Below are 55,320 nucleotides of genomic sequence, written 5' to 3'. Positions count from 1 at the left end.
GATGAGTGGGGAATGTCATAGTCGGCCGGCCTGGGCCAGCCGCGAGATCAGCAAGGGCAGGCCGATCCACAGCACTTGATCGTCGAACACCGGGGTGGTCTCACCCGCCTGGAAGGTGGGGACGTTAGGGCTGTGGGTGGCGTTGAGTCCGTCGGGCTGGCGGTTGGCGCCCATCGAGAACACCACCGCAGCAGCACGTGAAGCGCTGAGTGTGGTGATTGCGTTGCCGGCGTGGTCGCGGATCTGAATGTTGGATTGGGTGGCGGACGCAGCAGTGATCGTGCTGTCGCTCAGACCCGGATCCGGTCGGTAGCGCCAGTGCCCATCCCAGGAGTCGGATACGTTCGATCGAGGCTGTCCCCAGGCGTCTACCGCGGTGAGTCCCAGTGTGCGCCATGGGAGAAAGCCCGGTTGGGCGTGGTTGCAGGGTGGGGTCTGCTCGAGGCCGTAATGCGCGCTGGCCGGATCGGCTTCGGTGCTGGGGCAGGGTAGCCGGCCGTGCAGGATGGCAAAACCGATCAGTGCGTGCTCAATGTCCTGCAGCCGGGCCGCGGTGGTTTGACGGCCGCGCTCGTCCATCCGCGCGCTCAACGGAGGGAGCAGGCTGCTGGCGAGCAGGCCGAGAATGAGCAGGACGATGGCCATTTCGGCCAGCGTGAAACCCTGGTCGCGTTTTCCGCTGCAATACGGTGTGAGCGGTGCTAGGGTCATGGCAGGCAGCGGATCACGTCCGCAGTCGAGGGCTGCAGGGGGTCGGGTATGGAGAAGTGCCGGTAACCCGCAAATCCGCCGGTGGCTGACAGCAGGCTGTCCACATTGGGTGGCTCCAGGTACTGCATCGGGTCAGCACGCTCGGCTGCGGTTGTGCGCGACTGCTGCAGCGGCCCGGTACGGATGCGTTCTCCGCCGAACAGCAGCAGGGCGCGACACGTCGTCTGTACCGCTTGGGCCGGTGTTGCCGCGCTGTCTGCCAGGTCTGCTATCAAGCAGGTGCTGCCGTCCTTGCAGGCGACAAAACGGAACTGGTCGCGCCAGTTGTCATGCGGATCCGCATAAGGCGAAGGGATGCCGAGTGCGGCTGCATCGGGTAGCGGGCCACTGGCCCGGTTGCCCGCTTCAAGCGTGACATGAGCGTCGAGAAAGCCGACATTGTCCAGGCGCAGGGCCAGGGCTTGCGCGGCGCGGTCGATGACCGCGTCGATCTGTGTGGCAAAGTCGCTGCGCTTGCGCATCGCGGCGAAGATGTCGTCAATCGTGATCCAGGCGAGGACGTCGTTGTTGCCAGGGTGCGACGGCAGGCCCTGGATGAACACCGGTGCGCTGGTCAGGTGAGCAGCGTAGTTGCCGTCGAGGAAATGGGGCAGGTCGTTGCCGGCATCCGGGCTGCCCGGGCAGCGGCTGCCAGTGCCTGATGGGCGGCTCTGTCCATCGAGGGGCCGGCCTGGTGCGAACAGGATGGCGGCTGCAGCGTCTGCTCCGGCGAGCGTGTTGCCATGGATGTCGACCAGGGTGAATGGGTCCGGACTATCCCAGTTGAGCACCTGTGGCTTGGGGTTGTTCTTGACGCTACCGCCCACGGCATACCAAAGGCAGTCGCCCCAACCGTCGCGCAGGTCGGCCAGCCCCAGGGTGCGGTAGGGCAAACGCCCCAGGGCGCCGTCGTCGCGTGCGAAGCAGGCCCCAATGGTGGCGGAGCCCGTGTTCGCGCTGTCCGGGCAAGGCAGGTAGCCGCTGCCTTGCCCGGGGTGTGATTCTGCATAGCTGACCGCGTAGCCGATGAGTGCGCTACGTGCCTGGGCGAGGGCCTCGACACTACGGATCTGTGCACGGCTGACTGCGCGGATGCCAGGATCGTCGAGACCGAGCAATGCGGCCAGGCTGCCGATCAGCAGGAGCAAGGTCAGGGCGGCGAGCATGGCGCCGCCTTGCAGGTGCCGGACTTTCATCTTGCTTTGGCCGTGCTGCGCTCAAGCTGAAAGGCTGGGGAGGCCAGGGGCCAGTGCTCGCCCGCATGAAGTCGCGATGTCTGCCCGGCGGCGTCGATCAGTCGGATGTGACCGGGCGCGAGGTGGATCTGCCAGTCAGTGGGGAGCTTGACGGTCGCGCCGAGCGATGCCGCGCTGGAGAACGGCTGTCGATCTACCCATAGCATGACTGGACGCGAGTCTTTCCACAGCACGCCGTCAAGGCGGAATGGGGGGAGGTCGTGCGGGACGGGTGGCTCGGCGGGGGATTGCGCTTCGACCTTCAAGGCGCGGTGTGCAAGCGCCTCGCGCTCTGTCGCGGTGTGAAACAGGGTGCCCAGCCGGCGCTCTGTTGCGAAGGCCTGTGTGCCGGCGCACGATATGACGAGCGCAAGTAGCGTTGCGTGGGTAATGGGCTTCATGGTGTAGGCGTTGCGTTGAAGGTGACAGTGATCCAGCGAAACTGGCAGTGGGCTTGCACTGCTGCGTGGACAATGGTCGGGGGCTTTTCCACCTGGCAGCCGCGCGGAAGGAGGCGGGCGCCGGCAGGGACGGACAGGGATTCAGCGACAGCCAGTAGTCCGCCTTCATGTACAAGGTCCAGGTGCAGGGTGAGATCGCGCAACTGCAGCGTCATGCCGTCGTCGACGTGCTGTGTCCGGGGTGGACTGCTTTCGAGTTGGTGATGCAGGATCAGTGGCAGGTCGCGAAGGTGTCGGAAGGGCGTGCGCCAGTCGGTTTCCGTTGATCGAGGGGCGCCCGCCAGCAGGTCGGCCAGGTCTGCGCGGGCGGCCAATGCTTCTTGCTGGAGCCGACGCAGAGCGTCCAGTTGCCGTTGTGTTTCGAGCAGGCTGGCTTGTGCAGCACGCAGGCGTCGGGAGGATTGATCGAGGTACTGGTCGCTTGCGTACAGCAGGCACAATGCAAGCAGGCCAGTCATCAGACTGAGGCTGAAGCGTCGAAGCTGCCAGCCCGGCTTGCCTGGCAGGATCATGGCTGCACCTTGTCTGTGGGCTGAGTCAGCATGTCCCGTGCGATCGTGAGTTTGATGTCAAGCACGGGCATGTTCGTGGGCACGGTGAGCGCTTTTGCGCCGCTGGGCTGCCACTGCCAGTCGAGTTGGTGGCCTGATCGAGCCTGCCATCGGGCTATGGCCGCTTCGAGTGCCGAGGTTGCTGCTTCGGCCGTATCTTCCGCTCGGATGCTGGCGTAAACGGTGATGTCCGTCGGTAGCGGGGGGGGCGATGACCTTGTCGCGGTTTCTGTTGCGGTGGGGTGCCAGGCCAGGCGTTGCAGACGTAGCGAGGGGGCATCGGCGAGCAGCATGGACAGGTGATGCATGACCGATCCGGATGAGATCTCAAGCTGCTGGTGTTCGTGCAGTGCGCGTGCCAGTGCAATCGTCGCGTGTGAGGGAACGGTGTTGCGTTGTTCGGCTTCGGTCAGTGCAGCCACTTGACGATGCGTGTCGTCGATCCGTGTTTCCAGTTGGGCCGACTGGCTGGCCTGCAGGTTGGCGTCGGCCAGGCGTGCCGCGCTGAGACCGGTCGCCGCGATCAAGCTGATTGTTCCGGCGGCGATCGCGAGCCGTGCGCTGCGCCAGAGTGGGTAGCGGTGGCGGAGAGCGCCTGGCAGATAGCCGGTCTTGGAATGTTCGGCCAGCAATTGCACCATCAGTGCGCGTGTTTCGCTTTGGGCCGCGTCGGGAGCAAGCGCCGGGAGCGGGCGCATCAATGATCGAGGATTGACGAGCGTGATCTCGATGCCGGCATCGGCAAGGGCTGCCAGGGTCGTGTGATCCTTGGTTGCGGCAATTACCCTGGCCCGCGGGGCCTGCCGGGTGTCCAGCAAGCGCTGTCCGACCAGATAGGCGCAGGTCTGGGCCAGCGTCTGAACGTGGTCGGGAAGGCTGTCGGCCAGAAGGGTGGCACGTCCTCGGGATTGACGGGTGAAGCGCAGGGCGCCGTGGGAGGTCAGCACGATCTGCATCGCTGCACCATCGAAGCACAGCAACAACTCGTGCTGCTCCGGGTTGGCGGTGCGAAGTGACGGGGTCTGCAGCAACAGGGTTGGGGTGACGATGCGGGCGATGGGCAGGTTAAAGCGATCGATGATTGCGATCAGGGCGGCCAGCACATCAGTGGTGCCAAGGCCGGCGAGCAGGATGGTCTCGCGGTTCGTGGGGTCGTGGGGTGAAGGCTGGGGAAAGTGGGTGACGTAGGGGGTTGCCGGAAACTGTTGTGCGAGCCGGCGTGCTAGCAGGGTCAGACGGTCGTTGCGGCCACAACGTGGCAGGTGGTCGAGGACAAGGCGTTCATCGGCGTTTTCGATCAGGATTGCGCACGGGAGATGGGTGGCGTGCTGCTTGATCCAGCTTTCCAGTGCCTGTTGGGCAGGTTCGGCATGTCCGTCCGTCTGTAAGCGCAGGCAGATGTTGCGACGCTGGCGTTGCCAGACTTCGAAGCCGTTGTCGTCGACGATGATCAGGATGTGGGCAGTCATGGCTTGCCTACACCGGGAGTTGAGTCAGGATGTCGTAGATCGGGCCGAGCACGGCGAAGATGATCCATAGCATCACCAGCCCCAGTGCCAGGGTGAGTGCCGGTTCGGCGCTGGCCTGCAGGCGCTCGATCGATTCCCGGACATCGCGTTCATAGAAATAAACGACTTTGTCCAGCGCATCGTCGAGGGCGCCGGTCTGCTCGCCGACGCGCAGCATGCGGATGACCAGGCTGGGGAAGATGCCTGACTCATCGAAGGCTGCCGAGATGCTGCTGCCGGATCCAATGCGTACCGATGCCAACTTCAGACTGTTGCGGACAACGCGGTTGCGAGTCATGTGCTCGGTGTTGCGTAGCGCGTCGAGTACGGTGATGCCGGATCGGTAGAGCATTGAGAACAGCCGTGTAATGCGGGCGATTGCGATCTTGTGAGCGATCGGACCAATGATCGGCAACTGCAGGCGGATGTGGTCGATGCGCTGGGCAAAGGCATCAGACCGTTGCGTTGCCAGGGCGACGGCCGCACACAGTGCGGCGAGGACAGGCATGCTGAGCAAGCCGTATTCGCGCAGGCCATTGGAGGCGTCTATCAGTAGCTGGGTCTGCAGGGGCAGGGACTGGCCGGTACTGCGGAACAGCTGCGCCAACTCGGGAACAACGAAGGTCAGCGCGATGACGACGGCTGTCACCAGCACACTTAGTACGATGGCCGGGTAGATGGCAAGCTTGCGCGCATGTGCCGAGAGTTCGTCCTCGCGGATCAGAGTCTCGGCCAACTGGCGCAGCATGGGTGCGAGTTCGCCAGTCTGCTCGCCAGCATGCAGCAGGCTGCAGGCAATGGCGTCGAAGGCTTGCGGATGCGCTTCAGCGGCGACCGAGAGTGGCACACCGTTCTCGATGTCCTCCCGTAGCGTAGTGACGATCTCGCGCATGCGTGGATGGCGGGTGGCGTCGCGCAGATCCTGCAGGCCGTCGAGCATCGGGATGCCAGCATCGAGCAGTTGCTCCAGATGAAAGCAGAACTGAATCAGCTCACGTCGCGGTGGCGCGGTGTGGCTCAAGGCGAAGCGGGCGAACCACACTGGCTGGCTGTCGATCAACTCCAGCCCGCGTCGCGCAAGCCGGGCCTCCAGTTCGACAGGGCCAGCGGCGTCGATGTTGCCTCGTACCAGACGGCCCTGCTGGTCGATGGCGCGATAGCGGTGCAAAGTCATCGCGGCGCCGCCCCTGGTCGCGTGAGATCAACGACGCGCCCGACCTCATCGAGTGTGGTGACGCCCTCCATGACACGGCGCAGTCCGTCTTCCGCCAGGGTGATGAAGCCCTCGGTGCGGGCATGATGGTTCAGTTCGCCTGCGCTGGCACGTGTCGCGATCAGGGCTTCCAGCGTGTCGGAGAGCGTCAGGGTCTCGAGCAAGGCGAGGCGTCCGCGAAAGCCGGAGCCGCCACAGCGTGCGCAGCCCCTGGCCCGTGCCAGTACATGCTCGCTGGCGGCGATGCCAAACTGGGCGAAGAGGGCGCGTTCCTGATCGGTTGGTGGGCTCGAACTGCAGCAGTCGGGGCACAGTCGCCTGATCAGCCGCTGGCCGATCACGCCAGACAGGTTGCTGGCGAGGATGTCGGGATGAAGGCCAAGATCGAGCAGGCGGGCGATGGCGCCGATTGCCGACCGGGTGTGCAGTGTCGAGAACACCTGGTGACCGGTCATTGCTGCACGCAGTGCCATCTCGGCTGTTTCGCTGTCGCGGATTTCGCCGATCAGGATGATGTCCGGGTCCTGGCGCAACATCGCCCGCACCCCGCTGGCGAAATCGATGCGTGCAGTCTCGCCCATCGAGGTCTGCCTGACCCGTGGCATCGGGTACTCCACCGGATCCTCCAGTGTCATGATGTTGACATGCTCGTGGTCCAGTTGGCGGAGCAGCGCATAGAGCGTGGTGGTCTTTCCGCTGCCGGTCGGTCCGGTGATCAGGGTGAGCCCTTCCGGCCGTCGGGTCATGCGTCCGATGTGCGCGAGCTGGCTGGCAGTGAGGCCTAGTGTGTCGAGATCGACGATGCCCTTGTGCCGGTCGAGGATGCGCAGGACGATGTTCTCGCCATGCAGGGTGGGATGGACGGAGACGCGGAAGTCGATGGGGCGACCGGCAAGGTTCAACGCCATGCGGCCATCCTGGGGTGAGCGGTTTTCGGCAATGTTCAACCCTGCCAGGATCTTGATGCGGATCGCCATCGCGGGCCAGTAGCTGTGGTGCAGGACACGGATCTGGCGCAGCAGTCCGTCGATGCGATAACGGATGCGCAGGAAGCCGGCTTCGGGCTCGAAATGCAGGTCGGAGGCGCCCTGTTTGACCGCATCGGCCAGCAGCGCGTCGATCAGGCGCACGACCGGGTACTCCGGCTTGTCCATTGCACTGGCGGGGCTTCGGCTGTCGCTGCTGCCGGTTTCGATCTCATGCAGGATGTCGTCGATCTGCAGGGTGTGGCCATAGTGCTGATCGATGGCCTGCCGGATCTCCGGCTCTGACGCCAGCCGGATCTCGATGCGGTAATCCGCGCCCAACTGACGCTGAAGGGCGTCGATGGCGATGAGGTCGTGGGCTTCACCGCTGGCAATGACGGCTTGTTTGAGGGCCTGGTCGACGTGCAGGGGGATGATCGCGTGCGTGCGTGCCAGCGTCTCGGGTACGCTGGCCAGTGCGGCGGTGTCGATGACCGTACGTTGAAGGTCTATCGTGCGCTGTCCCAGCCGGGCCGAGAGGGTGTCGCGCAATGTTGCATCGGAGATGAAGCCCAGTTCGACCAGGATACGGCCCAGTGGTCGTGGGCGGAGCGTTTGCTCGAGCAGGGCTGTGCGTAGCTGATCGTCTCCGATCAGTCCGGTCTGCAGCAGGGTCTCGCCCAGCGGTCGGCGGTCGTGAGGCCTGCTGGTGGTGGCATTGATCGCGAGTGTGCTCATGGCGTTAACGTGCCTCGCGAATGATCAGTCGGCCGGGGAAGTTTCGCGTACCGGGTGCCGAGTCGAGATGGAACGTGTCGCCTGTGGGCAAGGCGTGCCGGTGCCGGGCGACCGGGTGGGGTGGCGCATCGCGGGCGACGATGCGGGGCCGCAGGAAGATCGCCAGTTCGGTCCGCCGGACGGAGTTGTCACGGCGGGTGAACAGTTCGCCGAGTACCGGAATGGCACCGAACAGCGGGATTCGGCCGGTGTCGTAGTCGATCTTGTCTTCCATCAGCCCACCGAGGATGGCGACTTCACCATCGGCGAGACGCAGCACCGATTCGATCTCGCGGGTACGGATCTGGGGGACCCGGTTGGGGATTGCACCCAGTGAAGGGTTGGGATCGTCTCGAAAGCCGGAGATTGATGAAATCGTGGGGCGTACGTTCAGGGTGATGTGACCGTCCGCGCCGATCTGGGGTGTCAGCGCCATCACCATGCCGACCGACACCGACTGTGGCGTTGTGGTGGCGGTGATCTTCTCGCGGCTGCTGTCGTCGTACGTGGTGGTTGATGCGTCGACGAGGAAGTAGACCACTTCTTCGACCACCTTGAGCATGGCGGTCTGGTTGTTCAGGACTGAAAGGCGGGGACTGGACAAGACCTTGACGGTGCCGAAGGACTCCAGCAGGTCGAGTTTGATGTCGAGCAGGCTTGACAGATAGGTAATGGTCGGCGACAGCGCACTGGCATCCGTGTCGGCGCCTCGCGGCCGGAGGCTGGCGTTGGGCGAGTTGAGGCGGTTCCAGTCTATGCCTTGCTTGTACCCGTCTGCCAGGGTGATTTCGACAATGGTGGCTTCAATCGTGACCTGACGGTGTGCGGCGGCCTGAACCAGGTCGAGAAACTCGGCGATGCGCGTGTGCTGGGCAGAAGTGGCGCGGATCATCAGCGTACCGGTTTCGCGGTTGCTGACGATGAAGTCGGCTTCGACGGCGTCCTCACACGAAGGCGTTGCCTGGGCGTCGGCGGACTCGGCGCTGCGGCGCATGTCATCGCAATGGCGACGCTGGATGAAGCGCTCATGTTCCTTCAACAGGGTGCGGATGTTGGTTTCAAGGGTTTCCCAGAAGCGGTTTGCGGACAGGGTTTCGATCTTGGTCAGCGATGCATTGCCGCCGTCGTTGTGGCGGGCATCGCCCAGCGCGCTCGAACTGGTGGAGATCTGGGTGCTTGTCGCAACTTCGCCCTTCATTGCGCGACTCAGGTTGACGTAGTCAATGCGGTAGCTGCGAAGCACCGGGGTGTCTGGCATGACCGCCAGTCGGTGGCCGTCGAGCTCGAAGCGGAGACCGGTCTGTCGCGCGATGCGGTCGAGCAGGCGTGGCAGCGGTTCGTCGATGGCGTTGAGCGTGACGACGCCGGTGACGCCAGGGTGTACGTCGAGGTCGAGGTCCGCGTCGCGAGCGATCGCAATCAACAACTGTTCGACGGAGATGCGGTTGACCGAGAGCGAGTATCCGGGGCTTGGGGGTGCGGGAGGCGGCTGCCCGGCGGTGCTTGGGGGCAAGGCTGCTGCTGGCGGATGCTCGCCGGAAGACTCCGGCGTGTCATGCGTGGCCTGATCGGGTGGCCCGGCTGGAGGCAGTTGCGCACACCCGGCGAGTGCCATCAGGAAGCAACAGGTAGCGACGGTACGTATATGCATTGTCTGATTGATGTTGAATGCATATTCATTTTACATTTTGTCTCGGTCGAGTCAATTCCTGGGTACGCTGCCCGGTAGTTGTCCCATGGCGTCGGCACTTGGGTCTTCCCGCTATTGTTTGCTTTCAAAACGTGGCCCTGATGGCGGGGGAAGTGAGCCTGACTCTGATAAACTCCCGGCCTTTGATCACGTGTCACCTGCCTGGACTGTTCTGCCGTGTCAGCCGAAGCCCTTCTTGTCCGTATGCGCGATGTCCGCTTTGCCTATGGCGAGCGGGAGGTGCTGCGTGGCATCGATCTGACCGTTCGTCGTGGGCAGGTGGTGGCCATCATGGGTGGCAGTGGTTGTGGCAAGACCACGCTGTTGCGCCTGATCGGAGGGCAGATCCGGGCTTCATCCGGCAGGGTGGAGGTCGACGGGCGGGACGTGGGAGAAATGGGGGCCGACGCCTTGTATGCGATGCGTCGCCGCATGGGCATGTTGTTCCAGTTCGGTGCCTTGTTTACCGACATGAGTGTGTTCGACAACGTGGCGTTTCCGTTGCGCGAGCACACCGATCTGCCTGCAAGTCTGGTGCGTGATCTGGTACTGATGAAGTTGCAGGCGGTCGGTCTGCGTGGTGCGGCCGCCTTGATGCCCGCCGAGCTGTCCGGTGGCATGGCCCGGCGAGTGGCGCTTGCCAGGGCAGTGGCGCTTGATCCGATGCTGGTGCTGTATGACGAGCCTTTCGCCGGGCTGGATCCGATCTCGCTCGGGATCATCGGACAGCTGATCCGCCGCCTGAATGATGCGTTGGGCGCCAGTACGATCATGGTCACCCATGATGTACATGAGTCACTCGAGATTGTTGATTACGTGTATTTCGTGTCCGAGGGCCGGATTGTTGCCCAGGGTACGCCGGATGAGATCCGGGCCTCTTCCGACCCCTTCGTTCATCAGTTTGTCCATGCCGAAGCGGACGGTCCGGTGCCGTTCCACTATCCGGCGGCACCGATGGCGTCCCTGCTCGAAGGTGGCGGCGCATGAATGGGGTGACGAGGGTACTGCGGCAACTGGGTGCAATGACCATCAACGGAGTCTGGCGGCTTGGTTTTGCCACTCGCTTCCTGCTGATGATCCTGTGGTATTCGGGGCAGTCGTTCCGGCGTCTGCACCTGACCATCCGGGAGATCTACTTCAGCGGGGTCTTGTCCTTGCTGATCATCCTGGTCTCAGGTCTTTTCGTCGGGCTCGTGCTGGGCCTGCAGGGTTATGAAACCTTGCAGCGCTATGGTTCCAGTGACGCGCTGGGCGTGTTGGTGGCGCTGTCGTTGGTGCGGGAGCTCGGGCCGGTGGTGGCGGGGTTGTTGTTTGCCAGCCGGGCTGGGTCGGCGGTCACTGCCGAGATCGGTCTGATGAAGACCACCGAGCAGCTCAAGGCGATGGACATGATGGCAGTCAATCCCATTGCGCGCGTGGTGGCGCCTCGATTCTGGGGGGGGGTGTTGTCAATGCCTTTGCTGGCGGCGATGTTCTCGGCCATGGGGGTGTTCGGTGGCTGGTTGATCGGTGTGGTGTTCATCGGCGTAGACGATGGTGCGTTCTGGTCGCAGATGCAGGCTGCGGTGGATTTTCGTAACGACGTGTTGAACGGTGTGATCAAGTCTGTGGTCTTCGGAGTGGCGGTGTCGCTGATCGCCGTGTTCGAGGGTTACGACTGCGTACCGACGGCCGAAGGTGTGTCGCGGGCAATCACCCGCACGGTCGTGAGTTCGGCGCTGGCCATCCTGGCGCTTGATTTTGTTCTGACTTCTTTCATGTTCCGGGGTCAATGATGAGCCGTACGACGCTCGACCTGTGGGTAGGTGTATTTGTGGCGCTGGGTTGCGCAGCGCTGATCTTTCTGGCCATGAAGGTCGGAAACTTCACGGGCCTCAATGGGGCGCAGCTCTATTCCGTCGAGGCGCCATTCGACAACATCGGCGGGCTCAAGGTGCGTGCACCGGTCAAGAGTGCCGGCGTGCTGGTGGGGCGTGTTGCGGATATCCGCTTCGATGCGGAAACCTATCGAGCCGTCGTCCGGCTCGATCTGGATACACGATATGCATTTCCGCGCGATACGATCGCGACCATCCTGACATCCGGTCTGCTGGGCGAGCAGTATGTCGGACTCGAGCCTGGGGCGGATGTGGATGAACTCAAGCAGGGTGACCGTATCCAGATTACCCAGTCGGCTGTGGTGCTGGAGAAGCTGATCGGTCAGTTCATGTTCAACAAGGCGGCTGAAACGCCGGTTCAGCAATGAGTGGGCACGAATCGCCAAAGGGGTTGATGTTGAATTCCAGATTTGATCGCCTGTGTTCGGGTGCTCGCAACTGGGTAGTTGCAGGCATGCTGGTGCTGGTCGCCGGCTGTGCGAGTACCGGAAATCCACAGGATCCGCTCGAGGGCTACAACCGGGCGATGTTCTCGTTCAACGAGGGCGTTGACAAGGCAGTGATCCGGCCGGCAGCACAGGCGTATGAAGCCGTGCTGCCTTCTCCGGTACGGACGGGCATCGGTAACGTTTTTGGCAATCTTGGCGATCCCTGGATTGCGATGAATAACCTGCTGCAGGGCAAGGTGGCCGACGCAATCAGTGACGTCATGCGCTTCCTGGTCAATACCACTTTGGGATTCGCTGGCATCCTCGATATTGCATCGGAGGCCGGTTTGCCCAAGCACGACGAAGATTTCGGCCAGACGCTGGGCGCCTGGGGGGTCGGTGAAGGGGCTTATGTGGTGCTGCCCTTCTTCGGTCCGCGTACGCTGCGCGATGCTGCCGCGTTGCCCTTTGACATGCTCGAGGACAATGTCTGGTCGATCCAGCATGTCCCGACCCGCAATACCTTGACGGCTGTCCGGCTGACGCATACCCGCTCGCGCTTGCTGGGACTCGACAAGACGCTGAACGAGGCGACTCTGGATAAATACCGTTACGTCCGTGATTTCTATCTCGAACAGCGACGTTACAAAGTTTTCGACGGTAATCCGCCGCGTGTATATGAAGATTTCAACGGTGACGAAGCGCATCGTATGCCGGTGGGTGAGTCGCTGGATGTCCTGGCACGTGTCGCTGTTGAAGAGCTGGAGTTGCTTGGAGTGGGTGAGCTGGTGATGTTGGGTCGCTCGCCCGATGGCATGAATTGATTTGGTGGTATGTGATATGCAACGAGTCCTGTCCTGTTTTTTTGCGCTGTTCCTGGGTCTGGTGCCGCTGGCGTCAGCTGATGTTGAGGTGAAGGCGCCTGATGTGCTGGTGCGCGATGTCACTAACGAAGTGCTGGAGATCGTGCGGAAGGATCGTGCGATTCAGGCGGGCGACACTCAGCGTGTGTTTGGCTTGGTGCAGGACAAGGTGCTGCCGCATTTCAACTTCCGGCGCATGACCATGCTGGCGGTTGGGCGTGACTGGCGCAATGCCACGCCTGAGCAGCAGGGGCGTCTGGTCGATGCGTTCCAGACCCTGCTGGTGCGCACGTATTCCAATGCCCTGACCCAGTATCGCGATCAGGTGATCGAGTTCCGGCCTGTCCGTCAGACGGCTGCTGATACGACGGTTCAGGTAAGGACCGAAGTACGCCAGTCCGGTGCCCAGCCCATCGGCATCGACTACACGCTGGAGAAGACCGAAAAGGGCTGGAAAGTGTTCGATGTGGTGGTCGCAGGGGTGAGCCTGGTCACCAATTATCGCGGTAGCTTTGGTGACGAGATTCGTGCAGGTGGCATCGATGGCCTGATTCGGTCCCTCGAGGAAAAGAACCGGTCGCTCGAGACCCCGCAGGGCGCCAAGTGACGACAACAGGTGCCGAGGTTGTGCGCCTGGAAGGGGCGCTGACCATGCGCAGTGTTGGGGCGTGGGTCAATCGACCCCTGCCGGCTGGCGATGTTGTCGTTGATTTTTCGGCAGTCGGCGAGGCGGACTCTGCTGCCTTGGCGTTGCTGCTTGAGTGGATGCGTCGCACCCGCGAGTCTGGTGGCGCGGTGACGGTGCGTGCCTTGCCGGCAGGGCTGCTCAGTCTTGCCGCCTTGTATGATCTGAGCGATCTGCTGTCGCTGTCCCGCTGAGTTTCCCGATGACCGTTCCCGCAATCCGGATCGCTTCCGTCACCAAGTCCTATGGTGCGCTGAAGGCGCTTGGTGGAGTCGACCTCGAAATTGGTCAAGGTGAGTTTTTTGGCCTGCTTGGCCCCAATGGTGCGGGCAAAACGACGCTGATCTCGGCGTTGGCCGGTCTGGTCCGGCCCGATGGCGGTGTCCTGGAGGTCATGGGGCACGATGTCGTGCGTGACTATCGCAATGCGCGGCGCAATCTGGGGGTGGTGCCACAGGAGCTGGTTTTTGATCCCTTCTTTACCGTGCGCGAGTTGCTCCGCATCCAGTCGGGTTATTTCGGCATTCGTGGTAATGATGACTGGATCGACGAGATTCTTGCCAGCCTTGATCTGACTGCGAAGGCTTCATCCAACATGCGCTCGCTGTCAGGCGGCATGAAGCGGCGGGTGCTGGTTGCGCAGGCGCTGGTGCACCGTCCGCCAGTCATTGTGCTCGACGAGCCGACGGCCGGTGTGGATGTCGAATTGCGTCAGGGACTGTGGCAGTTTGTGCGCAAGCTCAACCGTGACGGTCATACCATCGTTCTGACCACGCACTACCTTGAAGAGGCCGAGACCCTGTGTGGACGGATCGCAATGCTGAAGGCCGGCAAGGTGGTGGCGCTGGATACCACCGACAACCTGCTGCGGCGTTTCGCGACCCACAGCCTGAGGGTCAAGGTCGGCCAGCCGGCGGCCGCCCTGGCGTTGGGCGGCGTCGAGGTCGATGGCGGTTGGGTCGAGTTTGCCTTCGACAGTTTTGCCGAGGTCGAGCAAGTGCTTGCGCGCCTGCGTGAAGCGGGGGCTGGCGTCATGGAAATGCAGTTGGGTGAGCCGGATCTCGAGAGGGTGTTCATTGAGGTGATGCATCGTGTCTGAACGCGTGCCGCGGATCGAGGTGGGGGCCGAGGCGCCCTGGGTGGGCTTCCGTACGCTGCTGTACAAGGAAGTGCTGCGATTCTGGAAAGTGAGCTTTCAGACCGTGATGGCGCCGGTGCTCAATGCGGTGCTGTTCCTGCTGATCTTTTCGCACGTGCTCGATCGCCACGTGACGGTCTATGGCGACATCGCTTACACCACTTTCCTGGTGCCCGGATTGGTGATGATGTCGCTGTTGCAGAATGCGTTTGCCAACAGTTCGTCGTCGTTGATCCAGAGCAAGATCACCGGCAACATCATTTTCGTGCTGCTGCCGCCGCTGTCCTATCGTGAGTTCTATGCTGCGTATGTGATCGCCTCGGTGCTGCGCGGGTTGTTTGTGGGCCTGGGGGTGTTGCTGGTGTCCATCCCCTTTGTCGAACTGCAGCTGGCGTATCCGTTGTGGGTGTTGTCTTTTGCCGTGATGGGCGGTGCCATCCTGGGCTCGCTGGGCGTGATTGCGGGGATCTGGGCCGACAAGTTCGACCAGTTGGCCGCGTTCCAGAATTTCCTGATCATGCCGCTCACGATGTTGTCCGGCGTGTTCTATTCTATTCATGGCTTGCCGCAACTGTGGCAGGACGTGTCCCATGTCAATCCGTTCTTCTTCATGATCGACGGCTTCCGCTATGGTTTCTTCGGGCAATCCGATGTGTCGCCATGGTTGAGTCTCGGCGTGGTCGGCGGGTGTTTTGTCGTGCTCGCAGCAATCACCCTGGCCATGCTGGCCAAGGGCTACAAGCTGCGCGCCTGATAGGAGTTCAATCATGTTTCAGGCAAGTGAAATCAAGCGGCTGATCGAAACGGGGCTGCCCTGCGAGTTCGTCATGATCGAGGGTGATGACGGCGTTCATTTCAGCGGTATCGTCGTCAGTGCCGCGTTTGACGGCAAGCTCAAGGTGCGTCAGCACCAGGCTGTTTACGAAACCCTCGGCAAGCTGATGGGCAACGAGATCCATGCTTTGCAGTTGCAGACCTATACGCCCGCCAAATGGGCGGAGGCCCGCATCGAGCTTGGTCTCTGAGCGGAGTCATATGGACAAGCTTCTGATCGAAGGCGGTTGCCGGCTGAATGGTGAGGTTGCAATTTCCGGCGCCAAGAATGCCGCCTTGCCCATCCTGTGCGCAGCGCTGCTGAGTGCCGAGCCCGTCACCTTTACCAACGTTCCTCGGCTCAAGGACATCGGCACCCTGCTTGCCCTGCTGGGGCAGATGGGGGTCGGAATCGAGCGTGACGGCGATACCGTCGTGCTTGATGCGTCCGGGTTGAACAACCCGGTCGCACCTTATGAAATGGTCAAGACCATGCGTGCGTCCATCCTCGTGCTGGGCCCGCTGGTGGCACGTTGTGGCGAGGCGCGTGTCAGTCTGCCGGGGGGATGTGCGATCGGCGCCCGGCCGGTTGATCAGCACATCAAGGGGCTGCAGGCGATGGGGGCCGAGGTTGCGGTCGAGCATGGCTACGTCCACGCCAGGGTGCCACGTCTCAAGGGTGCCCGGTTGTTTACCGACATGGTGACCGTGACCGGTACCGAGAACCTCATGATGGCGGCCTGTCTGGCAGATGGCGAGACGGTCATCGAGAATGCTGCACGAGAACCGGAGATTGTCGACCTGGCGAACTGCCTGGTGGCGATGGGGGCGCGGATTTCCGGGGCGGGGACCGACGTGATCCGCATCCGTGGTGTCGAGCGTCTGCACGGGGCGACGCATCGCATCATGCCGGACCGGATCGAAACGGGCACTTATCTGTGTGCTGCTGCCGTGACAGGGGGCGAGGTGCGTCTGACCGGAACCTCTTCGGCCTATCTGGACGCGGTCGTCGACAAGTTGATGGATGCAGGCTGCGATATCGCGTCAGAGCGCGATTCGATCCGGATCAAGGCGCCGCAGCGACTGAATGCGGTCAGTTTGCGTACCGCGCCCTATCCCGCTTTCCCGACCGACATGCAGGCGCAATTCATGGCGCTCAATTGCGTGGCCAATGGCGTGGCGATGATCCGCGAAACGATCTTCGAGAATCGCTTCATGCATGCAGTGGAGTTGCAACGTCTTGGTGCCGACATCCGCATTGATGGCAATACCGCAGTGGTGCAGGGGGTGGCGCGGCTGCAGGGTGCGTCAGTGATGGCGACCGACCTGCGAGCTTCCGCCAGCTTGGTCATTGCCGGTCTGGTGGCTGAGGGTGAGACGGTCATCGAGCGCATTTACCACCTGGATCGCGGTTACGAGCGCCTTGAGGAAAAACTGGCAGCGCTTGGTGCTTCGGTTCGCAGGTTGATCTAGGCCTTCATCGGATTGCGGGCAGCACGAAAACCCGGGGGAGGCCTGTATGCCTCTCCGGGTCGTCTGATGCGATCCGATCCTGGTGAAGGTCTGCTTTAACCGGGTTGCCGCCCCCGGCTTGCGATGGCCGCTTGGGCGTGGCGGCTTCCAGATGGCGTGTGGTTGTGTACACGCCTTGCTGGAATCGCTTAATCGGCGGAGACGGCCGACGGTTGTTCGACCGCAAGGACCTTGAGCCGGATGGTACGGCCGTCGAGTGAAGTCCAGTCGATGCTCTGGCCGACCGAGAGGCCCAGTAATGCGCTGCCTGCGGGCGAAAATACCGATACCCGTCCGGCGTCGGCACTGGCGTCCCTGGGGAATGCGAGGGTGAGTTCGTATTCCTTGCCGGTTGTTTCTTCGAGGAAGCGTGCGCGACTGTTCATGGTGATGACGTCAGTCGGCATCTCCCCCGCTTCGCGTACGTCAGCCCTTTCGAGTTCGTGACGCAACTCGTTCAGATCACTGCGGCTGCGCGCCGCGGGTGCGGCGAGCAAGCCCTCCAGACTATCCATGTCTTGCGCCGAGACGATGATTTCCGGTTTCATGGTGGCCCCTCCTGGACATCCAAAAAGAAAAAGGCCGAGCCGCGAGGGCGGCTCAGCCGATTGCGCGCAGGCTAACAGAAGCTTCTGCGGGTTACAATACGTGCCCGATTCGTCAAGGTCAGATCCGTGTCCAGCATCACCCTTGCCCTGTCCAAGGGCCGCATCTTCGAAGAAACCCTGCCGCTGCTTGCGGCTGCCGGCATCGTGCCGACCGACAACCCCGAGACCTCGCGCAAACTCATCATTGGCACCAATCGTCCGGATGTGCGCCTGGTCATCGTGCGTGCGACCGACACGCCGACCTACGTCCAGTATGGCGCCGCCGATCTGGGTATTGCCGGCAAGGACGTCTTGATTGAGCATGGAGGGGCGGGGCTCTATCAGCCGCTCGATCTCAATATTGCCCGTTGCCGTTTGTGCGTGGCGGTGCAGAAGGGGTTCGACTATGCCGCAGCGATTCGCCCCGGTGGACGTATCCGCGTGGCCACCAAATACATCAATGCGGCCAAGGCGCATTTTGCCGGCAAGGGCATGCATGTCGATCTGATCAAATTGTATGGTTCGATGGAGCTGGCGCCGTTGGTGGGGCTGGCCGATGCCATCGTTGATCTGGTATCGACGGGCGGCACGCTGCGTGCAAACAATCTCGAGGAAGTCGAAGACATCATGCCGATCAGCTCGCGCCTGATCGTCAATCAGGCTTCCCTCAAGCTCAAGCGCGAGCTGATTCAGCCCCTGCTTGACGCCTTCTCCGGCGCGATCCAATCCTGAGTTGACTGCCATGAGCCAGACTGCCATCCGCCGCCTTGATGCGCGCGAGCCCGAATTTCTCAGCACCCTGGATGCCCTGCTGGCTTTCGAGTCGGCCGCTGACGAACGTATTGATGTTGCTGTCACTGAAATCCTGCGTGCCGTGCGTAACACGGGCGACGCTGCGGTGGTGGAGTACACCCGTCGATTCGACGGACTGGACGTCAGTTCGATGGCTGCGCTGGAGTTGCCGAAGGTGGAGTTGCACGCCGCGCTCGCCAGTCTTTCGTCCGAGCAGCGTGAGGCGCTGACCATCGCGGCTGATCGCGTGCGTATCTATCACGAGCGCCAGAAGGGCGAGTCGTGGACGTTTACCGAGGCCGATGGTACCCGGCTGGGGCAGAAGGTGACGCCGCTCGATCGTGTGGGTCTGTATGTGCCGGGTGGGCGTGCCTCCTATCCGAGTTCGGTGCTGATGAACGCCATTCCGGCCAAGGTGGCGGGTGTGGGTGAGCTGATCATGGTGGTGCCGACGCCACGGGGCGAGAAGAATCCCCTGGTGCTGGCGGCTGCAGCCATTACCGGTGTCGACCGGGTCTTCACCATTGGCGGTGCGCAGGCAGTGGCCGCGCTGGCTTATGGCACTCAGACCATCCCGCAAGTAGACAAGATCGTCGGTCCCGGCAATGCCTACGTTGCAGAAGCCAAGCGCCGAGTGTTTGGCACCGTTGGTATCGACATGGTGGCTGGGCCGTCCGAGGTGCTGATCATTTCCGACGGTAGTGGTCATGCGGACTGGGTGGCAATGGACATGTTCGCGCAGGCCGAACATGACGAGTTGGCGCAATCCATCCTTCTGTGTACCGACGCCGGCTTCATCGAGGCCGTGCACGAGGCGATCGACCGTCTGTTACCGACCATGCCGCGTCACGAGACCATCGCGAAGTCCTTGGTCAACCGGGGGGCCTTGATTCATGTCGACAGCCTGGACCAGGCCTGCGCAATTGCCAACCGCATCGCGCCGGAGCACCTTGAGCTGTCGCTGGAAAACGCCGAGGACTGGGTCGATCATATCCGCCACGCGGGTGCGATCTTTGTCGGGCACTGGGCGGTTGAGGCCTTGGGTGATTACTGCGCCGGTCCCAATCACGTGTTGCCGACAATGCGTTCTGCACGTTTCTCGTCGCCTTTGGGAACCTATGACTTCCAGAAACGGACCAGCATCGTGCATATCTCGGAGGCGGGAGCCCAGCATCTGGGTAAGGTGGCTTCCATTCTTGCGCACGGCGAGGGCTTGCAGGCGCACGCCCGTTCTGCGGAGATGCGGCTCAAGGTCTGAGCTGCAGTGACGTGATTGTTGCGAACGGGTCGAGCGCACCATCCGGCGCTCGACCCGAGGGCTTGAGAGCCTGACGCGCTTCAGGCGTGCAGAATCTTCCGCAGGGCTGTGACCAGCGCGGCGCATTGCTCGTCCGTGCCCACGGTGATGCGCAGGAACTGATCGATGCGCGCAGCCTTGAAGTGGCGCACGATGATCGCGCGTTGGCGCAGCGCCGCGGCGAGTTCTGCCCCGTCGCGTGACGGATGGCGGGCGAAGATGAAGTTTGCCGCGGATGGCAGGACGTCGAAGCCCAGTTCCGTCATCTGCGTGCTCAGCGCTTCCCTGCTCGCAATAACCTTGCGGCAACTCTGCTGGAAATAGGCTTCGTCCTCTACCGACGCCACTGCGCCGGCAATTGCCAGACGGTCCAGCGGGTAAGAGTTGAAGCTGTTCTTCACCCGCTCCAGACCCGCGATCAGGTCGGCATGGCCGATTGCAAAGCCGACCCGCAAACCGGCCAGCGAACGGCTCTTCGAGAAGGTGTGCACAACCAGCAGGTTCGGGTAACGGTCGACCAGTGGAATTGCACTGTCGCCGCCAAAATCCACGTAGGCCTCGTCAACCAGCACGACGGCTTCCGGGTTGCCGGCGACGATGCGCTCGACTGCTTCCAGTGGCAGCAGCCGACCCGTGGGGGCGTTGGGGTTGGGGAAAATGATCGCGCCGGCGCGGCGTTCACCTTGAGGTAGATAGTCCTCTACCCTCAAGGTGAAGTCCTCGGTCAGGGGAATGATGCGGTGAGCGATCTCGTACAGCCCACAGTACACCGGATAGAAGCTGTAAGAAATGTCCGGCATCCATAGCGGCAATTCGTGCTTGAGCAGGCCGAGAAAGGCGTGGGCCAGGACTTCGTCCGAGCCGTTGCCGACAAAGACCTGATCGGGGCGTACACCGTGACGCGCAGCCAGTGCCAGTTTCAGACGATCGGCGTTGGGGTCGGGGTACAGGCGCAGCGCATCCGAGGCGGCTGCCTGGATGGCCTCGATCACACGTGGTGATGGACCGTAAGGGTGTTCGTTGGTGTTGAGCTTGACCAGATTGTCGATCTTGGGCTGCTCGCCCGGTACATAGGGGGTCAGGCCGTGGGTGACGGCGCTCCAGAAACGGCTCATGCTTGATCTTTCCGCAAGGGGCTATGGGGTCGGTGCAATTCGTCAGGCGATGGTATCATGGCCCTTGATCCCTTCATCCGTAGCCCAATACTGTCCATGCGACACGCAGAAGTCAGCCGCGACACCCTCGAAACCAAGATATCGGTGCGCATCAACCTTGATGGCACCGGCCAAGGCACGCTTGAAACCGGCGTGCCCTTTCTGGATCACATGCTCGATCAGATCGTCCGGCACGGATTGATCGACCTTGATGTGCATTGTCAGGGTGATACGCATATCGACGATCACCACACGGTGGAAGATGTCGGCATCACCATTGGTCAAGCCTTTGCCAAGGCGCTGGGCGACAAGAAAGGGGTGCGCCGTTATGGCCATGCCTACGTGCCGCTCGATGAAGCCTTGTCGCGGGTCGTCGTGGATTTTTCCGGTCGTCCGGGGCTGCACTACTTTGTCGAATACACCCGTGCGCGCATCGGCAACTTCGATGTCGATCTGGCACGTGAGTTCTTCCAGGGGTTTGTCAATCACGCCGGGGTCACGCTGCATATCGACAACTTGCGTGGTGACAATGCGCACCATCAGTGCGAGACCATCTTCAAGGCCTTTGCCCGTGCGCTGCGCATGGCGGCCGAGCGTGACGAGCGTGCGGCAGGCGTGATTCCGTCTACCAAGGGCGCGCTCTGATCGGTAAGCGATCCACCTCCTTCTTCATTTTCATACGCGAGCACTGAAACGATGACCACTGTGGCCATCATCGATTACGGCATGGGTAATCTTCGCTCCGTCGCCAAGGCGATCGAGCATGTCGCACCGGGTCATCTCGTTCAGGTGACGTCGGATCCTGCCGTGGTGGCAGCGTCCGATCGGGTGGTGTTTCCCGGTCAGGGCGCGATGCCTGATTGCATGCGAGAACTCGATTTGCGTGGCTTGCGCACTGCGGTGCTCGATGCCGCTGCGTCCAAGCCCTTCCTCGGTATCTGTATCGGTCAGCAGATGTTGTTCGATCACAGCGAGGAAGGCGAGGTGGCGGGCTTGGGCATCCTTGCGGGGAATGTGATCCGTTTCCGTGAAGCCGAGATGCTGGCTGCAGACGGGGCTCGGCTGAAAGTGCCGCACATGGGCTGGAATGAGGTCTGGCAGGCCGGGCCGCACCCGATGTGGGACGGTATCCCCGATGGCGAGCGTTTCTATTTCGTGCACAGCTACTTTGTTGCGCCGGCTGATGAGGCGGTGGTCGCAGCACAAACCGCTTATGGCCGGCGCTTTACCAGTGCTGTTGCACGGGCTAATATCTTTGCGGTCCAGTTTCACCCCGAGAAAAGCGCCCACGCTGGATTGCGTCTGCTGTCTAACTTCATCCGCTGGGCGCCTTGATCCGCGACCATTCCCTTTCTCAACGTCAAATCCTATTCCGGTATGCTGCTCATTCCCGCCATCGATCTCAAGGACGGTCATTGTGTTCGCCTCAAGCAGGGCGAAATGGACGATGCCACCGTGTTCTCGGAAGAGCCGGCCGCCATGGCGCGCCACTGGATTGATCAGGGCGCACGTCGCCTGCATCTGGTCGACCTGAACGGCGCCTTTGCCGGTAAGCCCAAGAACGGTGCTGCGATCCGTGCCATTACCGACGAGGTCGGTGACGATATTCCTGTACAACTGGGTGGAGGTATTCGTGATCTCGATACGATCGAAACCTACCTCGACAACGGGATCAGCTACGTCATCATCGGTACTGCGGCGGTCAAGAATCCCGGCTTCCTGCATGACGCCTGCAGTGCGTTTCCTGGTCACATCATCGTTGGCCTGGATGCGCGTGACGGTAAGGTTGCGGTCGATGGCTGGTCCAAGCTGACGGGGCACGACGTAATCGACCTTGCGAAGAAGTTCGAGGACTATGGCGTCGAGTCGGTGATCTATACCGATATCGGGCGTGATGGCATGCTGTCCGGGGTCAATATCGAGGCGACGGTACGGCTGGCCCAGGCATTGCGCATTCCGGTCATTGCCAGTGGCGGTGTTGCCTCGTTGTCCGACATCGATGCGCTGTGTGCGGTGGAGGGTGAGGGCATCATGGGTGCGATCACCGGGCGAGCCATTTACGAAGGGTCGCTTGATTTCGCCGCGGGTCAGGCGCGCGCGGACGAACTCAATGGGCAGACCGCCTGATGCTGGCCAAGCGCATCATCCCCTGTCTGGATGTCAGTGCCGGGCGTGTCGTCAAGGGAGTCAATTTTGTCGAGTTGCGTGATGCAGGCGATCCTGTGGAGATTGCCAAACGCTACGACGAACAGGGTGCTGACGAGATTACGTTTCTCGACATCACTGCCAGTTCTGACGACCGGGACATCATCCTGCACGTGGTTGAACAGGTCGCCGACCAGGTCTTCATTCCGCTGACCGTGGGTGGGGGGGTGCGCACGGTCGACGATGTGCGTCGTCTGCTCAATGCGGGCGCGGACAAGGTCAGCATCAACACGGCCGCAGTCAACAATCCTCAGGTAGTTGCGGATGCCAGTGGCAAGGTTGGCAGTCAGTGCATCGTGGTCGCGATCGATGCCAAGCAGACCGCGCCGGGAAAGTGGCAGGTCTTCACCCACGGCGGACGCAATAATACCGGTCTGGACGCCATAGAGTGGGCGCAACGGGTCGAGGCGCTGGGTGCAGGCGAGATCCTGCTGACCAGCATGGATCGCGACGGCACCAAGATTGGCTTCGATCTGGGGCTGACACGTGCGGTCTCCGATGCCGTACGGATCCCCGTCATCGCCAGCGGCGGTGTCGGCACGCTTGAACACCTGGCCGAGGGGGTTTCAGCAGGTCGGGCGGATGCCGTACTTGCAGCAAGCATCTTTCATTTTGGTCAGCACACGGTACGCGAAGCGAAGGAATTGATGCGTGCCAGAGGAATTGAGGTGCGCCTGTGAGCAATGCCAATCGCTGGCTCAATGAGGTCAAGTGGGATGAGAACGGGCTGGTGCCGGTCATCGCCCAGGAAGCCACCACCGGCGACGTGCTGATGTTCGCGTGGATGAACCGCGATGCATTGCAGCGCACCGCCGAGACGGGTGAAGCCATCTATTGGTCACGTTCGCGGCGTAAACTCTGGCACAAGGGCGAGGAGTCCGGGCATACCCAGAAGGTGCGCGAGATCCGTATCGATTGCGACAACGATGTGGTGTTGCTCAAGATTGAGCAGGTGGGCGGCATTGCCTGCCATACCGGACGCCACAGTTGCTTCTTCCAGAAGTATTTCGCCGATGGCCGCTGGGAGGCTGTCGATCCGGTTCTGAAAGACCCGAAGGACATCTACTCATGATCGATATTGAAGTGCTGCATCGTGTTGCGGCAACGCTGGCTGAGCGCAAGAAGGCCGATCCCGATTCGTCTTATGTCTCCAGCCTGTATGCCAAGGGCACCGACGCCATCTGCAAGAAGGTTGCCGAGGAGGCGGCCGAAACCATCATGGCGGCGAAGGACAAGGACATGCTCCATGTGGTGTGGGAGGTGACCGATCTGTGGTTCCACTCCATGGTGCTGTTGGCGCATTTCGGCTTGTCGGTTGATGACGTGTTGGCCGAGTTTCGTCGGCGTGAGGGGGTTTCGGGCATCGACGAGAAGAAGTCACGCACGGCCTGAGTCCTGTCATGTCGGGCTGCGTCTTCTGCCGCATTGTGGGTGGAGAGCTCGCTGCGCGTAAGGTGTTCGAGGATGAGTGGGTGTTGGCTTTCCACGACATCGAGCCCTTGGCGCCAATTCATATCCTGGTCATCCCGAGGGTGCATATTTCGTCGATGGCCAGTCTGACGTCCGAGCACGAAGCTGTCATGGGGCGTCTGATGGTGGTAGCAGGACGTATCGCCCGGGAACAAGGCTGCAATGATGGGTTCAGAGTCATTGTGAACACTGGGCGGGTCGGCTTGCAGGAGGTGTATCATCTTCATGTCCATATTTTGGGTGGTCCGCAACCGCTGCCGCCCATGTTGAAGCGTTAAGGAGAGCGGTATGGGTTCATTCAGTATCTGGCATTGGCTGATCGTTCTGGTCATCGTCATGCTGGTTTTCGGCACCAAGAAACTGCGCAATATCGGCCAGGATCTGGGCGGCGCGGTCAAAGGGTTCAAGGACGGTATGAAGGAAGCGGATACCGCGGCCGATGCCTCTTCCCAGCAGAAGATTGCTGCAGGCCAGACCATCGAAGGCGAGGCGCGTGAGAAGGTCGAGAAGTCTTCCTCCTGAAATGCTTTGATCTGCGAGCAAGGGGCGCCTTAGCGCCCCTTCGTTTTCGCCCTGGGCAGGAAAAATGTTCGATTTCGGTTTTTCGGAACTCGCCGTCATCGGCGTGGTGATGCTGATCGTGGTGGGCCCCGAGCGGCTGCCCAAGGTTGCACGTACGGCGGGTCACTTGCTGGGACGTCTGCAGCGTTATGTGTCGGATGTGAAGTCCGATATCCAGCGCGAAATGCAGCTCGATGAGCTGAAGAAGCTTCAACAGCAGGTTCAGGAGCAGGCGCGTGAGGTGGAAACCTCGGTGCGCTCGCAGATGGACCGTTTCGAGTCCGGTGTCGGTGATGCCGTCACCGATCTCAAGTCCGCGCTGCCCGATGGTACTGCCCCTATCGGCCAGGGAGTGGCAAATACCGCGCTGAGTGATGCTGGACCGCAGCTAGAGCTTGGGCTGGATTCGGAGAAACGTCAGTCAGTACCGGCGGACAAGGCATGAGCGAAACCCAGGAAACTTTCATTGCGCACCTCATCGAGTTGCGTGATCGCATGTTGCGGGCCATCGTCGCCCTCGTCATCGTCTTTGTCTGTCTGATGCCGTGGGCCGGCGACATTTACGACGTCCTTGCCAAGCCGATGATGGATACCTTGCCGGAAGGTACCCACATGATTGCCACCGGTGTCGTCACGCCATTCTTTGTGCCGGTCAAGGTCACCATGATGGTGGCTTTCGTGCTGGCTTTGCCGGTGGTGCTGTATCAGGCCTGGGCGTTCGTCGCGCCAGGGCTGTACGCGCATGAGCGCAAGCTGGCGATCCCGCTGGTTGCCGGCAGTACCTTGCTGTTCCTGCTGGGCATGGCGTTCTGTTACTTCTTCGTGTTCGGCACGGTTTTCCGCTTTATCGCCGAGTTCGCGCCAAAGAGCATCGTTCCCGCGCCGGATATCGAGCAGTACCTGTCCTTCGTGATGTCGATGTTCATCGCCTTTGGCCTGACCTTCGAGGTGCCGGTGGCGGTTATCCTGCTGGTCAAGACGGGTGTGGTCAGCATCGCCAAGCTGAAGGAGGCCCGGCCTTACGTAATCGTCGGTGCCTTCGTGATCGCGGCCATCATTACGCCGCCTGATGTGATCTCGCAGTTCATGCTGGCTGTGCCGATGTGTCTGCTGTTCGAACTCGGCATCATCATTGCTGGCATGATCTCCAAGCCGGCGCCCGTCTCGGACTATGTGCCACCATCGACTGACGAGATGGACCGGGAGCTGGATCGTATCGAAGCGAGCGAGCGCGACGCCAAGTAAGGTCAGGGCTCGATTCACGCCGGGCATCGACCAGATGCCCGGCGTGGCGTGTTTCAGCGTACTGCCTGAGGTGTCGGACGACGACCGACTGCGACTTTCAGTTCGATTTCCTCGCCCGAGCGGCGGACACGGAAGCTTGCAGTTTTGCCTGGCGGCAGGGCTGCGACCATTTCGAGCATGCCTTTCGGGTCTTGCACCGAGCGCCCATCGACGTCTAGCAGGATGTCGCCGGGGCGAATGCCGCCTCGTTCCGCCGGACTGCCTCTCAGCACGCCTGCGATCAGTGCCCCCGCAGTGTTGCGCAGGCCAAAGGTGTTGGCCAGCTCCGGGGTCAGTTCACGAATTTCCACGCCCACCCAGCCGCGTACGACTTCACCGGAGGCAATGATCTGCTCCAGCACGTCGCGTGCGATGGAAACCGGGATGGCAAACCCGATGCCGAGTGAGCCACCGGAGCGCGAGTAGATCGCGGTATTGATGCCGACCAGACTGCCGCTTCCGTCGACAAGGGCGCCGCCCGAGTTGCCAGGGTTGATCGCTGCATCGGTCTGGATGTAGTTCTCGAAGGTGTTGATGCCGAGCTGGCTGCGGCCGAGGGCCGAGATGATGCCCATGGTGACGGTCTGGCCAACGCCAAAGGGGTTGCCGATGGCGAGCACGACGTCGCCTACACGCAGTGGCTCGCCTGTTGCAAAGGTGATCGCCGGCAGTACGGTATCGGTCTGGATGCGCAGTACGGCCAGGTCGGTTTCCGGGTCGCGGCCAATGACGCGGGCGGCATACTTCCGTCCGTCGTTGAGTGAGACTTCGATTTCGTCAGCGGCTTCGATGACGTGGTTGTTGGTCAGGATGTAGCCTTCGGGGCTGACGATGACGCCCGAGCCCAGCCCTGCGCTCCGTTGCGATTCGTTGTTGCCGTCACCAAAAAAATGGCGGAACAAAGGGTCGTTCATCAGCGGGTGGCGCTGGGCACGACTGGATTTGCTGGTGAAAATGTGGACGACGGCGGGCATTGATCGCTCTGCGGCATCCGCATAGGATCCAGGGGCCGTGGACGGCGCGGGTGCGCGCGGTGTCTCGAAGATGGAGATGACGGCATCTGGCGTGGCGTCATGAAGCCATTCCGGTTTCAGGGTATTGAGTACGAACAGAACCGCGACGCTTGCGGTCACGGCCTGTGCAAAGATCAGCCACAGGCGGCGCATAATGGAAACTCGATTTCAGGACAGGATGGCGGCACGAGAAACAGGCCGCAGGACAGGGGCAGGAATGAGGGTGGGGAAACCATGCAATTGACAGCCTTGCAGGCTCATCTGGACGGGGTGATGGAGTCGGCCCGACTGCGGGATTATTGCCCAAACGGATTGCAAGTGGAAGGTCGGCCGGAGGTCGCCCGGGTGCTGTGCGGCGTGACCGCCAGCCAGGCCCTGCTTGATGCTGCGGTCGCCGGCGCTTACGACGCAGTGCTGGTGCATCATGGCTATTTCTGGAAGGGTGAGGATGGGCGCGTCGTTGGCATGCGCAAGCGTCGGCTTGCAACCCTGCTGCAGCATGACATCAGTTTGTTCGCCTATCACCTGCCGCTGGACGTGCATCCCGAGTTGGGTAACAACGCACAGCTGGCCCGCTTGATGGGTTGGTGCGCGGACGGGCGTTTTGGCGAGCAGGATATCGGTTGGTTGGGGGTGCCCGAACGCGCGGGCGGGACGGCGGCCGAGCTTGCCGAACAGTTGGCCCTGCGCCTCGGTCGCGAGCCGGTGCTGGTGGGGGATCCGGCGCGGCCGGTGGGCCGGCTTGCATGGTGCACCGGAGGCGCGCAGGGCTATTTCGAGCAGGCGATTGCTGCGGGTGTGGATGTCTATGTGTCGGGTGAAATATCCGAACAGACCACTCACATTGCGCGCGAGTCCGGTGTGCCGTACATCGCAGCGGGACATCATGCGACCGAACGCTATGGTGCCATGGCGATGGCTGGCTATCTGCGCGATGTGCTCGGTCTGGAGGCCAGTTTCCTGGATCTCCCGAACCCCGTCTGACTGTCGGCGCCAGGCGCCCTGCCGGGCTGGCCTAGTGTTTGCTGTCCAGCGCGCCCGGCGGGATCAAGGTGGTTGGCGGGCCGTTGTGGGGTGGCTCGGTTTCAGGGGGGTCGTCGTAGGCCGCCGCCGGTCGTGCTTCTGGCTCCAGCTCCGCTTTGTAGGGGCCCAGCTGCTGCTCGAGTACCGCGTTCAAGCAAAGAATGTCGTCAATGACTGTCAGCGGGAAACCCTGCCGTGTGCCATCACGGTTATCCCGTAGCAGTCGTTGCAGATAGGCTTGGCATTCACGTGTCCCCCAGGTCTCTTCAACGGTCTTGATCAGGTGGGGCATCTTTTCCAGGGCGTCGGGGGCGCTGCGTGCCTCATCGAAATTGTCCCAGGTGACGGCCTTGACGTTGAAGGTCTTGTTCAGTTGCCGCGCAAGGCCATCGAACTCGGCACGAAGCCCCGCTGCACGATAAACCTCAAGGAGCTTGAGCCACGGGGTAACGGCTTGCTTGGGATTGCCGCGAATAAAGTCCGCAAGGGTTTCCGCGGCACCATGGACCCGCCCGAAGCTCATCATGATCTCGGCAAGTTCGATGGCAGAGTCGTGTTCTTCGACCTCTTCTTCCTCCGCCAGCGGGCCCAGCCCATAATCGGCGGTCTCGGTTGTCGCCCCGTCCCACTCTAGCGGTGCAACGCCGGCAACGTGCAGGGACGCCGTCGTGTCGGGTGCGGATGGCTGGGGTGGGGCGTTGTCAGTGACTTGCGTCGTGGTGGGCTTTGGTGTGTTCGTTACCGCGGTGGACGAGGCCTGTGTCCGGGCGTCAGCTCGGCCACGGCGTGAGCGCTGGATCAGCGTCAAGGCGATGACACCGGTCCCAAGCCCTAGCAGCAACGGCAATAGCCAGTCGAAGACTGAAGACGGTGTGGGCTCGGGAATGGCTGGTGGCGTGGTGCCGGCCGCCTGCGGGCTTGGGGCAACAACCGTCGGGGCGGGAAGCTGGGCAACCAGGTTGGCCTGTTCGATCAGCCGTGCCTGAATCTGCTCGAGTTCCTTTATCCGTTCCAGCAACTCCATCTGCATGATGGTGGTGCGGTCGATGGCCGATGCAACCTGTTGCTCACGTTGCGCCAGGGACGTTTCAGAAAGCGGACTGAGCTTGATCTGGCCGGAGGCAACAGAGGCCGGTAGGTTTGTTGTGGGCTGGTCTGGCGCGACCACCAGCCTGTCTTCACCTGCCCCTGTCGGCAAGGGGCTGAGTGGGGCGGGAATGGTTGCAGGCTGTGATGCGGCAGGCGCCGAGGGTTTGGCGGGGCGTGGCTCCGCTCTTGCTGGCGTCGTCGCCGGGCGAGCGGTTGCGCTCAGTCGCGCCAGGTCCGGGATGTTGAGGGTGGTGCCTGGAGGCAAGGGGGTTGTCGCCGAGCTGCCGTCGCTGAAGATATCCTGATTGGCCCTCAGTGTTTCGCGTACAAACCGCCTACGGGTATCGGTATCGTGGGGGTAGAGGGCTTTGCCCAGGCTGTCGAGCGATTCGCCAGGTGCTGTCACCCAGGTCCGGGCATCGCCGCGCGTAGGGCGTTTGCTGGCAGTTGGGCTGGCGGCTTGCTGTGTGGCCGCCAGTACAGGTGCGGTCACCGGGTAAGGAAACAGCAAGGTGTATTGCTTGCGGAAACGCGCTTCGCAGGCGTCGACGAGCGTGAGGCTTGCTGCGGGCTCCATCATGGCTTCGGCGGCGCTCACCACCAGCCGGGTGTCGGCACCGCTGCCGGTGATGCTGATACGGGCGCGTCTTATGGAGGGCAAGCCGTCTGTCGACGACTCCGGGCTGACCACACGCAGGCACGACGGATCTCGAAGCCGGTTGCCAGGGGCAGCGATCTCGACGCGTAGCGGAGCGCCGATCGGTGACAGGGATAGAATTTCTCCGAAGACCGTCGCGTGCACGGTTGCGGGTATGCCCAGTGACAGGCTGGTGACGAGTAGGGCGATCCGAGTCCGTCTTGTTTTCATATTCCGCGTGGCCGGCGGTTGCGTAAGGTCATGTTGGCGTTTTTATCAGACTATTGTGCGGCATTCCAGTGGAGATGCATGTTCAGGCGGAATTATTCGAGATTTCGGCGCGCACTTGTCATGCTAACGCTTTCGTACAGCCTTGGCCGAGACGGAAAACGGTTTAAACTCATGTATCCATACGCCTGCGTACGTCCATCATGCCGCTTCCCATTCCTGCTTGTGCCCGAGAAAGGGTTCATGTCCGCCGCATCGAGATCGAGGGATATCGACGCGAGGATGGTCTGCTGGAGCTCGATGCCAGCCTCGTCGATGTCAAGGATCAGGATTATCCGATTGCCTCTGGCGTTCGTCCGGCCGGAGAGCCCGTGCATCTGATGCGTGTGCGCATCACGCTGGATCAATCCTTTACCATCCTGGCCGCAGAGGCCTGTTCCGACAGGGTGCCTTACCCGGGCGATTGCGACACGATCGGACCGGCCTACCAGCAACTGGTGGGATTGAATCTGGTGAGGGGGTTTCGCAAGACGGTTGGTGAGATGTTTGCCGATGTCCGGGGGTGTTCTCACCTGTCGGAGTTGCTGCTGTCTCTGCCGACTGCCGCGATCCAGACCTTCGCGACCTTCCGGCGCGACAACGAAGATCACGGTGAGAAGCCGTTTCAGCTCGATCGTTGTCACGCCCTGGAGACCTCGTCTGCCGCAGTGCAGCGTTACTACCCGCGCTGGTACCGGAAAGGCACCCTGTGATCGCTGTTACAAAGGCTGTTTGCGCCCGTGTGCATTGCAGAAATCCGGTTATAATTTGGTGTTCTTGCGGTTACCACGCATTGCAGTGGCCTGCCAATGGACAGGTCGGGTGTACGCGCCCGGCCGATAGCGGTGGGCGTCGGTCGAGGGAGACGGCGTTCGTCGTGGAGCGAAGCTCCGAAGCGTCCCATCAACCTGCTCGCGGCGCTCTGTACGCCACGACTTCGATCGAAGGGCAACCATGAAGATTCATGAGTATCAGGCAAAAGAAGTTCTAAGAAAGTTCGGCGTCGTGACGCCGCGTGGCATCCACTGCACCAGCGTTGAAGGCGCAGTGAAGGCAGCCGAAGAGCTTGGCGGCAAGATCTGGGTGGTCAAGGCCCAGATTCACGCCGGCGGCCGCGGCAAGGGCGGCGGCGTCAAGCTTGCCAAGTCGCTTGACGAAGTGCGCAAGTATGCGTCCGAGATCCTCGGCATGCAGCTCATCACTCATCAGACCGGACCGGAAGGTCAGAAGGTGCGCAACCTGCTGATCGAGGAAGGCGCTGACATCCAGCATGAATACTACGTTGCTGCACTGACCGATCGTGCTACCCAGCGCGTCGCCATCATGGCGTCGTCCGAAGGCGGCATGGATATCGAGGAAGTTGCCCACAATACCCCCGAAAAGATCCTCAAGGTGTTTGTCGATCCGGCAACGGGTCTGACCGACGCTCAGGCGACCGAACTCGCCAAGGGTATCGGCATGCCCGATAGCTCGGTCGCGCAGGCGGTCGATGCACTCAAGAAACTCTACACCTGCTACATGGAAACCGATGCCTCGCTGGCGGAAATCAATCCGCTGATCCACGAAGGCAATGGCACGGTGAAGGCCCTGGACGCCAAGTTCAACTTCGACTCCAACGCGCTTTATCGTCATCCCGAGATCGTCGCCTATCGCGATCTCGATGAGGAAGATGCCGACGAAATCGAGGCCTCCAAGTTCGACCTCGCCTACATCAGCCTCGACGGCAATATCGGTTGTCTGGTCAATGGCGCCGGTCTGGCGATGGCGACCATGGACACGATCAAGCTGTTCGGCGCCGAGCCGGCCAACTTCCTTGACGTTGGTGGTGGCGCGACCACCGAGAAGGTCACCGAAGCTTTCAAGATCATGCTCAAGAACCCCAAGGTCAAGGGCATTCTGGTCAACATCTTCGGCGGCATCATGAAGTGTGACACCATCGCTACCGGCGTGGTGACTGCAGCGCGTGAAGTCAACCTTTCCGTCCCGCTCGTGGTGCGCATGAAGGGCACCAACGAAGACCTCGGCAAGAAGATCCTCGCCGAGTCGGGTCTGCCGATCATCTCCGCCGACACCATGGCGGAAGCTGCGACCAAGATCGTCGCTGCGGTCAAGTAAGGAGCGTTGCGAATGTCTATCCTGATCAATAAAGACACCAAGGTCATCACCCAGGGCATCACCGGCAAGACCGGCCAGTTCCATACCGAAAAGTGCCAGGAATACGCCAATGGCAAGAACTGCTTCGTGGCTGGTGTGAACCCCAAGAAGGCTGGCGAGAAGATCTTCGACATCCCCATCTACGCTTCGGTGAAGGAAGCCGCTGCCGAGACGGGTGCAACCGTGTCCGTGATCTACGTGCCGCCCGCTGGCGCCGCCGATGCGATCTGGGAAGCGGTCGAGGCCGATCTTGATCTGGCAATCTGCATTACCGAAGGCATTCCTGTTCGCGACATGCTGATCGTGCGCAACAAGATGAAGGCCAAGGTTGCTGCCGGCGGCAAGGAAACCCTGCTGCTGGGTCCGAACTGCCCGGGTCTGATCACGCCGGACGAAATCAAGATCGGCATCATGCCGGGCCATATCCATCGCAAGGGTCGTATCGGTGTGGTGTCGCGCTCCGGCACGCTGACCTATGAAGCGGTTGCCCAGTTGACTGAAATCGGCCTGGGTCAGTCGTCGGCGGTCGGTATCGGTGGCGATCCGATCAACGGTCTGAAGCACATCGATGTGATGCGCATGTTCAACGACGATCCGGATACCGATGCGGTGATCATGATCGGCGAAATCGGCGGTCCGGACGAAGCCGAAGCTGCCCAGTGGTGCAAGGACAACATGAAGAAGCCCATCGTCGGCTTCATCGCGGGTGTCACTGCGCCGGCGGGCAAGCGCATGGGTCATGCTGGTGCATTGATCTCTGGTGGTGCGGATACCGCCGATGCCAAGCTCGCCATCATGGAAGAGTGTGGCTTCAAGGTGACGCGTAACCCGTCCGAGATGGGCAAGCTGCTCAAGGCCATGCTCTGATTCGGTCCAGGACGAAGCACTGAAAGAAGCGCCGGGTGACCGGCGCTTTTTTTTCGAGCCCGGACATGGGGCGCTAGAATGTACACGTCGTGGTGTCATGTGGCCGGCAGGGTCTTTTTCCAGTTGAGGGCCGGGTGAGAGTCGATAATCCAGACGACCGGGGAGATGGCGTGACCGGAGGCTCCGGTGAGCGCTTGAGGTGCGCCAGTCTGTCGCATGTCGGTTGTGTTCGTGCGCGCAATGAGGACGCGGTCTGGGTGGACGAGGCGCATGGCTGGTTGTTGCTGGCTGATGGAATGGGTGGGTATCGGGGAGGGGATGTTGCAGCGGCGCTGACCATCAGTCAGATGTTGCATTGCCTGCAGGATCGTCTGTCGCAGGATCCGCCATCCGAGGTCTGCGCTGAAGCCTTGCTGCAGGGCGTGGTGGCCGCCAATTCCGCGATCCGCTGCACCGCCATGGGAATGCCTGAGTTGGCGGGGATGGGGGCGACGCTGGTCGCTGCCGTGCTCGATCGCCGACATCTCGTTCATGTCCATGTGGGAGACTCGCGGCTGTATCGTCTGAGGCGTGGCGTGCTGACCTGTCTGACGCGTGATCACACGGTGTTGCAGGAGCAGATCGATGCCGGCATGATCGACGCCAGTGAGGCGGGAACCCTGTCGTATCGGGGGTTGCTGACACGTGGGGTCGGGGTGGCTGAAGAGGTTGTTCCGGACATCGGCGTGCATCCGCTGCAAGCCGGGGATCGTTTCCTGTTGTGCTCTGATGGTCTGACCGACATGTTGGTCGAGGCCGAGATCGCTGGCTTGCTGTCAGGTGCGCTGGAGCCTGAAGAGGCGGCTCAGGCGCTGGTTGAGGCTGCGATTGCGCATGGAGGGCGGGACAATGTGTCCGTCATCATTGCGTGGTTTGCCGGCTAGGGTCATCATTGCGTCTTGACGGTACGTGTGTGCCGATTGTTATACGGGTGTGGGCAATGCCGAAGCTGATCTTGAGCATGGATGGTCTGGTGCTGAAGGAGATCTCCCTGGACAAGGAGAGGATCTCGATCGGGCGCAAGCCCAACAACGACGTGCAGATCGACAACCTGGCGATCAGCGGTCAACACGCGGTGATCACCAGTATCCTCAATGATGCCTTTCTCGAGGATCAGAACAGTACCAACGGTACCTATGTCAATGGGCAGCCGATCAAGAAGCACGTGCTGCAGAACAATGACGTGATCGAACTTGGCAAGTACCGGCTCAAGTTCTTGACTGATGCGACTCAGTCGGGGCTGTCGTCGTCGGACTTGGTCAGCACTGCGGCACTCAAGCCCTTCGATATCGGTGCCAGCATCAGTGACAGCGGTGCGGTGGCGGCAGCGGCTGATAGCAGTGCCACGGCGACGCAAGTCCTGCCCATGGATGCGCTCGAGCGGTCAACGCCGGTTGCCGCTACTGTCGACCAGCTGGGCGTGATTCAGGTGCTCAGTGGCGCCAACGCCGGACGTGAGCTTGAGTTGAGCAAGTCGCTGACCACGCTGGGCAAGCCTGGACGGCAAGTGGCGGTGATTACCCGGAGGCCACACGGGTATTTCATCACGCATGTTGAAGGCGCAACGTTTCCGACTGTGAACGGGCGTACGCTCGATGCACAGGCGCATCGCCTTGCCGACCATGACATCATCGAGATCGCGGGTGTCAAGATGGAGTTCTTCCTGCGCGCCTGAGCGCCATGCCTCGTGATATTTGCCATAGGGGCTTCGTGGCCAGAGTGCTATTTTTCTCGCAGAAGATGTGAAGGCAGAGGTGTATGGCAGTGATCCGGTCCGCCTGGGTGAAAAAGCGTTCATGAAGCTCACGGTGCTCGGGTGCAGTGGCGGGATTGGTGGTGCCTCGGCGCGTACCACGGCCTTTCTTGTCGATGACGATGTGTTGGTCGACTGTGGTACCGGCGTCGGTGATCTTGAGCTGGATGCACTCAAGCGAATTGACCACATCTTCATCACGCATTCTCATCTCGACCACATCGCCTCGATCCCCCTGCTGGTGGATTCGGTGGGGGATGGACGAGGATATCCGCTTACGGTGTACGCCACACCAGAGACCCTGCGTATCCTGCGTTCGCATATATTCAACTGGTTGGTGTGGCCTGACTTCAGTTCGATACCGGATCGTCAGCGGCCTTTCATGCGTTTTCAGCCAATGTTGCTTGGCGAGTCCGTGTCGCTTGGCGGTCGGGTCTTTACCGCCCTCCCGGCACACCATACGGTACCTGCAGTGTCGTATTGCATCGATAGTGGGCAAGCGCAGTTGCTGTATTCCGGCGATACAGCGTACTGCCCTGAGTTGGTCGAGGCGATCAACGCCTTGCCGGCCTTGCGCCACCTGATCGTTGAAACCGCCTTCCCGGATGAACAGCGAGGTCTGGCAATGGCATCACGCCATTTGTGCCCGGGAATGCTGGCGACCATGCTGAGCGAATTGTCTGTCGCGCCCGAGGTGTATATCAGCCATCTCAAGCCCGGCATGGGCGAGCGTATCCTGCAGCAGATCGAGAGTCATGGCGGGCGCCTTCGCCCGCAAGCATTGGTGCAGGGACAGGTCATCGAATTCTGAACCGGTCGCTGCATCGTGTATCGGTAGAATTCGTCCATCTATCACGTTGAGTCGGGTATCGGAAATGAGTGTGAGCGGCAAGGTGGGTGGGGCGGGTGATGTGGCGCGCAGGCTGGCCTTCTTCAAGGGGCTGCAGGCGATCACCACGCGCATTCATGCCACGCATGATATCGACGAGATCATTTTCGAGCTGTCAGCCGAGTTGTGCGTGCTGTTTGATGCTGTTCGCCTGACAATCTACACCGTTGATGAGACTGGGGCAGCCATTGTCACCAAGGTCAAGCTTGGTCTGAATTCGGTTCAAAGCATCCGCTTGCCGATCGCGGAGAACAGCATTGCCGGCTACGTCGCGCTGACGGGAAAGACGGTCAATCTTCCCGATGTCTATGATCCGGCAGCATTGAAGGCGATTTCCCCGCAGCTCGAGTTCCGCCATGAAGTGGACGACAGCACCGGGTTTCGCGCCCGCGAGATGCTGGCCGCAGCGATCAATGACCCGGAAAGCGGCAAACGGGTGGGTGTGATCCAGCTGATCAACAGCAAATCCGGTACGCCGTTTTCGCCTGTGGCCGAAGAGGGGCTGCTGGGTTTGGCGCAGACGCTTGGAGTGGCGCTTTCAAGGCATATCCAGGCGCCAGCGCATCTGCGATCGCGTTTCGACGCCCTGGTGGCAGACGGTAGGATCACTGCCGAGGAGCTTGGTGAGCTGACCCGTGAAGCGCGTGACAGTGGGGCGCCGCTGGAATCGCTGCTGCTGGGCAATCTGGGCTTGAGTGCGGTCGATCTGGGCGAGGCAGCTGCGCGCTTTTACGGTGTTCCCTACGAGCCATTCAATCCCAATCGGGTGAAGCCGATGGATCTGTTGCGCTACCTGAAGCGCGACTATGTACAGCAAAGCCATTGGTTGCCACTGGAAGAGACCAACGAAGGCGTCGTGATCCTGGCTGTCGATCCGGAGCAGGTCAAGACCTCGCGGATTGCGCAGAACGTCTTTCCCAAAAAGCGCCTGGTCTTTCGCGTAACCACTCGAGATGAATTCGAACGGACCGTCAATCAGTTCTTCGAGCCCTCGCTCGAGATGGGCTCGGTCAGTGACCTGTTGTCGGACATGGATGAGGGCAGCGATGACGCCAGTTTTGGCGATGACGTCAACGCCGCATCCGACAACGAGTTGGTCAAACTGGTCAACAAGGTCATCATCGATGCTTACAAGCAGGGCGCGTCGGATATTCACATCGAGCCGCGTCCGGGCAAGGAAAAGACCCTGATCCGGTTCCGCCGCGACGGCACCCTGGTGCCCTACATCGAGGTGCCCGCGAGCTATCGCAATCCGCTGATTACCCGCATCAAGATCATGTGCGACCTGGATATCTCAGAGCGTCGCAAGCCGCAGGACGGCAAGATCAAGTTCCGCAAGTACGCGCCGCTCGATATCGAGTTGCGTGTCGCGACCTTGCCGACCGCCGGTGGGCTGGAAGATGTGGTCATGCGTGTCCTGTCGAGCAATGAGCCGGTGCCACTTGACGGGCTGGATCTGAGCGAGGGCAATCTGGATGCGCTGAAGGGGGCGGTTGCCAAGCCGTACGGACTGTTCTTCGTCTGTGGTCCGACCGGGTCGGGCAAGACGACGACACTACATTCCATCCTTGGGTATCTGAACACCCCGGAGACAAAGATCTGGACGGCCGAGGATCCGGTAGAAATCACCCAGAAAGGCTTGCGCCAGGTTCAGGTCAATCGCAAGGCCGGACTCGATTTTGCGACCATGATGCGGGCCTTCCTGCGCGCCGATCCGGACGTGATCATGGTGGGCGAAATGCGCGACAAGGAGACGGTGGCAGTTGGTATCGAGGCCTCGCTGACGGGCCACCTGGTCTTTTCCACGCTGCACACCAACAGCGCTCCGGAGTCGGTGGTCCGCTTGCTTGATATGGGTATGGACCCGTTCAATTTTGCTGATGCCCTGCTGGGTGTGCTGGCCCAGCGACTGGCAAAGCGATTGTGCAAAAACTGCAAGGTGGCCTACGAACCTGATCATGCCGAGATCGACCACCTGCTGGACGAGTACTGTGCGGACATGCAGGGAACGCCCGCCTTTGTGGCCAACCCGGTAGCAGCGCGTGAAGCGATCCTGTCGCTGTGGCGTGCGCGTCATGCCAACGATCAAGGCAAGTTTGTGCTTTACCGCGCGAATGGTTGCCCGGAGTGTACTCAGGGTTATCGGGGGCGGGTGGGGCTGCATGAACTGATGTTGGGGAGCGACCACATCAAGGAGTTGATCCTCGAGCGTGCAAGAGCGAGCGAGCTACTGGGGGCGGCAATGAGCGATGGGATGCGGACCCTGCGTCAGGACGGTATCGAAAAAGTCCTGGCGGGGCTCACCGACATCAAGCAGGTACGCAAGGTCTGCGTGCGTTGATCTTGCTCGCGGCCCGGACGGATCCGCACGATCTGTCCGGCGCCGGTTAGAATCGCGGCTTCGATCCTTTCCGGAGTCCGCCCATGTTCCGTATTGCACCCAGCCTGCTGTCCGCCAATTTTGCCAAACTGGGTGAGGAGGTCAGCAATGTGGTCGCCGCTGGCGCCGACTGGATTCATTTCGACGTGATGGATAACCATTACGTTCCTAACCTGACCATCGGCCCCCTGGTGTGTGAGGCGATCCGTCCGGTTACCACGGCACCGATCGATGTACACCTGATGGTCAAGCCTGTCGATCGCATCGTGCCGGATTTCGCCAAAGCAGGTGCCAACATCATTACCTTTCACCCGGAAGCCTCGGAGCATGTCGATCGCACCCTTGGACTGATCCGCGATTCGGGGTGTCAGGCCGGGTTGGTGTTCAACCCGGCGACGCCCCTGCATTACCTGGACCACGTCATGGACAAGCTCGATGTGATCCTGCTGATGAGTGTGAACCCCGGTTTTGGTGGGCAGAAGTTCATTCCGGAAACCCTTGCCAAGCTGCGCGCTGCCCGTGCGCGGATTGACGCTTACACGGCGGTCACCGGGCGGCGGATCCTGCTGGAGATCGATGGCGGGGTAAAGGTCGACAACATTGCCGAGATCGCACGTGCAGGCGCTGACACCTTTGTGGCTGGATCGGCGGTGTTCGGTGCGGGTAGCGACAGTGATCCGAATCGTTACGACAGCATCATTGGCAGCCTGCGCGCTGAACTGGGCAAGGTGCGTGCATGAGCCATTATGCGCCCCATGCGGTGTTATTTGATCTCGATGGCACCCTGCTCGATACCATCGGCGATCTGGCTGAAGGTGCCAACCGGATGCTGGCCGAGCTCGACCGGCCCCTGCGCAGCCAGGAGGAGATCCACAGTTTCGTTGGCAAGGGCATCCCCAATCTGGTTGCCCGCTGCATGACCGAAAACGCACGAGCCACCGCGGCGGAGATCGATCATGCGGTGGCCGTGTTCCGGCGTCATTATGCTGAAGTCAACGGCCAATCCACACGCATCTATCCTGGCGTGCTTGAGACGCTCGAGGCGCTCAGGGGGCAGGGGCGCAAGCTGGCCGTGGTAACCAACAAGGCCGAGGCCTTCACCCTGCCGCTGCTGCAGCGGATGAAGATCGACGACTATTTCGATGTGGTCGTGAGTGGCGACACGTTGACGGTGAAGAAGCCCGACCCGGCCGTGCTGCATCATGCCTGCACCCTGCTCGATATTTCGCCATGCGAGGGCTTGATGATCGGCGACTCGGCCAACGATGCGCTGGCCGCGCGCGGTGCTGGCATGCCGGTGTTGCTGGTCAGTTATGGCTACAGCGAGGGTGTGCCGGTGGACACCATCGAATGCGATGGGCTACTATCGACCGCGATCGAAGTGCTGGACCATATCATCCCGCGCTGACATCTTCCGCTCCGTCAGGCATCTCCACTACAGATCGAATCGTGACGTACGCATACCAGGTTTCGCACCACACCCTGTCCAAGGCTTCCGGCTTCCGCTCTACGTGGCGGGCTGGTTGGCGTTGGCCTGTGGGCCACTGATACCGCGAACCCTTTGCGGGTCGCCGGATTGCACCGCTTGATGCGCCCTGTCCGGCCTGCCCGCAGCACACTGTCCGAATCAACTCATCCCATGTGGAGCGCTCATGCTCGAACAAGAATTCAATGCCCTCACCGCCGAGGGCTATAACCGCATCCCGGTCACACTCGAGACCTTTGCCGATCTCGACACCCCGCTGTCCATCTACCTGAAGCTCGCCAACGAGCCCTATACCTATCTGCTTGAGTCGGTGCAGGGCGGCGAGCGGTTTGGGCGTTACTCCTTCATCGGTCTTGCCTCCCCGACCCGGATCGAGGTCTATGGCCGTTCGGCGCTGCTGCTGACTGGCAACCGTCTGGTCGAGCGCCGTGACTATGGCGATCCGCTCAATTTTGTCGCCGAGTTCATGAACCGCATCAAGGTGCCGCCGCGTGAGCACTTGCCGCGCTTTGCCGGCGGTCTGGTCGGCTGCTTCGGCTACGACACCGTACGCTATATCGAACCCAAGCTGGCCAAGACGGACAAGCCTGACTCGCTGGGCACACCGGACATCCTGTTGTTGCTGTCGGAAGAAATCGCCATTGTCGATAATCTGACCGGCAAGCTGACGTTGGTGGTTTACGCCGAGCCGGAGGTGCCGGGGGCGTACAAGCGTGCGAAGAAGCGCCTGCAGGAGTTGCTCGGCCGCTTGCGTGCGCCGGTGCAGATCCCCACTGAATGTCGTAGCGCTTCGGTCGAGCCGGTTTCGAGCTTCGGCGAAGAGGCGTTCAAGGATGCCGTGCGCCGTGCAAAACAGTACATCGTTGACGGTGACATCATGCAGGTGGTGCTGTCGCAGCGCATGAGCAAGCCCTTCGCGGCGCATCCGATGGCGCTGTACCGGGCGATCCGCTCGCTCAACCCGTCGCCCTACATGTTCTATTTCAACTTCGAGGACTTCCACGTTGTCGGTGCCTCGCCGGAAATCCTGGTGCGCCTCGAGGACGATACGGTCACGGTGCGACCGATCGCCGGCACCCGCAAGCGTGGCGCCACAGTGGCGGAGGACCAGGCGCTCGAGACGGACCTGCTTGCCGATCAGAAGGAGTGTGCCGAGCACCTGCAGTTGCTCGACCTTGGCCGCAACGACGCCGGGCGGGTGTCCGAGACCGGCAGCGTGCGGGTGACCGAAAAATTCACCGTTGAGCGCTACTCGCATGTGATGCACATCGTGTCCAACGTCGAGGGCAAGCTCAAGGACGGCCTGAATGCGCTGGCGGTGTTGCGTGCCACGTTCCCGGCCGGCACCGTGTCCGGGGCGCCGAAGGTCCGGGCCATGGAAATCATCGACGAGCTCGAGCCGGTCAAACGTGGCATCTATGCGGGTGCGGCGGGCTACGTCGGCTTCCACGGCGACATGGACCTGGCGATCGCGATCCGTACCGCGGTACTCAAGGATGGTCAGATTCATGTCCAGGCGGGTGCAGGCATCGTGGCCGACTCCGACCCCGACGCCGAATGGCAGGAAACCCAGAACAAGGCGCGGGCCATGCTGCGGGCTGCAGAAATGGCCGAATCCGGCCTCGATACCCAAGCCTGAGGAGCGTGCCATGTTGCTGATGATCGATAACTACGACAGCTTTACCTACAATCTGGTGCAGTACTTCGGTGAGTTGGGTGCCAAGGTCAAGGTGTACCGCAACGACGAAATCACGCTGGAACAGATTGCTGCACTCAAGCCCGATCAACTGGTGGTCTCCCCTGGGCCCTGCTCGCCTGCCGAAGCCGGAATCTCGGTCGCAGCGATCCGCGAGTTCGCCGGCAAGCTGCCGATCCTCGGCGTCTGCCTGGGGCATCAGAGCATCGGTGCCGCATTTGGCGGGTGTATCGTGCATGCACAGCAGTTGATGCACGGCAAGACTTCGCCGGTGCATCACCTTGATGCTGGCGTGTTCCGCGGTCTGCCCAATCCACTGACTTGTACCCGCTACCACTCGCTTGCGATCGAGCGCGCGACGCTGCCGGATTGCCTGGAGGTGACCGCGTGGACCGAGGACGGTGAAATCATGGGGGTGCGGCACCGGACGCTCGATGTCGAGGGCGTACAGTTTCATCCCGAATCCATCCTTACCGAGCGCGGTCACGACCTGCTGCGCAATTTCCTGGAACGCAGCGCCGGCCTGCCGGTCGCAGCATGAGCAAGACGCAGGGAGCATCCATGACAATTACCGCGCAACAGGCCTTGCAACGCACCATCGAGCACCGCGAGATCTTCTACGACGAAATGCTGTCGTTGATGCGCCAGATCATGGCGGGGGAGGTCTCGCCGGTGATGACTGCGGCCATCCTGACCGGCTTGCGGGTCAAGAAGGAAACCATTGGCGAGATTACCGCGGCGGCCGAGGTGATGCGCGAACTGGCCACCAAGGTGCTTGTGCCGCCGCCCCACGATCATTTTGTCGACATTGTCGGCACGGGCGGTGACGGTTCGCATACTTTCAATATTTCTACCGCAACCATGTTCGTTGCGGCAGCGGCCGGCGCCCGCGTGGCCAAGCATGGCAACCGTGGCGTGTCATCCAAGTCGGGCAGTGCGGATGCGCTGGAGGCGCTTGGCGCCAACATCATGCTGACGCCGGAGCAGGTTGCCGCGAGTGTCGAGCAGTGCGGCATCGGTTTCATGTTCGCGCCCAATCACCACAGCGCGATGAAGAATGTGGCACCAGTGCGGCGTGAAATGGGCGTGCGCACCATCTTCAACATCCTTGGGCCGCTGACCAATCCGGCGGGGGCGCCCAATACCTTGCTTGGGGTGTTTCACCCCGACCTGGTCGGTATCCTGGTGCGGGTCATGGAGCGTCTCGGCGCCAACCATGTCCTGGTCGTGCATGGTCAGGACGGCATGGACGAGGTCAGTCTGGGGGCGGCGACCCTGGTCGGGGAGCTCAAGGACGGCAAGGTCAGCGAGTACGAGATCCATCCCGAAGATTTCGGTCTGGCCATGGTTGGCAGCCGCAATCTGCGGGTGGAAACGCCCGAGGAGTCACGTCAGGTGTTGATTGGCGCATTGGAGAATGTCGCCGGACCGGCGCGCGACATCGTGGTCTTCAACGCGGGCGTGGCCTTGTATGCGGCCAACCTGGTCGGCTCGATCGCGGCTGGCATCGAGCGTGCGCGCGAAATCGTCGCCAGCGGCGCGGCGCGTGCCAAACTTGACGAGTATGTGCGCTGCACGCAGCGACTCGGAGGCACGAAGTGAGCGATATCCTGCAGAAGATCTGCGCGGTGAAGGTCGAGGAAGTTGCGGCTGCACTTTCGCTCAAGCCACTTGCCCAAGTTCAGCGGGCGGCGCGCGAGCAAGCTCAGCCGCGCGATTTCGTGGGTGCCATCCGGGACAGGATTGCAGCGGGGAAGGCCGCGGTGATCTCCGAGATCAAGAAGGCCAGCCCGTCCAAGGGTGTGATCCGCGAGGACTTTCGCCCGGCCGATATCGCCAGGTCCTACGAGGCTGCCGGGGCGGCTTGCCTGTCGGTGCTGACCGACCGGCCATTCTTTCAGGGCGCACCGGAATACCTGCAGGCTGCACGGGCCGCATGCGGGCTGCCGGTGTTGCGCAAGGATTTCCTCGTTGATGCCTACCAGGTGTTCGAGGCGCGTGCGATGGGCGCCGATGCCATTCTGCTGATTGCTGCATGTCTCAGTCTCGAGCAGATGCGCGAGATGGAGGCGATCGCTGCTGAGCTCGGCATGGCGGTGCTGGTCGAGGTACATGACGGCGCAGAGCTTGAACTCGCACTGCAGCTACGGACGCCCCTGGTCGGGATCAACAATCGTAATCTGCGTACCTTTGAGGTTGCGCTGCAGACCACGCTGGATCTGCTGTCCGGCATTCCAGCTGATCGCATCGTGGTCACCGAATCGGGCATTCTGGCACCCCAGGATGTGGCGCTGATGCGGGGCCACGGCGTCAATGCCTTCCTGGTCGGCGAAGCCTTCATGCGTGTGCCGGAGCCGGGCGATGGGCTGAAAGCCCTGTTCGGTTGAGGCGATGACCGCGCACGCGGACGACGAGCGGATGCAGTCGGCCGTGGCTGGGCGGGGCTGGCGGCGCGCGTGGATCGGCGGGCTGGCGGTGCTGCTTCTGGCGCTCGGCTGGCTGGGCTGGTTGTTGGGGAGCGAAGCGGGTCTGCATGCCGCGCTGCGCGTCGCGGAGCGAGGAAGCGAGGGTGTGTTCCGCGTCGAGCGCGCACAGGGACGGCTTTGGGGGGCGCTGCAGCTCGATGGTGTGCATGTTCAAAGCGGCGATCTCAAGCTTGCTGTCAGCACGCTGACGCTGACGTGGCGTCCGTTGGACCTTCTGAAGGCGCGTCTGCATGTCGACCAGCTGATGCTGGGGCGGGTCGAGATCGTCCAGCGATCGGGTGCTGCCGATACCGGTCCCCCGGCAGTGCCCGCAAGCCTTGCGCTGCCGCTTGCCGTCGCGGTGGAGCGCCTGCACATTGCCAGCGTCGCGGTGGATACGGTTGCTGCGGACGAATCCTTACAGTTTCGCGCAGGCCGGGCAATGCAGCTGGAGGACATCGCCCTGTCCTACGCGGGCAACGACGAGCATCATCGTATCAATGCGTTGCAGTTGGGCTTGCCTTTCGGGCGCCTGGGGCTCAATGCTGAAATCAAGGCGATCGCGCCATTCCTGCTTCAGCTCGATGCGACGCTGGAGGGGTTGATCGATCCTTCACACCTGCCGGAGTCCGCTGCGTTTGACGAGCAGGCGCGAGCCTTTCGTGCGGTCATGGAGGCGACAGGACAGCTGTCGGATATCGAGATGACCTTGAGCGCCCACGCGCTTGGTCTGGAGGGAGAAGGCCGGGCCGGACTGACGCCGTTCGAAGCCATGCCCTTGCGCATGCTGGCGCTAAAGCTCGGTGAGGTCGATCCGTCGATGTTCGTACCTACGGCCCCCCGCGCGGCACTTGCGCTCGATGTTGCGCTGGGGCCAGACGGCCACGGGGGGCTGAGTGGGCCGCTGGGCTTGCACAACCGCGCGTCGATGTCACTGGATCGTGGTGGGCTGCCAATGGAACGTCTGACCGCGCAGATGCAACTCTCCCCGCGGTTTGTCCGTGTGGAAGACCTGCAGCTTGCGTTGGCGGGGGAGGGGCGCATTGCCGGGCGTTTGGCATGGCTTGCGGCAGATGCGGGACGGGTGGAGGATTGGGGGCGGGTGGACGCCCTGCTCGAGTTTGCGGGAATCAATCCTGCTGCGCTGGATAGTCGTCTGCCCGGTCAGCGTCTGGATGGCCAGATACGCGCTGATGCCGATGCCGGCGGGCAGCGGGCCGATGTCGCGTTGCAGGCCGGGCCGGCGAGGCTGGACGCACGTGCCGAGCTTTCCGCAGCTGAAGCCGATGGTGCTCGTCCATTCGCCATCGATGCCACACTGAAGGGGTTCGAACCGCGGCGTGTGCTCGCCGACGCGCCGGAGGCGCGTTTCAACCTCACGCTGGGCGGGCAGGGCAGGCTGGCCGAGCGGCTCTCCTTGTCGGCCCGCATCGATATTGTCGACAGCCATGTCGAGAGGCGTCCGCTGGTGGCCAGGGCCGCACTGACGATCGATGGCGAGCGGATCCACGATATCGATGCCAGGCTTGATCTGGCGGGAAATCAGCTTGAAGCGCGTGGCGCCTGGGGTCTGCCGGACGACCGCCTGATCCTGAAACTGGAGGCTCCTGCGCTGGCTGAACTCGGCCATGGGCTGGGCGGCCGGGCAGGCTTGCGCGCCGAACTCTCCGGTAGCGTAGATGAGCCGTCGGGGACGACGACCTTCTTTGCCGAGGGTTTGCGTCTGCCGGGCGATCTGCAGATCGATGGCCTCAATGGCGAAGGAATGCTGGCGGCCGGTGCCGAGGGTGATTTCCGCCTGGCGGTTGGTTTGAGCGGCTGGGGACCTACCGGCAAGCCCGCCTGGGTCGAGGCGGCTCATCTCAGTGCAGAGGGGCGTCGGGCGGCACACGACATTCGGCTGGAGGTGGTCGGGGCAGAAGATGCGGGATTGCATATCGCCTTGCAGGGTGGCCTGAGTACGCTGAGTGATCGAGCGTTGGCGTGGATCGGCCAGTTGCGCGTGCTGGAAACCGCAGGGCCGCTGCTTGCCCATCTCGAGGCCCCCGCCGGGCTCAGCGTATCGGCCGAGCGTGTGGAGCTGGCCGAAGCGGTGCTACGCAGTGGCGAGCGCGGCCGCATCCGTTTGCTCGAGACCTATTGGTCGCCAATGCGCAGCAGTGTGCGGGGAGACATGACTGGACTTTCTTTCGGGCTGGTGTCGCGCGCCGATGGCCGGCCGCGCCGAGGGCCAGGGCCGCTGGTGCTGGGTGCCGAGTGGGCTGTGAGCCTTGCTGATACCCTGGAAGGCGATGTACGCCTGTTTCGTGAGTCTGGCGACCTGGCGGTCACTGGAGAGATCCGGACACGGTTGGGGCTGGAGCATTTCGAGTCGCGTCTGGTGGCGCGGGAAAACCGGCTGGCCTTGTCCTTGGCTGCGCGTGGCGAGGAGTTGGGCGAGCTGTCGGGGACTGCGACGGCTCAGCTGCAAAAGGGTGAGGACGGTGGCTGGCAACTGGACCCCGATGCACCGCTCCTGGGCTCGGTGCGCCTGGCCATGCCATCGCTCGCGTGGGTCGGACGTCTGATGCGCGAGAACATCGAAACCGGTGGACGGCTCGATGCTGCGTTCTCGGTATCCGGAACGCCTGCTGCGCCGGTCAGCCGTGGCGAACTGCGTGGCGATGCCCTGCAACTGGCGCTCGTGGATCAGGGCCTGGTGTTGTCGGGCGGCACCTTGAGAGCGGATTTTGACGATGATCGCTTGATGTTGCGTGATCTCAGCTTCGTATCGGCCAATCGGGTGCGTCCGCGCGAGGGGCGTCTGCCAGTGGCTGCGCTGACCGCCACTGCAGGTCGGTTCGTGGCGAGCGGCGAGGTAGCGCTCGATAGTGGGGCGGGCGCGTTCCGGTTCGAAGCCGACCGCCTGCCTTTACTGCAGCGTAGCGATCGATGGATGATCCTGTCCGGACAAGGCCGTGCGCAGTCGAGCTGGAGTTCGCTGGATATCGATGGCGATTTTCGTGTCGATGCCGGCTATGTGGAGTTTGCCGAAACGCCGCCACCGAGTCTGTCCGACGATGTGGTGCTGCTTGGTCAGGAAAGCGTGTCGGCCGGTAGCTTTGGGTTGAGTGCGCGTATTGGGGTGGGGCTGGGCGAGGCCTTTTACCTGTCGGCCATGGGGGTGGAGACGCGACTGGCGGGTGGGTTGGAGTTGCGCCTTGCTCCGGGCGTGCCGTTGCGGGCGGTGGGTTCCGTGACGACGGTTGGTGGCAGCTATCGGGGCTATGGACAAAGTCTTTCAATCGAGCGTGGCGTGATCAATTTCCAGGGCGAGATCGACAATCCCGGGCTCAATATCGTGACCTTGCGCAAGGGGCTGGAAGTGGAGGCCGGGGTGGCAATTTCCGGTAGTGCCAGGCGACCGCAGGTGCGCCTGGTATCAGAGCCCGCAGTGCCTGACCCTGAGAAGCTGTCCTGGATCGTACTGGGGAGGGCGCCCGATGCTGGCGGAGGTGCGGATCTGGCCTTGTTGCTGCCGGCGGCCCAGGTCCTGCTGGGTGGGCCGGGAGGTGGCATGACCGAGGAGTTGTCTCGTAGTCTGGGTTTCGACAGCTTTTCCATCGGACAAGGGGAGCTCAACAGCCTGTCGCGGACGGCGACCAGCCGCGTGGTGGGTGGAGGATCTCGCATCAGCGCGGGCCCCACCGTGGCAGGGCAGGTGTTGACGGTGGGCAAGCGTCTGTCGTCCGATCTGTTCCTGTCGTTCGAGCAGAGTCTGGGTGGGGCTGAGTCGCTGGTGAAGCTGACCTATCAACTTGGTCGGCGAGTATCGATGGTGGCGCGAGGTGGTACGGACAATGCTTTGGATATTTACTACACCTTTTCCTTCCGTTGATCGGGTGCGTTGTCCGACGGACGGCTGGAATCAAGCATGGGTCGCGGTGTCATAGAAATGGAATATCCGGAACCTGTCAGGTGGCTGGATACCCGAACGCAGGACTTGTACGAGGAGTGACGATGAACGATTCAGTAGAACGCCCGAAACTCGAAACGGCCGTGTTGGGCGGGGGCTGTTTCTGGTGCCTGGAGGCGGTATTCCGTGAGGTCGAAGGCGTGCATTCGGTAACGTCCGGCTATGCGGGTGGTCATGTCGAGCATCCGGCCTATCGTCAGGTTTGCGAAGGCAGTACCGGGCATGCCGAGGTTGTGCGCGTCGAGTTCGATCCCGCTGTCTTGAGTTATCGCGATCTGCTGGAAATCTTTTTCGTCATCCACGACCCGACGACGCTCAATCGTCAGGGAAATGACATCGGCACCCAGTACCGTTCGGTGATCTTCGTCAGTGGCGACGAGCAACTGCACACTGCGCTGGCGCTGATCGAGGAACTGGGCGAGGCGCGCATCTATCCGCATGCGATCGTGACCCGGGTTGAGCGGGATGCGCCGTTCTGGCCGGCTGAGCCCGAGCATCACGACTACTACACGAACCACAGCGACCAGCCTTATTGCCAGTATGTGGTGGCGCCCAAGGTGTCCAAGTTCCGCGAGAAGTTTGCCGGACGCCGTCGCCGCGCCAGTTAGAATCGCGCTTTTCATTCAATCAGGAGAAACACATGACCCAGACCACCACCGCAAGCGGCCTGATCATCGAGGATATCGAAACCGGAACCGGTGAGGTGGCCGCCAGGGGGTTGATGGTGACCGTGCATTACACCGGATGGCTGACGGACGGAACCAAGTTTGATTCGAGCAAGGATCGCAACGATCCTTTCAACTTTCCGCTCGGCGCGGGACATGTGATCCGTGGCTGGGACGAGGGCGTTCAGGGCATGCAGGTGGGCGGCAAGCGCAAGCTGACGATCCCGCCGGCGCTGGGTTATGGTTCGCGTGGGGCAGGTGGTGTGATTCCGCCCAATGCCACCTTGGTGTTCGAAGTCGAACTGCTCAAGGTGCTGTAAGCACGCGAGGGGTATTGCCGGGGTTTGCCCAAGGTGAATCCCATGCTCTTACCGACCCGATCCCTTTCGCTGCGCCCCGATGTGAGCCGGGGTGAGACGCCATGAAACTTGATCAAACGCAACGCCATATCCTGACACTGTTGCAGAAGGACTCCACGCTGAGCACCCAGGCCCTGGCCGACAAGGTGGGTATGTCCGTATCTCCATGCTGGAGGCGGGTCAAGGAGATGGAGGACGCGGGAGTGATCCGGGGCTATGTCGCGCTGCTTGATCGAACCAAGGTCGGACTGGGTACCTGCGTCTGGGTCCGGGTCAAACTCAAGCAGCACAGCGTTGAAGTGCTTGATCGCTTTGAACAGGTCGTCAAAGGCTGCGACCAGGTGGTCGAGTGCTATGAATTACTGGGCGAAACCGATTGTCTGCTCAAGCTCTACCTGCCTGGCCTGGAGGCGCTGTCGGCGTTCATGCACGACTTCCTGCTGAAGATCCCGGAAATCGACGTGACCCACTCCAGCGTAGCCTTACGCGAAATCAAGAACGAAACCGCCCTGCCGCTCTGACCTGGCAGGGCAAGGTCCTCAGATGTTGTGCCAGAACACGAACAGCACGCCTAGTGGCGCGACATAGCGGCTCAGAAAGGTCCATAACTTGAATTCGTGTTGGCTCAGGCCGAGCTCCTGGCGCACACTGCCTTGCTCGAGTTTCCAGGCGGCAAACACGATTGCTCCTAGACCAGCCACCGGCAGCATGAACTTGCTGGTGACGTAGTCGAGCAGGTCAAAGATGTTCAGCCCGGCAAACTTGACGCCACTCCACAGGTTGAACGACAGCAGTGCGGCGATGCCCAGTGCCCAGATCGTGATGCTGGCGACCAAGGTGGCGCCGGCACGTCCCAGCGAGGTGCGTTCTTCGAGCAGTTCGACCACGGGTTCGAGCAGCGAAATCGACGAAGTCAATGCGGCGAACGTCAGCAGCAGGAAGAACAGTGCACCGAGCACGATGCCGCCAGTCATGTTGCCAAAGGCAATGGGTAGTGTGACAAAGATCAGGCCGGGCCCCGCCGAGGGGTCGAGGCCGTGGGCGATCACAATGGGAAAGATCGCAAGTCCCGCACACAGGGCAATAGCGGTATCCATCAGCACGACGGTGCGTGCCGTGCGCAACAGATTGACCTCCTGCCCGAGGTAGGAACCGTAGGCCATCATGATCCCCATTCCCAGCGATAGCGTGAAGAAGGCGTGGCCGAGTGCGGCCAGTAGCACCTGGCCGTCGAGCTTGCTCCAGTCCGGCTTGAACAGGTACTCGACAGCGGCGCCGAAGCTGCCCGTCGTGGTGCCATAGCCGACCAGCACCAGCAGGATCAGACCGAGTGCGGGCATCATGACCTTCGAACCGCGCTCGAGACCTCCTGAGACCCCCATCGCGACAACGATTGCAGTCAGGCTCATGAATGCCGTATGCCAGCCGAACAAGGTGCCGGGTGAAGCGAGGAAGGCCTCGAACGAAGCTCCGATCGCGTTTTTATCCAGGCCCGAGAAGGCGCCGGTCGCGGCGTCGAGCATGTAGGCCAGTGCCCAGCCCCCGATCACGCTATAGAAGGACAGGATCAGGAAGGCGCCCAGTATGCCGATGCCGCCGATCAGTGCCCAACTTCGATGATGGCCGTTCTGTTCCGCCAACTGCGCCATGGTGTTGATGGGGTTCTTCTGGCCTCGACGCCCGATCAGCCATTCGGAGACCAGGATGGGCAGGCCAATCAGCGCGATACAGACCAGATAGACCAGGACGAAGGCTGCTCCGCCGCTCTGCCCGACCATGTAGGGAAACTTCCAGATGTTGCCAAGTCCGACGGCCGAGCCGGTAGCCGCGAGCACGAAGCCCATCCGGGACGACCATTGTGCGTGCGCATGAGAACTCGTCATCTCATCGCTCCAGATAAACACGTTGAAGGGGGTCAGGACGATAGCAGCATCGGCCAGGTACGGATAGGGGCGCACACAGCGGCGCGACGCGATGATCGTATGAGCGGGAGCATAGGCGAAAAAAAGACCGCGAGCGATCGCGGTCTTTGTCCGGTCAGGCTGAAGGGATTCAGGCCTTGTTGACTTCCACCTGGGTCTCTACCTTCTGGCGCAGGCGGATGTGGAGTTCGCGCAACTGTTTTTCGTCGACCTCACCCGGTGCATTGGTCAGCAGACACTGCGCGCGCTGCGTCTTCGGGAAGGCGATGACGTCGCGGATCGATTCGGCACCCGCCATCATGGTGACCACACGATCCAGGCCGAAGGCCAGACCGCCGTGCGGGGGGGCGCCATACTTCAGTGCGTCGAGCAGGAAGCCGAACTTGATCTGCTGTTCCTCCGGGCCGATGTTGAGTGCATCGAACACCTGGGCCTGAACATCGGCACGGTGGATACGCACCGATCCACCGCCGATCTCCCATCCATTCAGGGCCAGATCGTAGGCCTTGGCCAGGCACTCGCCCGGGTTGGTCTTGAGCAACGCGATGTGCTCATCCTTCGGGCTCGTGAAGGGGTGGTGGCAGGCGGTCCAGCGCTTGTCGTCCTCGTCGTACTCGAACATCGGGAAGTCGACCACCCACAACGGACACCAGGCCTCACCGGTGACATAGCCCTTCTCGTGACCGAGCTTGATGCGCAGGGCACCCATGGCATCATTGACCACCTTGGTCTTGTCCGCACCAAAGAAGATCAGGTCGCCGGACTGGGCGCCAGTGCGCTCGAGAATGGTGCGCAGTGCGGTCTCGTGCAGATTCTTGACGATGGGCGATTGCAGGCCGGCCTCGTTAGGCTGGCTGGCGTCGTTGACCTTGATGTAGGCCAGGCCCTTGGCGCCGTAGATGCCGACGAACTTGGTGTATTCATCGATCTCGCCGCGGGTCAGGCTGGCGCCGCCGGGCACGCGCAGGGCCGCAACACGACCACCAGACGTGGCCGGGCCGGAGAACACCTTGAACGCGACATCCTGTACTGCATCGGTGACTTCAGTGAGCTCCAGGGTAACGCGCAGGTCCGGCTTGTCGGAGCCGTAGCGGCGCATGGCTTCTGCGTAGGTCATGCGCGGGAAGGGGCTGGGCAGGTCGGTGGCCAGCGCTTCCTTGAACACGAAGCGGATCATCTCTTCCATCAGCGCCGTGATTTCGGTCTCGTTCAGGAACGAGGTTTCGATATCGACTTGGGTGAATTCAGGCTGACGGTCGGCGCGCAGGTCTTCGTCACGGAAACACTTGGTGATCTGGTAGTAGCGGTCGAAGCCCGCCACCATCAGCAATTGCTTGAACAGCTGCGGCGACTGCGGCAGGGCAAAGAACTGACCAGGATGTACGCGGGAGGGCACCAGGTAGTCGCGCGCGCCTTCCGGTGTGCTCTTGGTCAGCATCGGGGTCTCGACATCGATGAAGCCGGCACCATCGAGGAAGCGGCGGAACGCCATCGCGACCTTGTAGCGCAGCATCAGGTTCTTCTGCATCTGCGGACGGCGAAGATCCACCACACGATGGGTCAGGCGGACATTTTCGGAGAGATTGTCTTCATCGAGCTGGAAAGGCGGCGTGACCGAAGCATTGAGGACTTCGATGTCGTGGCACAGGACCTCGATCTCACCCGAGGTCAGGTTGGCGTTCTCGGTACCGGCTGGTCGACGGCGCACCTTGCCCGAGAGCTTGAGGACGAATTCATTACGCACCGATTCCGCAACGGCGAACATCTCCGCGCGATCGGGGTCGCAAACCACCTGCACCAGGCCTTCGCGGTCGCGAAGATCGATGAAGATCACCCCACCGTGATCGCGGCGGCGATGGACCCAGCCGCAGAGGGTGACGATCTGATCGAGGTTGGCGGCGGTGACCTGGCCGCAGTACTGAGTTCGCATGGTGTGGATTCCGGCAGTTCAGGTGTGGCTCAAGGCCACACGGATTCAGTGAAGGATTACTCGTTGAGTAGCGCAGACCGTTCCGGCGGCTTGCGCGTTGGCGGGGCGACAACCCCCATCGAGATGATGTATTTCAGGGCTTCGTCCACGCTCATGTCGAGTTCGACGACATCTGCCTTGGGCATCATCAGGAAGAAGCCCGATGTCGGGTTTGGCGTGGTCGGCACATACACGCTGACGAAATCGCCCTCAAGATGATTGGCCGCATCACCACCAGGCTTGCCGGTCAGGAAGGCAATGGTCCACGAGCCGTGACGCGGGTATTGCACCAGTAGCGCCTTGCGAAAGGCTTGGCCGCTGCTGGAAAACAGGGTGTCTGAAACCTGCTTGACGCTGTAGTAGATCGATTTCACCACTGGGATGCGGGCGAGGATGGATTCCCACAGCTGAACGATCTTCTGTCCCAGCACATTGGCTGCAATCAGGCCGGTTGTCAGCACGATCAGGACACTGACCACCAGTCCGATGCCGGGAATGTCGATCCCGATCAGATCCCGTGGCTGAGAGCCATTGGGCAGCCACAGCAGGATCTGGTCGAGCGTATTGACGATCCAGGCCAGCACCATGAAGGTGATGGCCAGTGGAATCCAGATCAGCAGTCCGGTGATGAAGTACTTCTTCACGCCTGGTGTCGCAGTCCGTCGCTTCAGGACGGATGGCAGGCGCAACTGCCGCCGCATCCGGCAGCCGGTGCATCTGATGCGGCAGGCGTGGATGCGCTGCTGGTCGATGACTTGCTGCTGCCTTTGAAGTCGGTCGCGTACCAGCCGCTACCCTTGAGCTGGAAGCCTGCTGCCGACAGCAACTTGACGTAGCTGCCACTGCCACACGACGGGCAGGTGGACAGGGCGGCATCACTCATTTTCTGCAGATGTTCCTTCTGGAACCCGCAGCTCTCGCAACGATATTCGTAAATAGGCATGACAACCCCCGGAAAGGCAAGTGCGCAAGTCTAACGCAATGCAGCATAAGGAAAAAGCGGCGCTCGGTGCTTTGTCGCTGATTCCTTATCTGGGGGCTCTGTCACAGCGGTTCAAGACAGATTCCGTGTTTTCATCAGAAGCTGCCGAGGTAGCGCTGAGAGATCGCCTCGCCCCAGAACAGGGCAATGACACCGGCTGCAGCAAGGTAGGGGCCGAATGGAATGGGTACGTTGCGCCCATGACGTGCAAAGGCGATCAGCCCGACGCCAACCACCGCGCCAACGATTGAGGACAACAGGATGGTCAGTGGCAGCATCTGCCAGCCCAGCCAGGCGCCGATTGCGCCAAGTAGCTTGAAGTCGCCGTAGCCCATGCCTTCCTTGCCCGTGGCGAGCTTGAATCCCCAGAACACCAGCCAGAGTGCAAGGTAGCCTGCCATCGCACCGATCACTGCAGCGGGAAGGTCGGTGAAGGTGCTGGCCAGGTTGAAGGCAAGCCCGGCCCAGATCAGCGGCAGGGTGATGTCGTCTGGCAGCAGCTGGGTATCCAGGTCAATGAAAGTCAGTGCAACCATGGCCCACAGGAAGAGCAGCGCCCCGGCGGTGGCGAGACCGAAGCCGAAGTGCCAGGCCGCGTAGCCGGACAGCGCAGCAGTGAGGGCCTCCACGACCGGGTAGCGTTGACTGATCGGGGCGCTGCAGTGTCTGCAACGTCCGCGCAGGATCAGGTAGCTGACCACCGGAATGTTTTCGATGGCGGAGATGGGATGGGCACAGTGTGGGCAACGCGAGCGTGGCGTGGCGAGGTTGAAGCGCTCGGTTGCCGGTGCCGGCTCGCCACGTAGTTCGGCAGCCTGTGTGGCCCACTCCTGCTCCATCATCTTGGGCAGGCGATGGATGACGACGTTCAGGAAGCTGCCGACGAAGAGGCCGATCAGGGTCATGAGCGGCACAAAGGCGACCGGGTCGCGGAAGAGTTCTGACATGGTTTTGGGTTCGGATCCCCGGGGCAGGGCCCCGGGGGCAGGATCAGACGACCGAGCCGAGCTTGAAGATCGGCAAATACATGGCGACAACCAGGCCGCCGATGACGACGCCGAGGAAGACCATGATGATGGGTTCGAGCAGCGTGGACAGGCCAGCCACTGCATCATCGACCTCCTGTTCGAAGAAGTCGGCAACTTTGCTCAACATGCCGTCCAGTTGGCCGGACTCTTCACCGATGGAGACCATTTGTACCACCATGGTGGGGAAAACGTTGGCGTTCTGCATGGCAACGGTCAGGCTGGTGCCCGTACTGACTTCACTCTGGATGGAGCGAGTTGCAGTCAGGTAAACGTAGTTGCCGGATGCACCCCCCACCGAATCGAGCGCCTCGACCAGGGGGACGCCCGCCGCGAACATCGTGGAGAGGGTACGCGCCCAGCGCGCCACTGTGGCCTTGCGGATGATGTCTCCCACCACTGGCAGCTTGAGCACGGCGCGGTCTACCGCAATCTGCATGGCTGGAGATCGTTTGTACATGAAACTGATGCCCAATACTGTACCGATGACGATGCCGAACATCAGGTACCAGTATTCGACGAAGAAGTCCGACATCGCGATCACCATCAGCGTCGGTGCCGGCAGATCGGCGCCGAAACTGGTGAAGACGTTCTTGAACTCCGGAATGACGAACAGCATCATCACCGCAACCACCAGGGTGGCAACGACGACCACCGCGATCGGGTAGAACAGTGCCGACTTGATCTTGCTCTTGATGGCGAGGATCTTTTCCTTGTAAGTCGCGATCCGGTCGAGCAGGTTGTCCAGGATACCGGCCTGCTCACCTGCGGCCACCAGGTTGCAGAACAGCTTGTCGAAGTACACCGGATGCTTGCTGAAGGCCTGCGACAGGTTGGAGCCCGTTTCCACGTCAGTCCGGACCTCGTTG

The 55,320-nt window shown here is 61.7% G+C and carries 58 protein-coding genes (1 of these 58 only partly in view); 40 read left to right on the top strand and 18 right to left on the bottom strand.

The genetic code is table 11. The annotated features are described in order from the left end of the window. Positions 1-15: 15 nt before the first annotated feature. The 8 genes from DNK49_RS06255 to DNK49_RS06220 are packed head-to-tail and all read right to left on the bottom strand — an operon-like array spanning position 16 to position 9,111. Positions 16-711, bottom strand: coding sequence for a prepilin-type N-terminal cleavage/methylation domain-containing protein (locus tag DNK49_RS06255; RefSeq protein ID WP_110523475.1), 696 nt, complete (start codon positions 709-711; stop codon positions 16-18). Beyond that, on the bottom strand, positions 708-1,946 hold the full coding sequence (locus DNK49_RS06250; protein WP_110523474.1) for a hypothetical protein: 1,239 nt from the start codon (positions 1,944-1,946) through the stop codon (positions 708-710). The genes DNK49_RS06255 and DNK49_RS06250 overlap by 4 nt, the downstream gene beginning before the upstream one ends. Continuing rightward, positions 1,943-2,386, bottom strand: coding sequence for a hypothetical protein (locus DNK49_RS06245; protein ID WP_110523473.1), 444 nt, complete (start codon positions 2,384-2,386; stop codon positions 1,943-1,945). The genes DNK49_RS06250 and DNK49_RS06245 overlap by 4 nt, the downstream gene beginning before the upstream one ends. Beyond that, complete coding sequence (locus DNK49_RS06240; protein WP_110523472.1) at positions 2,383-2,958, bottom strand: hypothetical protein; 576 nt, start codon at positions 2,956-2,958, stop codon at positions 2,383-2,385. The genes DNK49_RS06245 and DNK49_RS06240 overlap by 4 nt, the downstream gene beginning before the upstream one ends. Then, positions 2,955-4,466 carry a hypothetical protein gene (locus DNK49_RS06235; RefSeq protein WP_110523471.1) on the bottom strand — a complete coding sequence of 504 codons (1,512 nt, stop codon included), beginning with the start codon at positions 4,464-4,466 and terminating at the stop codon, positions 2,955-2,957. The genes DNK49_RS06240 and DNK49_RS06235 overlap by 4 nt, the downstream gene beginning before the upstream one ends. Before the next feature lie 7 nt (positions 4,467-4,473). After that, on the bottom strand, positions 4,474-5,679 hold the full coding sequence (locus DNK49_RS06230) for a type II secretion system F family protein (protein WP_110523470.1): 1,206 nt from the start codon (positions 5,677-5,679) through the stop codon (positions 4,474-4,476). Next, positions 5,676-7,421: a GspE/PulE family protein gene (locus DNK49_RS06225; RefSeq protein ID WP_110523469.1), complete on the bottom strand. Its 1,746-nt coding sequence runs from the start codon at positions 7,419-7,421 to the stop codon at positions 5,676-5,678. The genes DNK49_RS06230 and DNK49_RS06225 overlap by 4 nt, the downstream gene beginning before the upstream one ends. A 4-nt stretch (positions 7,422-7,425) precedes the next feature. Next, positions 7,426-9,111 (bottom strand): type II secretion system protein GspD, encoded by a 1,686-nt coding sequence (locus DNK49_RS06220; RefSeq protein WP_110523468.1) that lies wholly within the window; start codon positions 9,109-9,111, stop codon positions 7,426-7,428. 243 nt (positions 9,112-9,354) lie between these two features. On the opposite strand from DNK49_RS06220, the gene DNK49_RS06215 reads away from it, so the two are divergent. From DNK49_RS06215 to murA, 10 genes are read left to right on the top strand one after another with little or no spacing between them, the layout of a single operon-like run. Next, positions 9,355-10,137, top strand: coding sequence for an ABC transporter ATP-binding protein (locus DNK49_RS06215; RefSeq protein WP_110523467.1), 783 nt, complete (start codon positions 9,355-9,357; stop codon positions 10,135-10,137). Then, a complete protein-coding gene (mlaE, locus tag DNK49_RS06210; RefSeq protein WP_110523466.1) occupies positions 10,134-10,925 on the top strand; it encodes a lipid asymmetry maintenance ABC transporter permease subunit MlaE in 792 nt (263 codons plus the stop codon). The genes DNK49_RS06215 and mlaE overlap by 4 nt, the downstream gene beginning before the upstream one ends. Further along, entirely contained in the window at positions 10,925-11,395 is a 471-nt protein-coding gene (gene mlaD, locus DNK49_RS06205; protein WP_110523632.1) for an outer membrane lipid asymmetry maintenance protein MlaD, read from the top strand. The genes mlaE and mlaD overlap by 1 nt, the downstream gene beginning before the upstream one ends. 26 nt (positions 11,396-11,421) lie before the next feature. Further along, positions 11,422-12,279, top strand: a complete 858-nt coding sequence (locus tag DNK49_RS06200; protein ID WP_110523465.1) for an MlaA family lipoprotein — start codon at positions 11,422-11,424, stop codon at positions 12,277-12,279. Between the two features lie 16 nt (positions 12,280-12,295). Beyond that, the gene (locus DNK49_RS06195; protein WP_110523464.1) at positions 12,296-12,925 is read left to right on the top strand and encodes an MlaC/ttg2D family ABC transporter substrate-binding protein; all 630 of its coding nucleotides are present in this window, start codon (positions 12,296-12,298) and stop codon (positions 12,923-12,925) included. Further along, positions 12,922-13,197 carry an STAS domain-containing protein gene (locus DNK49_RS06190; RefSeq protein WP_243632254.1) on the top strand — a complete coding sequence of 92 codons (276 nt, stop codon included), beginning with the start codon at positions 12,922-12,924 and terminating at the stop codon, positions 13,195-13,197. Before DNK49_RS06195 ends, DNK49_RS06190 begins: the two co-directional genes overlap by 4 nt. A gap of 8 nt (positions 13,198-13,205) precedes the next feature. Then, a complete protein-coding gene (locus DNK49_RS06185) occupies positions 13,206-14,102 on the top strand; it encodes an ABC transporter ATP-binding protein (RefSeq protein WP_110523463.1) in 897 nt (298 codons plus the stop codon). Further along, positions 14,095-14,895 (top strand): ABC transporter permease, encoded by an 801-nt coding sequence (locus tag DNK49_RS06180; RefSeq protein ID WP_243632253.1) that lies wholly within the window; start codon positions 14,095-14,097, stop codon positions 14,893-14,895. The genes DNK49_RS06185 and DNK49_RS06180 overlap by 8 nt, the downstream gene beginning before the upstream one ends. Before the next feature lie 13 nt (positions 14,896-14,908). Beyond that, positions 14,909-15,166, top strand: coding sequence for a BolA family protein (locus DNK49_RS06175; RefSeq protein ID WP_110523461.1), 258 nt, complete (start codon positions 14,909-14,911; stop codon positions 15,164-15,166). A 10-nt stretch (positions 15,167-15,176) separates the two neighbouring features. After that, entirely contained in the window at positions 15,177-16,427 is a 1,251-nt protein-coding gene (murA, locus tag DNK49_RS06170; RefSeq protein ID WP_110523460.1) for a UDP-N-acetylglucosamine 1-carboxyvinyltransferase, read from the top strand. A gap of 188 nt (positions 16,428-16,615) precedes the next feature. On the opposite strand, the gene rnk is transcribed toward murA, so the two are convergent. Next, the gene (rnk, locus tag DNK49_RS06165) at positions 16,616-17,014 is read right to left on the bottom strand and encodes a nucleoside diphosphate kinase regulator (protein WP_110523459.1); all 399 of its coding nucleotides are present in this window, start codon (positions 17,012-17,014) and stop codon (positions 16,616-16,618) included. Positions 17,015-17,140: 126 nt separating this feature from the next. Here rnk and hisG point away from each other — a divergent pair, with 126 nt between their 5' ends. Beyond that, positions 17,141-17,785 (top strand): ATP phosphoribosyltransferase, encoded by a 645-nt coding sequence (gene hisG, locus DNK49_RS06160; protein ID WP_110523458.1) that lies wholly within the window; start codon positions 17,141-17,143, stop codon positions 17,783-17,785. 10 nt (positions 17,786-17,795) lie between these two features. Next, entirely contained in the window at positions 17,796-19,103 is a 1,308-nt protein-coding gene (hisD, locus tag DNK49_RS06155; RefSeq protein ID WP_110523457.1) for a histidinol dehydrogenase, read from the top strand. A gap of 80 nt (positions 19,104-19,183) precedes the next feature. On the opposite strand, the gene hisC is transcribed toward hisD, so the two are convergent. Next, entirely contained in the window at positions 19,184-20,257 is a 1,074-nt protein-coding gene (hisC, locus tag DNK49_RS06150; RefSeq protein WP_110523456.1) for a histidinol-phosphate transaminase, read from the bottom strand. 96 nt (positions 20,258-20,353) lie between these two features. Here hisC and hisB point away from each other — a divergent pair, with 96 nt between their 5' ends. The 10 genes from hisB to tatC all read left to right on the top strand — a co-directional run bounded on the left by hisB (position 20,354) and on the right by tatC (position 25,777). Next, complete coding sequence (gene hisB / locus DNK49_RS06145; RefSeq protein ID WP_110523630.1) at positions 20,354-20,941, top strand: imidazoleglycerol-phosphate dehydratase HisB; 588 nt, start codon at positions 20,354-20,356, stop codon at positions 20,939-20,941. A gap of 51 nt (positions 20,942-20,992) precedes the next feature. Further along, positions 20,993-21,631 carry an imidazole glycerol phosphate synthase subunit HisH gene (gene hisH / locus DNK49_RS06140; protein ID WP_110523455.1) on the top strand — a complete coding sequence of 213 codons (639 nt, stop codon included), beginning with the start codon at positions 20,993-20,995 and terminating at the stop codon, positions 21,629-21,631. A gap of 42 nt (positions 21,632-21,673) precedes the next feature. Further along, positions 21,674-22,423, top strand: coding sequence for a 1-(5-phosphoribosyl)-5-[(5-phosphoribosylamino)methylideneamino]imidazole-4-carboxamide isomerase (gene hisA / locus DNK49_RS06135; protein WP_110523454.1), 750 nt, complete (start codon positions 21,674-21,676; stop codon positions 22,421-22,423). Beyond that, positions 22,423-23,181 (top strand): imidazole glycerol phosphate synthase subunit HisF, encoded by a 759-nt coding sequence (gene hisF / locus DNK49_RS06130; RefSeq protein ID WP_110523453.1) that lies wholly within the window; start codon positions 22,423-22,425, stop codon positions 23,179-23,181. Before hisA ends, hisF begins: the two co-directional genes overlap by 1 nt. Next, positions 23,178-23,573 (top strand): phosphoribosyl-AMP cyclohydrolase, encoded by a 396-nt coding sequence (gene hisI / locus DNK49_RS06125; protein ID WP_110523452.1) that lies wholly within the window; start codon positions 23,178-23,180, stop codon positions 23,571-23,573. Before hisF ends, hisI begins: the two co-directional genes overlap by 4 nt. After that, positions 23,570-23,893: a phosphoribosyl-ATP diphosphatase gene (locus tag DNK49_RS06120; protein WP_110523451.1), complete on the top strand. Its 324-nt coding sequence runs from the start codon at positions 23,570-23,572 to the stop codon at positions 23,891-23,893. The genes hisI and DNK49_RS06120 overlap by 4 nt, the downstream gene beginning before the upstream one ends. A gap of 8 nt (positions 23,894-23,901) precedes the next feature. Then, positions 23,902-24,249: a histidine triad nucleotide-binding protein gene (locus DNK49_RS06115; RefSeq protein WP_110523450.1), complete on the top strand. Its 348-nt coding sequence runs from the start codon at positions 23,902-23,904 to the stop codon at positions 24,247-24,249. A 10-nt stretch (positions 24,250-24,259) separates the two neighbouring features. Then, a complete protein-coding gene (gene tatA / locus DNK49_RS06110) occupies positions 24,260-24,493 on the top strand; it encodes a Sec-independent protein translocase subunit TatA (protein WP_110523449.1) in 234 nt (77 codons plus the stop codon). Positions 24,494-24,557: 64 nt separating this feature from the next. After that, the gene (gene tatB / locus DNK49_RS06105) at positions 24,558-24,977 is read left to right on the top strand and encodes a Sec-independent protein translocase protein TatB (protein ID WP_110523448.1); all 420 of its coding nucleotides are present in this window, start codon (positions 24,558-24,560) and stop codon (positions 24,975-24,977) included. After that, positions 24,974-25,777, top strand: coding sequence for a twin-arginine translocase subunit TatC (tatC, locus tag DNK49_RS06100; RefSeq protein WP_110523447.1), 804 nt, complete (start codon positions 24,974-24,976; stop codon positions 25,775-25,777). The genes tatB and tatC overlap by 4 nt, the downstream gene beginning before the upstream one ends. Positions 25,778-25,830: 53 nt before the next feature. On the opposite strand, the gene DNK49_RS06095 is transcribed toward tatC, so the two are convergent. After that, complete coding sequence (locus DNK49_RS06095; protein WP_110523446.1) at positions 25,831-26,982, bottom strand: Do family serine endopeptidase; 1,152 nt, start codon at positions 26,980-26,982, stop codon at positions 25,831-25,833. 81 nt (positions 26,983-27,063) lie between these two features. Between DNK49_RS06095 and DNK49_RS06090 the strand changes: the two genes are divergently transcribed. Next, positions 27,064-27,813 (top strand): Nif3-like dinuclear metal center hexameric protein, encoded by a 750-nt coding sequence (locus DNK49_RS06090; RefSeq protein WP_110523445.1) that lies wholly within the window; start codon positions 27,064-27,066, stop codon positions 27,811-27,813. 31 nt (positions 27,814-27,844) lie between these two features. Here DNK49_RS06090 and DNK49_RS06085 read toward each other — a convergent pair whose 3' ends face one another. Further along, positions 27,845-29,602: a type IV pilus assembly protein FimV gene (locus DNK49_RS06085; protein ID WP_110523444.1), complete on the bottom strand. Its 1,758-nt coding sequence runs from the start codon at positions 29,600-29,602 to the stop codon at positions 27,845-27,847. A gap of 407 nt (positions 29,603-30,009) precedes the next feature. On the opposite strand from DNK49_RS06085, the gene DNK49_RS06080 reads away from it, so the two are divergent. The 17 genes from DNK49_RS06080 to DNK49_RS06000 all read left to right on the top strand — a co-directional run bounded on the left by DNK49_RS06080 (position 30,010) and on the right by DNK49_RS06000 (position 49,074). After that, a complete protein-coding gene (locus tag DNK49_RS06080; RefSeq protein ID WP_110523443.1) occupies positions 30,010-30,558 on the top strand; it encodes a DUF2889 domain-containing protein in 549 nt (182 codons plus the stop codon). 241 nt (positions 30,559-30,799) lie between these two features. Then, entirely contained in the window at positions 30,800-31,960 is a 1,161-nt protein-coding gene (gene sucC, locus DNK49_RS06075; protein ID WP_110523442.1) for an ADP-forming succinate--CoA ligase subunit beta, read from the top strand. A 12-nt stretch (positions 31,961-31,972) separates the two neighbouring features. Beyond that, positions 31,973-32,866: a succinate--CoA ligase subunit alpha gene (gene sucD, locus DNK49_RS06070; protein ID WP_110523441.1), complete on the top strand. Its 894-nt coding sequence runs from the start codon at positions 31,973-31,975 to the stop codon at positions 32,864-32,866. A gap of 170 nt (positions 32,867-33,036) precedes the next feature. Beyond that, complete coding sequence (locus DNK49_RS06065; protein ID WP_110523440.1) at positions 33,037-33,789, top strand: PP2C family protein-serine/threonine phosphatase; 753 nt, start codon at positions 33,037-33,039, stop codon at positions 33,787-33,789. Positions 33,790-33,845: 56 nt separating this feature from the next. Then, positions 33,846-34,580, top strand: coding sequence for an FHA domain-containing protein (locus DNK49_RS06060; RefSeq protein WP_110523439.1), 735 nt, complete (start codon positions 33,846-33,848; stop codon positions 34,578-34,580). 121 nt (positions 34,581-34,701) lie between these two features. Next, positions 34,702-35,469: a 3',5'-cyclic-nucleotide phosphodiesterase gene (locus DNK49_RS06055; RefSeq protein ID WP_110523629.1), complete on the top strand. Its 768-nt coding sequence runs from the start codon at positions 34,702-34,704 to the stop codon at positions 35,467-35,469. 64 nt (positions 35,470-35,533) lie between these two features. Then, positions 35,534-37,888, top strand: a complete 2,355-nt coding sequence (locus DNK49_RS06050; protein ID WP_110523438.1) for a GspE/PulE family protein — start codon at positions 35,534-35,536, stop codon at positions 37,886-37,888. Positions 37,889-37,971: 83 nt separating this feature from the next. After that, positions 37,972-38,667, top strand: a complete 696-nt coding sequence (rpe, locus tag DNK49_RS06045) for a ribulose-phosphate 3-epimerase (protein WP_110523437.1) — start codon at positions 37,972-37,974, stop codon at positions 38,665-38,667. Beyond that, positions 38,664-39,335, top strand: a complete 672-nt coding sequence (locus DNK49_RS06040; RefSeq protein ID WP_110523436.1) for a phosphoglycolate phosphatase — start codon at positions 38,664-38,666, stop codon at positions 39,333-39,335. Before rpe ends, DNK49_RS06040 begins: the two co-directional genes overlap by 4 nt. Before the next feature lie 244 nt (positions 39,336-39,579). After that, the gene (trpE, locus tag DNK49_RS06035; protein WP_110523435.1) at positions 39,580-41,052 is read left to right on the top strand and encodes an anthranilate synthase component I; all 1,473 of its coding nucleotides are present in this window, start codon (positions 39,580-39,582) and stop codon (positions 41,050-41,052) included. A 10-nt stretch (positions 41,053-41,062) separates the two neighbouring features. Beyond that, a complete protein-coding gene (locus DNK49_RS06030; protein ID WP_110523434.1) occupies positions 41,063-41,650 on the top strand; it encodes an aminodeoxychorismate/anthranilate synthase component II in 588 nt (195 codons plus the stop codon). Positions 41,651-41,670: 20 nt separating this feature from the next. Continuing rightward, a complete protein-coding gene (trpD, locus tag DNK49_RS06025) occupies positions 41,671-42,711 on the top strand; it encodes an anthranilate phosphoribosyltransferase (protein ID WP_110523628.1) in 1,041 nt (346 codons plus the stop codon). Further along, positions 42,708-43,496 (top strand): indole-3-glycerol phosphate synthase TrpC, encoded by a 789-nt coding sequence (gene trpC / locus DNK49_RS06020; protein WP_110523433.1) that lies wholly within the window; start codon positions 42,708-42,710, stop codon positions 43,494-43,496. Before trpD ends, trpC begins: the two co-directional genes overlap by 4 nt. A 4-nt stretch (positions 43,497-43,500) precedes the next feature. After that, positions 43,501-47,451, top strand: coding sequence for a translocation/assembly module TamB domain-containing protein (locus DNK49_RS06015; protein ID WP_243632252.1), 3,951 nt, complete (start codon positions 43,501-43,503; stop codon positions 47,449-47,451). Positions 47,452-47,573: 122 nt separating this feature from the next. After that, positions 47,574-48,137 carry a peptide-methionine (S)-S-oxide reductase MsrA gene (msrA, locus tag DNK49_RS06010; protein WP_110523432.1) on the top strand — a complete coding sequence of 188 codons (564 nt, stop codon included), beginning with the start codon at positions 47,574-47,576 and terminating at the stop codon, positions 48,135-48,137. Between the two features lie 32 nt (positions 48,138-48,169). Next, positions 48,170-48,514, top strand: a complete 345-nt coding sequence (locus tag DNK49_RS06005; RefSeq protein ID WP_110523431.1) for an FKBP-type peptidyl-prolyl cis-trans isomerase — start codon at positions 48,170-48,172, stop codon at positions 48,512-48,514. Between the two features lie 101 nt (positions 48,515-48,615). Next, positions 48,616-49,074, top strand: a complete 459-nt coding sequence (locus DNK49_RS06000; protein ID WP_110523430.1) for an Lrp/AsnC family transcriptional regulator — start codon at positions 48,616-48,618, stop codon at positions 49,072-49,074. Positions 49,075-49,092: 18 nt separating this feature from the next. On the opposite strand, the gene DNK49_RS05995 is transcribed toward DNK49_RS06000, so the two are convergent. The 6 genes from DNK49_RS05995 to DNK49_RS05970 form a co-directional block, all read right to left on the bottom strand. Continuing rightward, positions 49,093-50,436, bottom strand: coding sequence for a sodium-dependent transporter (locus DNK49_RS05995; protein WP_110523429.1), 1,344 nt, complete (start codon positions 50,434-50,436; stop codon positions 49,093-49,095). A 169-nt stretch (positions 50,437-50,605) separates the two neighbouring features. Further along, positions 50,606-52,405, bottom strand: a complete 1,800-nt coding sequence (gene aspS / locus DNK49_RS05990) for an aspartate--tRNA ligase (protein WP_110523428.1) — start codon at positions 52,403-52,405, stop codon at positions 50,606-50,608. Positions 52,406-52,461: 56 nt separating this feature from the next. Further along, positions 52,462-53,088: a DUF502 domain-containing protein gene (locus tag DNK49_RS05985; RefSeq protein ID WP_110523427.1), complete on the bottom strand. Its 627-nt coding sequence runs from the start codon at positions 53,086-53,088 to the stop codon at positions 52,462-52,464. 23 nt (positions 53,089-53,111) lie between these two features. Then, the gene (locus DNK49_RS05980; protein WP_110523426.1) at positions 53,112-53,387 is read right to left on the bottom strand and encodes an FmdB family zinc ribbon protein; all 276 of its coding nucleotides are present in this window, start codon (positions 53,385-53,387) and stop codon (positions 53,112-53,114) included. Positions 53,388-53,521: 134 nt separating this feature from the next. After that, a complete protein-coding gene (locus DNK49_RS05975; RefSeq protein ID WP_110523425.1) occupies positions 53,522-54,373 on the bottom strand; it encodes a prepilin peptidase in 852 nt (283 codons plus the stop codon). Between the two features lie 43 nt (positions 54,374-54,416). After that, positions 54,417-55,320: the 3' portion of a type II secretion system F family protein gene (locus tag DNK49_RS05970; protein ID WP_110523424.1), read on the bottom strand. Its footprint extends 335 nt past the window's final position; the window shows 904 of its 1,239 coding nt (coding positions 336-1,239); the start codon falls outside the window, past its right edge; it ends in the stop codon at positions 54,417-54,419.

It is taken from the genome of Parazoarcus communis SWub3 = DSM 12120 (genome assembly GCF_003226565.1).
Classification (GTDB): domain Bacteria; phylum Pseudomonadota; class Gammaproteobacteria; order Burkholderiales; family Rhodocyclaceae; genus Parazoarcus; species Parazoarcus communis.
This window is presented reverse-complemented; position numbering and strand designations above follow the sequence as displayed.

Bases quoted from the DNA above. Each gene is read 5' to 3' on its own strand.
- DNK49_RS06255 (WP_110523475.1), bottom strand. From the start codon at position 711: ATGACCCTAGCACCGCTCACACCGTATTGCAGCGGAAAACGCGACCAG.
- DNK49_RS06250 (WP_110523474.1), bottom strand. From the start codon at position 1,946: ATGAAAGTCCGGCACCTGCAAGGCGGCGCCATGCTCGCCGCCCTGACC.
- DNK49_RS06245 (WP_110523473.1), bottom strand. From the start codon at position 2,386: ATGAAGCCCATTACCCACGCAACGCTACTTGCGCTCGTCATATCGTGC.
- DNK49_RS06240 (WP_110523472.1), bottom strand. From the start codon at position 2,958: ATGATCCTGCCAGGCAAGCCGGGCTGGCAGCTTCGACGCTTCAGCCTC.
- DNK49_RS06235 (WP_110523471.1), bottom strand. From the start codon at position 4,466: ATGACTGCCCACATCCTGATCATCGTCGACGACAACGGCTTCGAAGTC.
- DNK49_RS06230 (WP_110523470.1), bottom strand. From the start codon at position 5,679: ATGACTTTGCACCGCTATCGCGCCATCGACCAGCAGGGCCGTCTGGTA.
- DNK49_RS06225 (WP_110523469.1), bottom strand. From the start codon at position 7,421: ATGAGCACACTCGCGATCAATGCCACCACCAGCAGGCCTCACGACCGC.
- DNK49_RS06220 (WP_110523468.1), bottom strand. From the start codon at position 9,111: ATGCATATACGTACCGTCGCTACCTGTTGCTTCCTGATGGCACTCGCC.
- DNK49_RS06215 (WP_110523467.1), top strand. From the start codon at position 9,355: ATGCGCGATGTCCGCTTTGCCTATGGCGAGCGGGAGGTGCTGCGTGGC.
- mlaE (WP_110523466.1), top strand. From the start codon at position 10,134: ATGAATGGGGTGACGAGGGTACTGCGGCAACTGGGTGCAATGACCATC.
- mlaD (WP_110523632.1), top strand. From the start codon at position 10,925: ATGAGCCGTACGACGCTCGACCTGTGGGTAGGTGTATTTGTGGCGCTG.
- DNK49_RS06200 (WP_110523465.1), top strand. From the start codon at position 11,422: ATGTTGAATTCCAGATTTGATCGCCTGTGTTCGGGTGCTCGCAACTGG.
- DNK49_RS06195 (WP_110523464.1), top strand. From the start codon at position 12,296: ATGCAACGAGTCCTGTCCTGTTTTTTTGCGCTGTTCCTGGGTCTGGTG.
- DNK49_RS06185 (WP_110523463.1), top strand. From the start codon at position 13,206: ATGACCGTTCCCGCAATCCGGATCGCTTCCGTCACCAAGTCCTATGGT.
- DNK49_RS06175 (WP_110523461.1), top strand. From the start codon at position 14,909: ATGTTTCAGGCAAGTGAAATCAAGCGGCTGATCGAAACGGGGCTGCCC.
- murA (WP_110523460.1), top strand. From the start codon at position 15,177: ATGGACAAGCTTCTGATCGAAGGCGGTTGCCGGCTGAATGGTGAGGTT.
- rnk (WP_110523459.1), bottom strand. From the start codon at position 17,014: ATGAAACCGGAAATCATCGTCTCGGCGCAAGACATGGATAGTCTGGAG.
- hisD (WP_110523457.1), top strand. From the start codon at position 17,796: ATGAGCCAGACTGCCATCCGCCGCCTTGATGCGCGCGAGCCCGAATTT.
- hisC (WP_110523456.1), bottom strand. From the start codon at position 20,257: ATGAGCCGTTTCTGGAGCGCCGTCACCCACGGCCTGACCCCCTATGTA.
- hisB (WP_110523630.1), top strand. From the start codon at position 20,354: ATGCGACACGCAGAAGTCAGCCGCGACACCCTCGAAACCAAGATATCG.
- hisH (WP_110523455.1), top strand. From the start codon at position 20,993: ATGACCACTGTGGCCATCATCGATTACGGCATGGGTAATCTTCGCTCC.
- hisA (WP_110523454.1), top strand. From the start codon at position 21,674: ATGCTGCTCATTCCCGCCATCGATCTCAAGGACGGTCATTGTGTTCGC.
- hisF (WP_110523453.1), top strand. From the start codon at position 22,423: ATGCTGGCCAAGCGCATCATCCCCTGTCTGGATGTCAGTGCCGGGCGT.
- DNK49_RS06120 (WP_110523451.1), top strand. From the start codon at position 23,570: ATGATCGATATTGAAGTGCTGCATCGTGTTGCGGCAACGCTGGCTGAG.
- DNK49_RS06115 (WP_110523450.1), top strand. From the start codon at position 23,902: ATGTCGGGCTGCGTCTTCTGCCGCATTGTGGGTGGAGAGCTCGCTGCG.
- tatA (WP_110523449.1), top strand. From the start codon at position 24,260: ATGGGTTCATTCAGTATCTGGCATTGGCTGATCGTTCTGGTCATCGTC.
- tatB (WP_110523448.1), top strand. From the start codon at position 24,558: ATGTTCGATTTCGGTTTTTCGGAACTCGCCGTCATCGGCGTGGTGATG.
- tatC (WP_110523447.1), top strand. From the start codon at position 24,974: ATGAGCGAAACCCAGGAAACTTTCATTGCGCACCTCATCGAGTTGCGT.
- DNK49_RS06095 (WP_110523446.1), bottom strand. From the start codon at position 26,982: ATGCGCCGCCTGTGGCTGATCTTTGCACAGGCCGTGACCGCAAGCGTC.
- DNK49_RS06090 (WP_110523445.1), top strand. From the start codon at position 27,064: ATGCAATTGACAGCCTTGCAGGCTCATCTGGACGGGGTGATGGAGTCG.
- DNK49_RS06080 (WP_110523443.1), top strand. From the start codon at position 30,010: ATGCCGCTTCCCATTCCTGCTTGTGCCCGAGAAAGGGTTCATGTCCGC.
- sucC (WP_110523442.1), top strand. From the start codon at position 30,800: ATGAAGATTCATGAGTATCAGGCAAAAGAAGTTCTAAGAAAGTTCGGC.
- sucD (WP_110523441.1), top strand. From the start codon at position 31,973: ATGTCTATCCTGATCAATAAAGACACCAAGGTCATCACCCAGGGCATC.
- DNK49_RS06060 (WP_110523439.1), top strand. From the start codon at position 33,846: ATGCCGAAGCTGATCTTGAGCATGGATGGTCTGGTGCTGAAGGAGATC.
- DNK49_RS06055 (WP_110523629.1), top strand. From the start codon at position 34,702: ATGAAGCTCACGGTGCTCGGGTGCAGTGGCGGGATTGGTGGTGCCTCG.
- DNK49_RS06050 (WP_110523438.1), top strand. From the start codon at position 35,534: ATGAGTGTGAGCGGCAAGGTGGGTGGGGCGGGTGATGTGGCGCGCAGG.
- rpe (WP_110523437.1), top strand. From the start codon at position 37,972: ATGTTCCGTATTGCACCCAGCCTGCTGTCCGCCAATTTTGCCAAACTG.
- DNK49_RS06040 (WP_110523436.1), top strand. From the start codon at position 38,664: ATGAGCCATTATGCGCCCCATGCGGTGTTATTTGATCTCGATGGCACC.
- trpE (WP_110523435.1), top strand. From the start codon at position 39,580: ATGCTCGAACAAGAATTCAATGCCCTCACCGCCGAGGGCTATAACCGC.
- DNK49_RS06030 (WP_110523434.1), top strand. From the start codon at position 41,063: ATGTTGCTGATGATCGATAACTACGACAGCTTTACCTACAATCTGGTG.
- trpD (WP_110523628.1), top strand. From the start codon at position 41,671: ATGACAATTACCGCGCAACAGGCCTTGCAACGCACCATCGAGCACCGC.
- DNK49_RS06015 (WP_243632252.1), top strand. From the start codon at position 43,501: ATGACCGCGCACGCGGACGACGAGCGGATGCAGTCGGCCGTGGCTGGG.
- msrA (WP_110523432.1), top strand. From the start codon at position 47,574: ATGAACGATTCAGTAGAACGCCCGAAACTCGAAACGGCCGTGTTGGGC.
- DNK49_RS06005 (WP_110523431.1), top strand. From the start codon at position 48,170: ATGACCCAGACCACCACCGCAAGCGGCCTGATCATCGAGGATATCGAA.
- DNK49_RS06000 (WP_110523430.1), top strand. From the start codon at position 48,616: ATGAAACTTGATCAAACGCAACGCCATATCCTGACACTGTTGCAGAAG.
- DNK49_RS05995 (WP_110523429.1), bottom strand. From the start codon at position 50,436: ATGACGAGTTCTCATGCGCACGCACAATGGTCGTCCCGGATGGGCTTC.
- aspS (WP_110523428.1), bottom strand. From the start codon at position 52,405: ATGCGAACTCAGTACTGCGGCCAGGTCACCGCCGCCAACCTCGATCAG.
- DNK49_RS05980 (WP_110523426.1), bottom strand. From the start codon at position 53,387: ATGCCTATTTACGAATATCGTTGCGAGAGCTGCGGGTTCCAGAAGGAA.
- DNK49_RS05975 (WP_110523425.1), bottom strand. From the start codon at position 54,373: ATGTCAGAACTCTTCCGCGACCCGGTCGCCTTTGTGCCGCTCATGACC.